The organism is Bacillus sp. NTK071 (genome assembly GCF_017303315.1).
Taxonomy (GTDB): Bacteria; Bacillota; Bacilli; order Bacillales; family Guptibacillaceae; genus Guptibacillus.
In genome coordinates this window covers 57,672-102,084 of sequence record NZ_JAFKOI010000014.1, presented here as the reverse complement: position 1 = coordinate 102,084, position 44,413 = coordinate 57,672, and the positions used below count along the sequence as shown (strand labels likewise).

Annotated in this window: 33 protein-coding genes and 1 pseudogene (1 of these 34 running past the window's edge); 3 read left to right on the top strand and 31 right to left on the bottom strand. The window is 42.0% G+C overall.

Features of this window, described 5'->3' with window-relative positions; translation table 11 throughout:
- Positions 1-385 precede the first annotated feature (385 nt).
- The 6 genes from JI666_RS17235 to JI666_RS17210 are packed head-to-tail and all read right to left on the bottom strand — an operon-like array spanning position 386 to position 9,312.
- Positions 386-787, bottom strand: a complete 402-nt coding sequence (locus JI666_RS17235) for an NUDIX hydrolase (protein WP_286170922.1) — start codon at positions 785-787, stop codon at positions 386-388.
- Positions 788-802: 15 nt separating this feature from the next.
- The gene (locus tag JI666_RS17230; RefSeq protein ID WP_206894151.1) at positions 803-2,629 is read right to left on the bottom strand and encodes a 2-aminoethylphosphonate aminotransferase; all 1,827 of its coding nucleotides are present in this window, start codon (positions 2,627-2,629) and stop codon (positions 803-805) included.
- Positions 2,622-3,749 (bottom strand): phosphonopyruvate decarboxylase, encoded by a 1,128-nt coding sequence (gene aepY, locus JI666_RS17225; protein WP_206894149.1) that lies wholly within the window; start codon positions 3,747-3,749, stop codon positions 2,622-2,624. The genes JI666_RS17230 and aepY overlap by 8 nt, the downstream gene beginning before the upstream one ends.
- Positions 3,750-3,755: 6 nt before the next feature.
- Entirely contained in the window at positions 3,756-5,258 is a 1,503-nt protein-coding gene (gene aepX, locus JI666_RS17220; RefSeq protein WP_206894144.1) for a phosphoenolpyruvate mutase, read from the bottom strand.
- Between the two features lie 24 nt (positions 5,259-5,282).
- Entirely contained in the window at positions 5,283-6,680 is a 1,398-nt protein-coding gene (locus JI666_RS17215; RefSeq protein ID WP_206894141.1) for a Mur ligase family protein, read from the bottom strand.
- Between the two features lie 25 nt (positions 6,681-6,705).
- Positions 6,706-9,312 (bottom strand): putative amidoligase domain-containing protein, encoded by a 2,607-nt coding sequence (locus JI666_RS17210; RefSeq protein ID WP_206894139.1) that lies wholly within the window; start codon positions 9,310-9,312, stop codon positions 6,706-6,708.
- Positions 9,313-9,554: 242 nt separating this feature from the next.
- Here JI666_RS17210 and JI666_RS17205 point away from each other — a divergent pair, with 242 nt between their 5' ends.
- Complete coding sequence (locus JI666_RS17205) at positions 9,555-10,238, top strand: N-formylglutamate amidohydrolase (RefSeq protein WP_206894132.1); 684 nt, start codon at positions 9,555-9,557, stop codon at positions 10,236-10,238.
- 80 nt (positions 10,239-10,318) lie between these two features.
- On the opposite strand, the gene speE is transcribed toward JI666_RS17205, so the two are convergent.
- The 12 genes from speE to JI666_RS17150 all read right to left on the bottom strand — a co-directional run bounded on the left by speE (position 10,319) and on the right by JI666_RS17150 (position 24,140).
- A complete protein-coding gene (speE, locus tag JI666_RS17200) occupies positions 10,319-11,191 on the bottom strand; it encodes a polyamine aminopropyltransferase (RefSeq protein WP_349769353.1) in 873 nt (290 codons plus the stop codon).
- A gap of 187 nt (positions 11,192-11,378) precedes the next feature.
- Entirely contained in the window at positions 11,379-12,287 is a 909-nt protein-coding gene (locus tag JI666_RS17195) for an AEC family transporter (protein WP_206894130.1), read from the bottom strand.
- A gap of 72 nt (positions 12,288-12,359) precedes the next feature.
- The gene (locus JI666_RS17190) at positions 12,360-13,754 is read right to left on the bottom strand and encodes an aldehyde dehydrogenase family protein (RefSeq protein ID WP_524535773.1); all 1,395 of its coding nucleotides are present in this window, start codon (positions 13,752-13,754) and stop codon (positions 12,360-12,362) included.
- Positions 13,750-13,800 carry a hypothetical protein gene (locus JI666_RS22080; RefSeq protein ID WP_524535774.1) on the bottom strand — a complete coding sequence of 17 codons (51 nt, stop codon included), beginning with the start codon at positions 13,798-13,800 and terminating at the stop codon, positions 13,750-13,752. Before JI666_RS22080 ends, JI666_RS17190 begins: the two co-directional genes overlap by 5 nt.
- A gap of 11 nt (positions 13,801-13,811) precedes the next feature.
- Positions 13,812-14,702, bottom strand: a complete 891-nt coding sequence (locus tag JI666_RS17185) for a class II fructose-bisphosphate aldolase (RefSeq protein ID WP_206894129.1) — start codon at positions 14,700-14,702, stop codon at positions 13,812-13,814.
- Positions 14,703-14,717: 15 nt separating this feature from the next.
- Positions 14,718-15,452: a GntR family transcriptional regulator gene (locus JI666_RS17180; RefSeq protein ID WP_206894128.1), complete on the bottom strand. Its 735-nt coding sequence runs from the start codon at positions 15,450-15,452 to the stop codon at positions 14,718-14,720.
- Positions 15,442-16,605 (bottom strand): diphosphate--fructose-6-phosphate 1-phosphotransferase, encoded by a 1,164-nt coding sequence (locus JI666_RS17175; RefSeq protein WP_206894126.1) that lies wholly within the window; start codon positions 16,603-16,605, stop codon positions 15,442-15,444. The genes JI666_RS17180 and JI666_RS17175 overlap by 11 nt, the downstream gene beginning before the upstream one ends.
- A 14-nt stretch (positions 16,606-16,619) precedes the next feature.
- A complete protein-coding gene (gene sftI / locus JI666_RS17170; RefSeq protein WP_206894124.1) occupies positions 16,620-17,963 on the bottom strand; it encodes a sulfoquinovose isomerase in 1,344 nt (447 codons plus the stop codon).
- A gap of 93 nt (positions 17,964-18,056) precedes the next feature.
- A complete protein-coding gene (locus JI666_RS17165; RefSeq protein ID WP_286170920.1) occupies positions 18,057-20,099 on the bottom strand; it encodes an alpha-glucosidase in 2,043 nt (680 codons plus the stop codon).
- A 24-nt stretch (positions 20,100-20,123) separates the two neighbouring features.
- Positions 20,124-21,905, bottom strand: a complete 1,782-nt coding sequence (locus tag JI666_RS17160; RefSeq protein WP_286170919.1) for a solute:sodium symporter family transporter — start codon at positions 21,903-21,905, stop codon at positions 20,124-20,126.
- Between the two features lie 16 nt (positions 21,906-21,921).
- The gene (locus tag JI666_RS17155; RefSeq protein ID WP_206894120.1) at positions 21,922-22,587 is read right to left on the bottom strand and encodes a DUF4867 family protein; all 666 of its coding nucleotides are present in this window, start codon (positions 22,585-22,587) and stop codon (positions 21,922-21,924) included.
- Positions 22,588-22,736: 149 nt separating this feature from the next.
- Positions 22,737-24,140 (bottom strand): zinc ribbon domain-containing protein, encoded by a 1,404-nt coding sequence (locus tag JI666_RS17150; RefSeq protein WP_206894119.1) that lies wholly within the window; start codon positions 24,138-24,140, stop codon positions 22,737-22,739.
- A gap of 152 nt (positions 24,141-24,292) precedes the next feature.
- On the opposite strand from JI666_RS17150, the gene JI666_RS17145 reads away from it, so the two are divergent.
- Both JI666_RS17145 and JI666_RS17140 read left to right on the top strand, forming a co-directional pair.
- Positions 24,293-24,775, top strand: coding sequence for a zinc ribbon domain-containing protein (locus JI666_RS17145; protein ID WP_206894118.1), 483 nt, complete (start codon positions 24,293-24,295; stop codon positions 24,773-24,775).
- Positions 24,776-24,790: 15 nt separating this feature from the next.
- Complete coding sequence (locus JI666_RS17140; protein ID WP_206894117.1) at positions 24,791-26,362, top strand: zinc ribbon domain-containing protein; 1,572 nt, start codon at positions 24,791-24,793, stop codon at positions 26,360-26,362.
- Positions 26,363-26,446: 84 nt separating this feature from the next.
- Here the strand turns inward: JI666_RS17140 and JI666_RS17135 are convergent, their stop codons facing one another.
- The 13 genes and pseudogenes from JI666_RS17135 to galE (JI666_RS17075) all read right to left on the bottom strand — a co-directional run.
- A complete protein-coding gene (locus JI666_RS17135; protein ID WP_206894116.1) occupies positions 26,447-27,526 on the bottom strand; it encodes a M24 family metallopeptidase in 1,080 nt (359 codons plus the stop codon).
- Entirely contained in the window at positions 27,523-28,515 is a 993-nt protein-coding gene (gene galE / locus JI666_RS17130) for a UDP-glucose 4-epimerase GalE (protein WP_206894115.1), read from the bottom strand. Before galE (JI666_RS17130) ends, JI666_RS17135 begins: the two co-directional genes overlap by 4 nt.
- A gap of 63 nt (positions 28,516-28,578) precedes the next feature.
- Positions 28,579-30,594: pseudogene (locus JI666_RS17125) on the bottom strand (beta-galactosidase); the annotation flags it as partial.
- A gap of 142 nt (positions 30,595-30,736) precedes the next feature.
- Positions 30,737-32,260: a UDP-glucose--hexose-1-phosphate uridylyltransferase gene (galT, locus tag JI666_RS17120; RefSeq protein ID WP_206894103.1), complete on the bottom strand. Its 1,524-nt coding sequence runs from the start codon at positions 32,258-32,260 to the stop codon at positions 30,737-30,739.
- Positions 32,261-32,285: 25 nt separating this feature from the next.
- A complete protein-coding gene (locus tag JI666_RS17115; protein WP_206894101.1) occupies positions 32,286-33,464 on the bottom strand; it encodes a galactokinase in 1,179 nt (392 codons plus the stop codon).
- A gap of 22 nt (positions 33,465-33,486) precedes the next feature.
- Positions 33,487-34,476, bottom strand: a complete 990-nt coding sequence (locus JI666_RS17110) for a LacI family DNA-binding transcriptional regulator (RefSeq protein ID WP_206894099.1) — start codon at positions 34,474-34,476, stop codon at positions 33,487-33,489.
- Positions 34,477-34,725: 249 nt separating this feature from the next.
- Positions 34,726-36,933: an alpha-galactosidase gene (locus JI666_RS17105; RefSeq protein WP_206894098.1), complete on the bottom strand. Its 2,208-nt coding sequence runs from the start codon at positions 36,931-36,933 to the stop codon at positions 34,726-34,728.
- 13 nt (positions 36,934-36,946) lie between these two features.
- A complete protein-coding gene (locus JI666_RS17100; RefSeq protein ID WP_206894096.1) occupies positions 36,947-38,650 on the bottom strand; it encodes a glycoside hydrolase family 35 protein in 1,704 nt (567 codons plus the stop codon).
- 12 nt (positions 38,651-38,662) lie between these two features.
- A complete protein-coding gene (locus tag JI666_RS17095; protein WP_048312872.1) occupies positions 38,663-39,454 on the bottom strand; it encodes a carbohydrate ABC transporter permease in 792 nt (263 codons plus the stop codon).
- A gap of 107 nt (positions 39,455-39,561) precedes the next feature.
- Positions 39,562-40,413 carry a carbohydrate ABC transporter permease gene (locus JI666_RS17090; RefSeq protein WP_206894092.1) on the bottom strand — a complete coding sequence of 284 codons (852 nt, stop codon included), beginning with the start codon at positions 40,411-40,413 and terminating at the stop codon, positions 39,562-39,564.
- A gap of 60 nt (positions 40,414-40,473) precedes the next feature.
- Complete coding sequence (locus tag JI666_RS17085) at positions 40,474-41,745, bottom strand: ABC transporter substrate-binding protein (RefSeq protein ID WP_206894090.1); 1,272 nt, start codon at positions 41,743-41,745, stop codon at positions 40,474-40,476.
- Between the two features lie 257 nt (positions 41,746-42,002).
- The gene (locus JI666_RS17080) at positions 42,003-43,289 is read right to left on the bottom strand and encodes an ABC transporter substrate-binding protein (RefSeq protein ID WP_286170917.1); all 1,287 of its coding nucleotides are present in this window, start codon (positions 43,287-43,289) and stop codon (positions 42,003-42,005) included.
- 236 nt (positions 43,290-43,525) lie between these two features.
- On the bottom strand, positions 43,526-44,413 hold the 3' portion of the coding sequence (gene galE, locus JI666_RS17075; RefSeq protein ID WP_206894089.1) for a UDP-glucose 4-epimerase GalE. It continues 153 nt past the right edge of the window; only the last 888 of its 1,041 coding nucleotides appear in the window; its start codon lies beyond the right edge, outside the window — the gene reads right to left on this strand; it ends in the stop codon at positions 43,526-43,528.

Genomic DNA, 44,413 nt, shown 5'->3' with positions numbered 1-44,413 from the left:
TAATACCCACATTATCTTCCTTCCTTAGAATATTCTTCTAGGAAGGATAACGTTTAAAGGCGGAGTATCAAAAACAATTAGCTTAGCTTGACGGCTATGCGGTGAGCCTCCTCGTCGCTAACGCTCCTGTGGGGTCTCACCTGTCCCGCTAGTCCCGCAGGAGTCGAGCATCCTTCCGCTCCAATCAGCCAGTGTGGTTCTTTTATTCAATAATTGTTTTAAAAGCAACAATCTTTTAGAAAATAGTCTTTTTCTCTACAGAGAACCCCAACTCACAATGGACTCAAGCGGAAATCCCCCTTCACTCTTATAGAAACGTCTATAATGACCCTTTGTAGTATTAAAATAAGCAAGGGTGAGATGCCTCCCCCTTGCTTAAACCTTCTTAACTCTCCAACAGAAATGGCGTATTTTGGCTATCCATACACCTTAGTAGTCTTTCTTTAAACCGCTCAAGTGTCATTTTGCTTAGTGATTCTTCAAATGTAAAATATCCAACATCCCGCGTTTCATTTGATAAGCTTAGCTCTCCACTTACAGGTCTGCCCTTAAAAACAAATAGATTCAATTTCTTTGAGCTGTTTTGTTCAACACCGACTAATTCTGTTACTTCTATTTCAATCCCGGACTCTTCTCGAACCTCTCGTATAGCAGCGTTCTGTAACGTTTCTTCTTTATCAACGTATCCACCAGGGAATTCCCACCCTCGATTAGGGTTCTTGACTAGTAGAATTTCACCCTCTTCATCTACTACCATCACAACGACAGCTATTTTGTATAAAACCAACCTAAGCACTCCCCCTTATCCGTTAAAATACTGATCAAGAAGAGTTAGAAAACACTCCATGTCTTTGTAAGTGATATCTCCTATATTCGCTACTCGAAATGTATTTAAACCTTCAAGCTTACCAGGATAAATCGTGAAACCACGCTCATATAGGAAATCGTGTAGGGCGTTAAATTCGTACCCTTTATGTGAAGGTTCAACAATAGATGTGATAATTCTTGAATGATTTGCTTCATCAATTAAATGCGTCAAACCGAGCTTCTTGATTCCATTTATTAACGTCTGCCACGTTTTTGAGTATCTGGTGTACCTTCTCTCAATTCCCTCCCACTGTGTTTCCAAAATTGCTTGCTGAAGGGCATAAAGCGTCTGAACAGGTGGGGTGAACCTCATTTGTTTCGTTTTAGCAAAATGCTGATATTGTTCATATAGATTCAAATATAAATTCCTTGGCTTTATTTCCTTTGCCTTTTCAAGCTGTTCGTTATTTGCTATAACAAACGAGATGCCTGCCATCCCTTGGAGGTTTTTGTTCGAGCTTGCTGCAAGATAGCTAACGTTCATTCGTTTCATATCAATAGGTATCGCACCATATGAACTCATCGCATCAACAATCATGGCAATGTTGTGTTTCTTGCAAATGTTCCCAACTGCTTCGATGTTATTTAACAGCCCGGTTGTTGTTTCACAATGAACAATCACAAGGTGAGAAATTGTAACGCTCGCATTCTTTATAAGCAATTCAAGCTTAGTCAAATCTATACCACTCTCAAGTGGTGAATCATATTCAAGAACATTTAATCCATAAATCGTCGCAATCTTGAGCATGCGTTTCCCATATGCCCCATTGTTTACGATAACAATCGCTTCATTATCAACGACAGAACTTAGAATGGACTCAACAGCTGCTGTACCCGATCCACCAAATAAAATAGTCGAATACTCATTAGGATTTCCTACAAATTCAGTGAGTGCCTGTGAAACAGATGTCATCGTATCCCCAAAGTCACTTTCTCTCGGACATATATCAGCTACAATCTGTGCGTGTTTCACTGTATCCGTCGTCGTTGCAGGTCCAGGATTCAATAAGATTTTTCGTTCAACGTGATGGGAGGATTCTCTTGACTGAATAAGTGGGGCAATTAAGCTAATTGCTCTGTACAAATGGTTTTCATCGTCTATTTCACACCAGACTAAATTGCTAACGTTATGAACATATAAGTCTACTTCTTGCGCAATTTGAACAAGACCATCTTCATAATGAAGATTCTTATTTGTTTGCAATACCACGCTTGCTTTTTTACATAAGGTTTTGAAGGTAAGGAGAGAGAGCTTCGATATCCCTACGAGCTCAGCATAAATTGAATTTAAGTCCTCAGATTTCTTTGACATCATGATAAGATTTTGATCCTTATCCGCTTCTATAAAAACTTCGTCGCCCGATCTAGTTAGTTCACTTGCCAGGATAACATTTGTCCGTTTGTTCGCAAGCACAATCTGCAAAGCCCTTTTCTCATAAAGTAAATCTGATTCGAGAAGCAAGAAATCATCTTTAAGAAATGGTTCCATTTTATAGAGTGTCAACATACTTCCGCTTGTATTGTAATCAGGATTACTAATGCAAGTAACCTGGGGATATTTTTGAGACAAGCTTTCATATTCTTCTTTTTTGTAACCAGTTCCTATAAAGATGTTCTCAATTCCTGCATCCAACAATTTTTCAATCGAATGTTCAATGAGGGGCTTTCCATCGATTGTTAAGAAACCTTTAGGACGCCCTTCGCTTCGATTCCGTATACGACTCCCCATACCTGCCGCTAAAATAACAGCTGTTTTAATCACCTAAAAACACCTGCAATCTTTCTTTAACTTCATAGGGCTTTAGTGTTGGACGTCCAAGAGATGCCTTGCTTCCGCCTGCAATCCGCATATATAAAAAAGTTAATTCTTGATATTGTTTCCAGTTTTCAATACACTCCTTTAACTCTGCCAGAGTGTGAACATAAATTGATCTGTTATACCCGCAAGCTGATGCAACTTCCACAAAATCAACGTTCGCTGAAACGGTCTGCTGTCCCCCAGTTGAGTCATGCATGTTATTGTCGAGAAGGATGTGAAGCAAATTTGGTGGAGACCAATAGCCATTTGTAGGGAGATTACCGAGCCTCATTAGTAAGGCACCGTCCCCATCAATAGCGATAACTGATTTCTCCCTTCTCGCAAGCGCAAGACCTAAGCCTATCGAGCTAATACATCCCATCGATCCAACCATATAGAGATTGTTCGGGGCGTCTTCAAGATCATAAAGCTCTCTTCCCGTTTTTCCTGTCGTAGCTAACTGAAGTGTATGATCGTCTTTTAATGAGTTGATCTCATGTAAAACATCATATCTCGTTGGAAGCTGGTCTTCACGACTTTGAGGACTAGCGAAAGAAGTGGTTTTTTTGGTCTCTTGAGCTTGAAGACCAATAGGTTCAAAGGTTCCTTTTCTCACGATAAAAAAGTATGGTTCATTCCGCTCAATCTTTTCATTAGCTCGATGCAATTGCTGCTTCGCTTCTTCTAGATTAGTTGATAGGTATGCCCAATCAATCATTAGAAGATCAAGGGTCTTAGGCGTAATTTCTCCCATTAATTCATGTTGTGGTTCATCTGGTACACCAGGTTCTCCTCGCAAACTAACAAACCCTAGAATCGGAATTCTAAATGGTTGAATAAGCGAGACGAGTGGAGAGACTGCATTCGTTAAGCCTGAATTTTGCATTAATACAACTGATTTCTTTTGGCCTATTGTAGCTCCTGCTGCGATCGCTACAGCTTCGCCTTCATTCGTAGCGGCTACGTACTCACATTCATTAATCGCGAAATTAATAAAATGCTTTAAATAAGAACAGGGAACACCACTATAGAAATCAAACCCAAGATTTTTTAATTCGGTACCAAACTCAGGAAGTGGAATCATATCTATTCACCCCTTATCCCGAATGGTTAAATAGGTTTCTCGGTCTACCCATGAACCATTGATATAGGTAACAGCTATTGAATGAGTGCTTTTAACATGATTTAGAAGATCTGCAAGAGTAAGTTGATTAAAATCATCTCTTATTGCTAAACGTTCAAGAGAATTCCTTACAATCTCCGCTCCTTTTTCACTCACTTTCCATAACCCAAAAAACTCTCCATGATTATGGTCTTCACTTAAACTCGTAACAACTTCAACCAGATTCACAGACTGATTATATAGTTCACGAGAATATGGAAGCTCAGCTTTAACAAAGTAACCTGACTCTTTGCTTGAATCACTATCCACATCAACAACAATAGCAATGTCGTTCTCATTTGCTTGTAGCTCAGTCAGAACGTGAGGCTTATACATCAAGTCACTCTGACTTATAATCAGGTTACCTGCGATTTGGTCCATTGCACGATGAAGCACTGATAGCTCTGCATGCTGAGTAGCACCGTCTAAGTTTTGACCCGTTGGCCCAATGACAGAAACATGATGTATGTTGTGAGATTTAAGTTGTGCTACTTGGTCTATTAAGGCATCTTGATCTGCTGAGCTTTTCATAACGATGATTGAATTTATGTTTGCACTAGAAGCATTTAAATATTTCCCTTCAGCTCGAGCAAGCTCAACTGCTCCTTGAAGTTGAAAGATTTCATCCACAGATGTGACGTTTGCCTCTACATTGGCAAGACTTTCTTCAACATATATTTGGTTAGACGTTTCTTGCATGGCTTTAATCGAAGCCCGTAGATTATGATTAGCCCATATCGCCAAACTAACGCCTAAATCTCTGAAGCGTTGAGTCGGTACTGAGTAATATTTGGTTGGTACAATGACAACCGGTAGTCGATCATCCCACTCTTTCATAAATGCTTCAATCTCAAGACTATCCGACCGCTTACTATGCATGAGAATCGCATCACTTCCCGCTACTCTATAAGCTTCAGCACGTTTAAGAGCTTCCTGAAGTCCCCACCCCGCAATCAACGCTTCAATTCGCGATACAACAACAAAATCATCGTCTTTTTGAGTATCTTTCATTGCTTTTATTTTTCCACAGAATTCATCGATACAGGCAAGCGGTTGCGCTTCACCTTTAATAAAAGAATTCGTCTTTGGGAAAACTTTATCTTCAATGCAAACGCCAGCTATGTCACGCTGCTCTAACTTCTTCACAAGTCTTCTGGCATTATTAAAATTTCCATACCCCGTATCACCATCAAGTAGAATTGGAATGGAAGTAGCATCACTCATAAATTCTAATACATCCAATATCTGTGTCCACGATGCCTCATTATTGTCTCTAACCCCTAATGATGCAGAGATTGATAAACCACTGCCCCAAATTCCCTTGAAACCTGCTTCTTCTACGATTTTAGCGGAAAGAGCATGGTGGGCTTCCATGATGTATTCTAACGAACTACTTGTTATGATGTTTCTAAGTTGTTTTGTTTTTCTCATATCGGTCACCTCTATCTGAACTCCCTACAGGATGAGCTTATTTCTCAACGCTTTAAAAGACGGTTGTTTCATAACACGGTGAGTGACTTTCAGCAAAATGGTGGTATCTTGATTCAAATGAGGTTGCAATACGTTATATACCTCATCGCCCGTTTCACAAAAGTGAACCTTTTCTTGCTCCATTCCTGCTTTTAGTGCTGCATGACCGATCTCTTCTGCTCTCTCTCCAACAATGATCAACATATCAATGTTCGCCTCGGCTGCCTTTTGCCCCATTTGTTCATATTGTTCTGTGGCATACTTGCTCTTACCTAACTGAGGCATATACCCTAATAGACCTACCGATTTCTTTCCTACTGTAACGGCTGAAAGAACCTCGAGAGCTGTCGCCATTGAAAGAGGTGCAGAATTCCATGTGTCGTCAATAATGGTCGATCCATTCGCTCCTTCTTTAAACTCAAGATGCTCTTTCACTTGCTTATACGAAGCGAGTCGTTTAAGCGCGGTCGGAATATCAACGCCAACTGAAGACACTGCAGCGATTGCTGCAAGGGCATTGTAGACATTATGTTCTCCGTATCCAGGTACGAATGCATCATAGCTATTTCCTTCGTGAACGAGCGTGAACGCCATTCCACCTGTATCATAGTGAGCATTAATTGCACGGAAGTGACAGGTTTCGTTCATACCGATATGGACGGCATTTGGAAAAAGACTAAGATCAATGACCTGACGTATATTCTCGTCATCAGAATTGAGTATCAGTGTTCCTTTTTCGGGATCTAACCCTTCAACAATTTCACCTTTTGCTTTCATGTACTCTTCTGGCGTATCGCAATCAGCTAAATGATGCACTCCTACATTTAACAAAACACGTATTTGGGGTTTAAAGTACCTACAGGCAACTCGTAAGTAACCTGGATATGCAACAGGCATCTCAAATACCGCCACTTCTGTATCATCATCTAGTTTGTTTAAATAGCGAAGGTTCACCGACATTGAATTCATACTCATCCAGGTCGCTTTCACGTTGAAATCTTCCAATAGAATTTGACGTACCATTTCTTTCGTTGTCGTTTTCCCACAAGTTCCTGTGATTCCGATTATAGGAAAATCAAAAAGGCTCCGATAATACTCAACGAATCTCCAATAATCATCCTTTAGTTGATCAGTTTGAATCAGTATGATGTTATCTCCTAAATCAATGCATTTGTCTGGACGATCCGTTATAACAACCACAACCTCATGTTCTCTCCAATATTTCCCCTTAATCCGCTCATGATCGAGATGGAACAATAAGGTATGATCATCAACATCTTTCTTCGTGCGATTTACAACGTGGTGGATCATCGGATCTCCAGAACCTTTGATAATCTGACCGTCAATAAGCTTTAAAATTTCGCTTAATCTTAGGTTTCTCACCTGTCATCACCTACCATCTCTTTATTCATAACCCATCGTAACCTGCTAATATGCTTGCATAGTTTAAAAGACGATGCCCTGCTAAATTCCGCAATTTATAAGCTCTGATCTGTGAGAATAAATTATCCGGTTTTGCATTAATTTCTAATAGTTTGATTGAGTCGTACTGATCAATACATAGATCAACAGCGATTTCTCCAAAGGGGCCTACTTCATCCTGAACGGTTTCAACAATTCGCCCTGCAAGCTTCCCAATTTGTTTAGATACAGATGTTCTCTCTGTACTATCTGGATAGAGATGAAGGAGCACTTTGCTGACCCTCATGTTGATTTCAGACTCTTCCGTTAGCACATCGTCGTTTGATAGACGAGCTACCATACCTGTTCTTAACCAGCAATTCTTAATTCCTTTTTGCATATAAACACGTATTTCAACATTTTTACCGTTGTATTGTTTGCGCCGAATGCCTTCTTGTACGATATAGTTCGTTTGTTTCATATGAGGGGTCATGTACTCCAGTAATTCCTCAATAGTGGTGAAATCTTGGCGTGTATTTCGTTGTAAATCTGTCATGATGATGTTCGTTGGCTTACGCAGAATTCGATTAATTCCCATACTTAAAGATCCACTTACCGGTTTCACAAATACTTCCCCGTGTTTATTTAGCATGTTAATTAAAGTATCAGGAGTCTTTAGTAATTTTGTCTCGGGTAAATGTTTACCATAGTGACTTGAAAGTAATTGATGAGACTTCCATTTGTCTCCTGTCAATTTAAAGAGAGAGGGAGAATTGATAAATGGAATTTTGTAAGTGAATTGAAATTTAAATCGTACATCTTTAATATCCTGACTTCTATCACGAATACGCAAATAACGATCATAGATGACAGCAGGAAAAGGAAAAACACCTTCTCCATCAATTGAGGTACCTTTAATAGTCATTTGAACCCAATCAATATCATCTGGTTCAAATGCATAAAGGAGCATCTGTTTTGCCTTTGCTAAATGGAACAAATGTTGAAAATAGGTCGTTTGTCTTTCAAACGGTCTATTTGCAAGAATTCCAATAATTGGACCAAGTGTCAAAACACCATCTGAAGAGAAAAGCGTTGGACACCAGCCTTCAGGCAAAGAGAGTTGGTCTCGTAATGCTTTTGAAAGATGAACCTTATCTGAGTTCTGAAATGCAAAAGGGTATGGTTTAATGGTTGCTGACACAAGATTAATCCCCGCTCGAACGTGTGTCGCATCCCCTTCTTTAAGGTGATACTTTATTCTTAACTTTTTCGGGATTTGAATGATTGCTCCTTGTTCATATCGTTTCGTTGTTTTCTCTACACCCCAGTTCACGCGAAAGTCGCACTCTTCTTCAATTGGACATCCACGTTCAATCGCTTCAAATAACACCATCAATTCTTTCTGATACTGAGCGTAAGTGGATGTATTTTGAATTGTTTTCTTAACATGCGGCCATAGTTGTTTAAGAACAGGATAGTTTCCGTTATAGTAAGCCCTCTGAATAACGGGATGAAAAACATAGTCGTCGTTCAACTCATGATGGTGATTCCCCACAAGCTTCGCTAGGCACAGAATAGATAACGATAGGGTTGGATCGATTACCCATGAGCTCAGCGATAAATACTCCATTCCATACGGCTTCACGCGATAGCGACCTAGCCCTCCATGGTTGGTTCTCCTTCTTCTTTTTGCTGTTCTAGAATTCTCAATCATAGCAATCGGAATGGCGAGATACTGATCTAGAGCCTTTAACAGAGATACAGAACATGGAATTCCAAAATGCAAATGCCCTCCACATTGATAACCCACAAACGGCATGCTCCCTGCTCGAAATGCTACGTTTTCGTAAGGGACAAGTTCGGAGGCTTTTTGAATAAGAGCTTTCATATTTTGAAAGACTTCGTGAGGTGATTCAGCTTCTATTGGTCTAAGTTCAGCTAGAGCATACTGACCACTATCTTTCTCAATCTGCCTCTCGTCACAGCCAACTGATCCTTGAATTGGAAAGAAAGTCGAAGCTGGTAGTAATTCATTATCGCAGCTCAACATGAACTCAATATCTGCACCGATTGTGAATGGGCTTACCACTTTTGTAACTGGATCTAGTTTCAAATTCTTGGATTCATTTATGTCCAATACAATGTGTGATTCGTTAGGTAGTACGCCAATTTTAACGATGCCTTGTTGTAGTCCTACTACATAAAGGGCACGTGTTGCAGTTTTGATCCACTCCGTAGGAACGGTATTAAGTTCTACTCGCTTTGATACCCACCCATAAGCCTGCGTCCTAATAGGTAAATCACTGTAAATGACTTCATCCTCCTCAATCACGGAAACGTTCTCCACCGAAAGACTTTGAATATGAAAGAGATATTCTTTCTCAACGATGCATACTTTCGTGAAAAAGTCATATCCTTCTTCAATGGCCTCAGACTGAGTATGAATGATCGAAATGTCCCTTCCCTGATAGTGACCATATTTACGACCAACAATTGGATACGTGCACGTTTTTGGATCCACTAATTCAACAGATCTTATGTTGTTTAGCGCTAGTGTTTGAAGCATCAATTCTTTATCCGAAATAATGCTAAATTGTTCTCTTAACAGGTCCATGTATGATAACCCTCCATTGTGGAAATTCCGCTTTCCACCTACCCCTACAAAAGTCGTATCGGAATTAATATATTGAGATTTCATTACATTGTTCCTGTACATCTGTATATTAATGATGGACGTGTATGAAACGCCAAAGAGTAAAAAGCAATGAGATACACCTGATTAGCCCTTTCACAAATTTGATTTACTTTGCATGTTTTAGTAATAAACCACTTCTCAAAAATAAAGGAGTCTTTCTAATGGCAGTGCAGTTTATCAAAAAAAATTATGTGAAGTATAACCACGGAAAGGGATATTTGTGTTGCCATGTGGAAGCTTTACATGCGACACCTCCATCCGCTGATCTTTATACCGACTTACTTGTAAAGAGTTTAATCCAAAAAACCGGGTGCGCTGGTATTATTAGCACTGTTTCAAGAACTGTTATTGACCTTAACCGATCACCTACCATGGATAACCTAGCGGCGGTAACGGAATATCGGAAATCAATCCAAGAGATTGTGACTCATTTAGGGATATATGAAGAGGAAACGAATCGACTTACCGTTCCATACTTGCATCTTTCATTTCATGGTATGAAGGATTCCCATTATGGTCCGCTTGCCATTGAAGTAGGCACATTACGAGGAAAATCGTGTTCAGAAGATGTTAAGAATTGGTTTACAGAAATGCTTACGGAGAATATCCAGAGCATTCTCCCTCATGCTACAGTCATTTTTGACAATAAATTCATTGGGGATAAATCGATTCACCTTCATCGAGTTGGTGATGGAGAGGAATACAACGGGTACAAGGAAAATTTTCATTCATTTCAAATAGAACTATCACGAACGCTTCGTAAAAAGCATCGTTCTAAAATCAATCAAGTCTTTTCCAACTTAATAAATGAATTTCAATCGAAGTTTGTAGTAGATTTAAAATGATGGATTTGAGATCGACCATGGCAACGAACAAAGAATGGAGAAATGTTCCTCCATTCTCCAAAAACATGACCTTCGTTTAGCTAGAGCATATTTCTAATATAGTTCGGCAGTGTGAAGGAAGAAAGAAAAATTTCTGAATTAATATAGTTGGTATCCTTATCCATTAATTTCGATAAATCAGCCTGCAAGGGGTCTGCTTTTTTGGAAGCCATGGTAAAGCTCCATATTCCACAAGGGAATAGAGGAATAGAGACGATATATGTCCGAACAATAGGAAATAGGTTCTTTAACTGCTGTCCAGTTTTCTCAAGTATGGATGTGTTATAGAATGGAGAACCCGATTGGAACGTCACTACTCCGTCTTCGGATAGTGCATCATAAACATATTGATAGAAATCTGAGCTAAATAGCTTTTTACCTGGCCCAACAGGATCAGGTCGATCAATCATGAGAACATCGTATGATTTCTTTTGCCTTTGAATCCATTCATACCCATCTTGATGGATCATATTGAAGTGTTTATCTGTCTTAAAGGCTTCCTCAGATGTTAACCATTTTCTACAAACAGATGTAACCCTCTCGTCAATTTCAACAACATCAATTTTTTCGATACTTTTATATTTCATCGCCTCCCGGACGTGGCCACAATCTCCTCCTCCAATCATTCCAATGTTCTTTGGATTCGGGTGTGTCACGATCGGTATATGACTAATCATTTCGTTGTATATAAAACCTTCCTTTGTAGACACCTGCGGAATTCCATCCAAAACAAGCATTCTACCAAATCCTTTTGTCTCAACGATACTTATTTCCTGAAAAGGAGATTGCTCATAATGCAGTAAAGATTTAACTTTGTAAGCCACTTTCATTCTTGCTTTCCCTACATAATTTTCAATCCAAAGTACATGATTCGCGTCCTTTTTGAACCCATGAAACGTCCCATTATCCGCCACACTAACCACCATCCATCTCCTAATTTCACTTATTTTTAATATTATGTAATGAGACGGATGGCTGGCACAGCTGTTGTTATAAAAGTGGGGGTCAGGCTCGGGCCTGACCCCCACTGCTCTACCACGTTAATACAAACATTCAATAAACCGCTCTCTTTCATTTTCATAAGCTAGTAGCGAAGAGTACTTATATGAACGTAGTCGCTAAGTAAATTACGACAGGCATCGTTAAAAGGCTCGATACAGTAGAGACCAACGTTGCGCTTGAAACATTTTGTGGTTCGGTATGAAACTGAATGGCATACATCGTTGTGTTCGCCGCAGTAGGTGTAGCAGCCATAATAATCATGATTTGTTTCGTCATCACATCCACTGGCATGAACAAGACAATACCAGCCGCGATAAGCGGCGCAATCATTAATTTAAGAGAAAGTGCAGTTGATAGCTTTCTCCAGTCAACGGCTCGAACGGTTATATTCGCAAGCTGCATGCCGAGCGTTACCATAATAACTGGAATTGCGGCATCAGCTATTAAATCTACCCCTTCGCCGATAGTCCCTAGTGGGATGTGTAACCATTGGAACGCTAGACCAACAATTGCTCCATAAACCATTGGCATCCGTCTCACTGCTCGTAAGGCAGCCTTCACTCCATCATGCTCTGGACTTCCTTTCGCAGCATAATAAACACCTAGCGTACTCATCAATAGTTGTTGAAGTACCATTAAGACAATCGCCGTTTCCATCCCCACCGCACCGAAAAGAAATAGAACAAGAGGCGTACCATAGTTGCCGTTATTCATGAAGGCACTTGAAAGAACCAACCCGCATCGTTCTGACTCTGTGAAACGATAGAATTTGGATAGAATGCTAACGATGGCAATTAGAGCAAAGCAGAGTCCGAGCATGTAAATCGATAGATATCCGTATGATGAGTCAATTTCCTGTTCATAGAATGTCCGAAAAACGAGAATGGGCACTAATACATATAAAGCAAGATTTGATAAGACTCTTGTTTCAAGCTTTAGAAACCGCTGTGCAATATACCCAACAGCAAAAACAAAAAAGATCGGTAACAGAATCGTGATGATCGACATTCTCATTCTCCTTCAACTCGTAAGGCTTGCAAGGATAAAAAGGGACCCAACAACTTGGATCCCCTTCTCACTTTATCCGTTAAAAACAATAATTTTTTCTTCGGTCATTTCCTCAATGGCATAGCGCGGCCCTTCTTTTCCAGTTCCGCTCTTCTTCACACCACCATATGGCATATGATCCACGCGGTACCCTGATGTATCGTTGATCATCAGTCCTCCAACATGAATCTCATTAATCGCTTTTAAAGTAAAAGCGAGATCATTCGTAAACAATCCTGCCTGAAGACCATACTCAGAATCATTTACTCTTGCAATCACTTCATCCTCTGATCGATAAGAACTTACCGCAACGACAGGGCCGAATACTTCCTGTCTGCACACTTTCATCTCATCCGTTACATTCGTAAGAATCGTAGGATAGTAGAAAACGCCATCTCGTTTCCCGCCGGTTTCAACGCTCGCTCCTTGCTCTACAGCCTCGTTAACCCAGCTCTCTACTCGAATCGCTTCACGTTCTGCAATCATTGGACCGATCGCCGTCGATGCATCCATTGGATCTCCAACAACTAGTCCTTCCGTTACTTCCTTCATTTTCGCAAGGAATGATTCGTAAACCTCTTCATGAACATAAACACGCTGAACTGAGATACAAACCTGACCTGCGTTATTAAAGCTCTTTTCAGCTGAAAGAGTTGCTGCCGTCTCGATATCTGCGTCACGGTGAACAATCGTTGCTGAATTATTTCCAAGTTCAAGGGCTACATTACGGAGTCCAGCTTTCTCACGAATCAGTTGCCCAACTCTCGGGCTTCCAGTAAACGTAAACATGTTCACATCCTGATTCTCAACTAGCCACTCCCCAACAGTTGCACCATCCCCAGTGAGAAGGTTCAAACGCCCAGCAGGCAACCCCGCTTCCTCCATAATTTCCGTTAGGATAACCGCACAAATTGGCGTCACTTCTGCCGGTTTCAACACCACACTATTACCAGCAGCAAGCGCAGGGCCAATTTTGTGACAAACGAGATTGAGGGGCACATTGAATGGGGTAATAGCTGCAACGACACCGATCGGAAAACGTCTTGTGAAAGCCTGGCGTTGTTCAGATCCTGGTGCTGATTCAACTGGAATACCTTCTCCATGAATGCGTTTCGCTTCTTCAGCAGATACTTCAAGCGTTAGTGCCGCTCGACCTACCTCACCCCTACATTCTGCAAGTGGCTTACCAACTTCTCTCGCTAGGATTTCACCAAGTTCACCCTGACGAGCGCGAAGTGTAGCTGCTGCCTTAATTAGAACAGAATAGCGGTCATATGGTGAAAAGGGTGTTTTTAAAGCGTTTTTAGCAGCTTGCACGGCATCGATTACATCCTGCTTTTCTGCTGCTGCCGTTCTTGCCGTTACTTCTTGAGTATATTTGTTAAGAACATCATCGGTGACCGATTTTTCTCGCCACTCACCATCAATATATAGTCCATAAGTAAGTACAGAAGTTTGTGTAACCATCAAACATCATCCTCCTTTTTATAACGTTACGACCTTTTTGTTTAATAAAAGTTCTTCCGCTTTGCCTTGACTACCAAACACACGAATCTTCTCCTGCACTTTTTCTTTCATACGAAGACGTCCAAGTCCAAGGGAGCTTGCGAGTACAATATCATCAGGATTCTCAGCAAATGCTTCTTGTACACCCTTCGTAAAAGCCTGACGTAATTCAGTATCGACATTAATCTTTGCGATTCCAAGAGAGATGGCACGCTTAACTTGCTCGTCTGGTACATCAGATCCTCCATGAAGAACAACCGGACGTTTCACAGCATCAACAATCTCTTTCAACCGTTCGAAGCGAAGGTTTGGCGTCTCCTTATAGATCCCATGAGCTGTGCCAATGGATACCGCAAGATAATCAACATCAGTGGCTTCTACAAATGCAACGGCTTCTTCGGTAGACGTAATCAATGCATCTTTTTCATCAACGGTTATATCATCCTCGGTTCCGCCGATCTTCCCAATTTCACCTTCTGATCCAATTCCTAGAGCTCTTGCGATTTCAACAACTTTCTTCGTTGTTGCTGTGTTCTCTTCGAACGAAAGACCTGATCCGTCGAACATCACTGACTGAAATCCCATTTGAACGGCCTGCATCGTTTGTTCAAACTGACGACTATGGTCAAGATGAATGGCAACCGGTACATCGAAATCCTTTTCGTACGTATCGATCAGTCCTTTTAATGCTTCCATACCTAGTGTTTGAATCACCTTTTGCCCTACTTGTATCATAATCGGTGCCTTTTCCTCTTCAGCTGCCTCCAATATAGCAAGTACCGTTTCTGCATTATGAGCGCTAAACGCACCTACTCCATACCCGTTCTGAAAAGCATGATCTAGCATCGTTTTTCCATTAATAAATGGCATACTATTTGCTCCCTTCTACCTCTTCAATTCAATATGATAGTGATACTGATCACTTCGATAGTTTGTTTTTGTATATTCCATTGGATAGTCCTGTAATCCGTAGCTCAGTCGTGTCATTTCAAGCAAAGCTTCACCTGGTCGTATGGCAAGTAAATCAGCTTCATCAATCGTGGCATTCATCGCTGCAATTCGCTCGTGCGCTTTCGTTAAATAAATTTCATCGTTCTCAAGTATTTCATAAAATTTGGCTTCATTTAAATCGTGCTTCATAAGAAGCTGTCCAATTGACTCAGGCCAGCAGCTCCGCTCAAGTGCAACTGGTGTATCATCAGCAAAGCGAATTCGCTCGACTAATAGAATTGGCGAATCTTGAGCTACTTGAAGCATGTCACTCTCGTGGTAAAGATTTGTTCTGAATTCAGCTCGAAGAAGTTTCGATCTCGGGACTTGCCCTCTTTCCATCACTTCTTCAGCAAATCCTTTTAACTGACCTAGATTACCGACAAGCTGATGTGGTTTAACAACCGTCCCTCTGCCCTGCTTCTTCTCAAGTAAACCATTCTGTACTAGGATTGTAACCGCCTGTCGAATCGTTGTGCGACTCACTCCAAATTCTTTGATTAATTCCTTTTCTGTTGGAATAAGCGTATTCGCTTTCCAATCACCGCTCTGTATTCGATCAATCAGAGTATTTTTAACTTGTAGGTAAAGAGCTTCATCACTAGTGGTTTTGAATCGATTAGTCGACATACAGTTCTTTTCCTTTAAGTGGTGGCGGGTAAGTTGTAACATCTTCACCTATGAGCGGCTTAAGCCATTCATAGTAACGTTTTCGGTCTTTAATGAACTCAACTGGCATTACTCTTTCACCTGCTTCAACTACCTTTTCGAGCTCAATAGGAATCATATCAACAGAGTAGCGGTGGTGGGACTTACGCTTAATTGAAACCATCACACCTGAAAGACCATCTCGAATCCACTCTGCTCCAACTTTACCAACCGTATATGCTTCCTCCCGATCGATATCGGAAATAACAGCGGAGAAGCTTCGCTGATTCATCCCTAGCAGTTCAGCTCTTGTCATTACACGTAATTCGCTTTTGAGAAAAGCTGCAACTTCGCTTGAAATGCCACCAAGCACTGGTCTTCCATCAACAACTTCACGCTGTACTTGACCTTCTTCACTCCAGTGAACGCCTTCACTAACCACAACAGTGGCATGACCGAAACGACGAAGTGCACAGTCTACATTCTGTAGCAAAAGCTCTTGTTTCAAAGGTCGTTCTGGAAGCGCAATGAAATGCGGACCTTCTTCTTCGTATTCTTGGAGAAGACCTGATGCCGAGGCAAGCCACCCCGCATTTCTTCCCATAGTCTCTAACACTCGAATCTTCTCAAAGTTCTGCATGGATGCAAGGTCTCTACTCATATCCCTTGTTGCCTGAGCAACATATCTTGCCGAACTCCCAAAACCAGGCGCATGGTCCGTTCCACCTAAATCATTATCAACCGTTTTCGGAAGTCCGAGCACTTGAAGCGGATAGTTCTGTCTTCGTGCTTCTAGCTCCACCTTCGCTAATGCTTCCATCGTTCCATTTCCCCCGATGAAAACAAGCATTTCCACATTCTTTTCTTTCAATTGACGGACACCTTGTTCAATGTGATCATCCGATAAAGGATAACGCCCTGAGCCAAGACATGCGCCAGGTACATCTCGATGAAGATGGATTTTGTGAAGCATTTCCTCGTCGCCATCCAACAAGGAACCATGCGCAAATCCTTCATAACCATTCTGAATAAAAAGCAGGGAATAATCACGTTCGATTTCTTTCACAAACCCTGCGAGGGTAGCATTAATCACGGCCGTAGGTCCCCCGGCCTGGCCAATGGCGACCTTCTTCATGCAACTGTCTCCCTTCAGTTCTTCGTATAGATCGTCGTTTCTAATCCTAACTGCTTTCCAAGCTCGATTAGTTCGTCTGCCACATCGTCATAAATAATGGCGTAATGCGGCTCAAATCCTTCTTCCATTAACCCATATAGCGTGTCATTGATTTCTGTTTCAAGTTCTACTTCAACTGATGTCCCGTTAAATCGCTGTGGTGTATCAAGCGCATTCCCACGCATGACCAAAAGGCGATAGCCTTCCGGTGTGTAACCTACTCGGAACATCGTAACGCGACCTGGCTTCAACCCGAATTCCATCGTAAAACCTAGTTTACGGTTTGGATGTACTCCAGGGCGAGCACCTTGATCTGGATGTGCTAATGAGTAAGCTCCAGCTCCACAGTGCCAGAAGACAACAGAATTACTCGCTTCATTTACGTGCACCATGTCTCCTAAATACGGAGCACTTCCTGTTAACTGCTGGAGGATGAACATGGAGACAGATCCGTGAATATCTGATTCACATGATGAAACAACGCCATCTTCCGTAAATTGAGACAGTGTTGAACAGGCTGCAGCTCCTAGTTCGTTGAAGAAGTCCGGCCAACATCGAATCGCAAGAGCTGACACATCGGCTTCGTTAATTTGATCTTGTACATACGTTGTAAACTGAGCAAAACGATGCACCGTTTCGTCGTTCCGATTGAGCCCAATCACCTGTTGCTCTGCCCGTTCAATGGCACCTTCCCATTTTTCACGGGGAAGTTTCACGCATTCTTCAAACGCTTTGTTAAGGTCGAAATTCTTCACAGTTACACCCAGTTGCTTTTGAAGGGCTTCCTCATTCGTTCCTGAGAAGAAAAAGCCTGGAGGATGTTCACCAATCACACCAATCGTTAGTCCCTTAAGATCTTCAATGACCTTTTGTACTTTAAGCTGGATTTTAAGCCTTTTCTGAACCTGCGCTTCATCCGCATTGCCAAATACGAAGCTAAAAGGATGATTGGCACAGCGCAAGACGTGACTTGTGCTATTACCACCAGTTAACGAATTGAGTCTAAGTCTTCCACCAACGCTTGGTTCACGAACAGACCAAACAATGACCGGTGCTTCAACTGCTTTAATCAGCGCTTCCACAAATTCACCATCAGCAAATGTGACGCTTTGATAAATACTAGCGATAACTTCTTCGCTGTTAACGTTTGCAAGAAATGCTTCAAGATCATCTGGAGAAGTGATAATTTCTTCTGGCTCGATAACATTCGCTGTTACGCTGTGTAGGAACTCAGAACTTTTCTTTCTTTGAACTTCCCCCGCTTCAAGATCAAACGTTTTTCTTCCAATCGGTACATATAAAATGCTCGTTTTTGGCATGATTGGTCACAACCTTTCTTCCCTGTTTGTTACGAATACTGTATCATAAGTTACTATCTTTTAAAATAGGTAATTACCTTTATGGCTATTTCCCTACTTTATTGCTTCAGCAGCTTTTTGGAAAATGTCGGCAAACGGTGAATCTTTTCGATAGAAAACAGGCGTTTGACCAATTGGTGCCTCCACATCAATGTTTCCACCCTTTGTTTCTGTGCCACTCCAAAAATGAACCCACTCATCATCAGGCAAGTAAACAGACCATTTGTCCTGCCCCTCTTCATAAACAGGCGCCACAACTAGGTCAGATCCAAGCATATATTGATACTTAATATCATAGGCTTTCGCATCATTTTCATATTCCATAAACAATGGACGCTGAATCGGCACGCCTGTTTCAGCATTTTCTTTACTAAGTGCTTTTAAATAAGGCTTCATTGTGGTGTAAACATTGGTCATTTTCACAAAGTGCTCAAGCGTTTCCTCATCCTGATCATACTGAAAACAGTCATCAGGTCTGTTGCCTTCATGTGTTCGCATAACTGGCGTAAATGCAGCCATATCGACCCAGCGAAGAAGAAGCTCTTTATTACGCTTATTGCCATGAAGGCTTGTATACCCACCGATATCGCTATGATGAACACCATTTCCACTCATCCCTGCAGACAATGCTGCTGGAATAACGGATGCTAGGCCATCATCAAGACTCCAATCCACACTCTGATCTCCTGCCCATAGTAGCGGACAATAGCCCCCGCTACCGGAATATCCTGCTCTCATGAAATAAACAATATCGCCATAGCGTCCGGCTTTTTTCACCGCGTTATGGTTTACTTTCGCCCACATCACAGGCCAGGCATTGTGCATCATTGTTGCAGGTTCTCCGTTAGAAAGCTTAAGATCTGTTGGCAGATATTCACCGAAATCAGCCATCCATCCGTCCATTCCGAAATCGATCATATTCCTTTGAATAACACCTTCATACCACTCACACGCATCTTCGTTTGTAAAATCAACTACGCCGCAGTCAAATTCACCGAAATCCACAACATAATCGCTACCATCTAATGCAGTTGCAAGGTATCCATTCTTGTAAGCTTCTGCATAAAGGTCTCCTTCAACTGCAACATAAGGATTAATATAGCCGAGAAAGCGAATGCCTTTCTGTTTCCATTCTTTCACTTTTCGATCAAGCTCTGGATATTCTTTCGGATTCCACTTCCAGTTCCACATCAATCGTTTACCAAAGGACGTAATGCGTTTTCCCTGCCAATCTTGACACCAGACCGCACCGACCTTCATTCCCTTTTCTAGAGCATGATCTATTTTACGCTGAACAATATCGCTACCACCCTGCATTCCAAGCCAAATTCCATCAAATGTCCAATCTGGAAGCTCTGGTTGTCTGCCGAGGCGAGCAGTTAATTTCTCAACAAGCGCCTTATAGGTATTACCTGTTTCAAATAGAATTGATGCAGGTGCTTCCCATATGTGCAATTCATGAAAATCACTGCGCTGAAAATCAAAATCCGCGAACGCTGTCGTTTCCACATGGCAGAAATATTTATTCGTAGATACATAGGTTGGCTGCGGATAATTTGTATTGTAGTAATCTCCGCCTGCTTGATCTTTCACATCTGCCTGCCAGGTTGTGTAAGTAGACTTATTTCGTCCTACTCCTGGCTCTGATGTCCAAAGGGGGAAGTTCTTTCCTCGTAAATTAAAGTAGGAAAGCTGCTCGCCACAACCGTAAACTTTTTCACTCTCATCAGCAGCTACTCGAACCCAGAAACGATTGAATAGAGGATCAACGAGCTCAAACGAAACGCGGAGACCTTCCCCATCCTGCTTAAGCACCATTGTAAGTAGCTCATGATCATGAGAAAAATGACGAAATGAGATTCTGCACGTATTTCCTTCATGACGAACCGTCCCGTAACGAAGGGCTACACGCTCTACAACATAATCTTTTATTTTAAAATTACCTCTGTACATATCGATTGTTTCTTCACCACTACCTACAAAAATAAACGGACGCGCTGGAGAATGGGTGAACAATAATCGTCCTTCAAGGCGAATATCAAACTCTTCGCCTTGTTGATTCACTTCAAAGATGTTCTGAGTCACTACTGTTTTCAATGTGAACTCCTCCTTCATAGTTGATTAAGCACTTCTAAACTTCTTATCGACTTCCACCGCTTCTTGATGCTTTCGTGTAACAAATCCTTGATACTTCGTATTCCAAGACTTTAGAGCTAGAAGGCAGCACAGTCCGCCTGCAACTGTTGTTCCAATGATTGCTGGCCAGAACCAACCTGATACAATGCCTCCTGCGTAAGCAAGTCCAATTGGTGAGAATAGGATGTAAACCATAACGACGAGAGTAATAAGGATCACAGCTACTGGAATTGTAAACTTCCATGGAACCATATCGACCTTTGGATTCGCTTGGAATTGATATGCTTCTGAAAGGGGACGAATGCGACCAACAATCATCATAATTGTCACTTCAATAAGGAAGAGAATAGCTGAAATATGGATAAAGTTCATGGTCACTTCGATATTGAAAAGTTGGTTCAATCCCCACACAAGCATATAGTACGTGACGACGTGAAAAATAATGGCGATTTTCGCACCGAGTGCCGGAATCCTTTTTGACATGATACCTACGAGTACAATGGCGATAATCGGGATGTTAAAGAATCCTGTAAACCGACGGATAAGGTCCCATAAGCCGTCTGGAGCATTCATTAGCATTGGTGCAATAAAGAAAGAGACAAGTGCGAGAACGCTTCCAAAATATTTACTAACATTAATAAGTTGACGATCGGTTGCTTCTTTATTAATACCAGCTTTATACACATCAAGTGCAAACATCGTTGCGGCACTATTCAACAGTGAGTTAAAGCTTGAGAAAACAGCACCGAGTAGAACAGCTAGAAATAGACCTGACATAAACGTTGGAAGTAAGTTGGCAACGACGGTTGGATAGGCGAGATCAACTGGATTCATCGACCCTCCGTACAGGTGGAACGCAATAACACCAGGGATCATCATCATAAATGGGACCGTTAATTTATAGAATCCTGAAAGCAAAACCCCTTTTTGCCCTTCAGCAAGGTTCTTCGCTCCAAGCGTACGCTGAATCACGTACTGATTCGTCCCCCAATAGAACATATTCATGAAGATCATACCTGTAAAAATCGTCGAGAATGGAACAGAGTCGGTACTTGATCCAATCGCATTTAACTTCTCTGGATTCTCTATTGCAATCGTCTTCATACCTTCAAACATATCTCCATTTCCTAGCGCAAAGAAGCCGAGAATAGGAACAATTAATCCAATGAATAAAAGGCCAATTCCGTTAAGTGTATCTGAAATGGCTACCGCTTTAAGCCCACCGAAAATCGCATAAATAGCTCCGATAATTCCGATGATCCAAATAACGAGCCAAACTGATGATTGGAACGAGATTCCAAGAAGCTCCGGAACATCAAACAAACGAAGAATGGCAAGTGCACCAGAGTATAGAACAGATGGAATCGTAACGAATACGTATCCAAGCATAAAAAGAATAACCGTGTATCTGCGAACGCTTTCATCATATCGTTTGCTTAAAAATTCAGGAAGTGTTGAGAATGCGCCGCCGAGATAGCGCGGAAGTAAGATGAGTGCCATAATCACGATTGCAAAAGCAGCCGTTACCTCCCATGCCATATTCGAAAGGTTCGTTCGATAAGCTTGTCCATTCAATCCGATCAGCTGCTCAGCCGATAAGTTTGTTAGTAGGAGTGACCCTGCAATGAATCCACCCGTTAAACCCCGTCCTGCAAGAAAATACCCATCTGAATCATTAACTGAATTCCTTGTTTTTAAATAAGAGACCCACGCAACAAGTGCCATAAAAAATACGCACGATACGAGTGTAAATGTCATACTAGACATGCATTCTCCTCCTTTGTTAGTTACTTGGATATGTGACTGTCAGATTTTCTCCTAGAATTCCTTGATAAGCGCCAAGTTTCCTGAAACGTTCATGCTCTGGATGAGCAAGTAGCCATTTGTTTTTCATAAAAAGAAGTGGATCATATTCTTTCTCTGAGTCTTCTAACGGAAGATTTGTACCTTCTGGTAGAATCACCGTGCATTTGAATCCTTCATCACTCACTTTGCAAGGTGCTAGGTGAAGCGTGGTTTGGTACATTTCAATAGCTGTCCCCTTTGGAACAAAGAAGCCCTTGATTTTATTGACGTTAAACTGGTTATTGACGATATCATTCGTATGACCGAGCAAGAGTACAAAATCCGTTACTGCAACGTTGATCTCACTCCCTTTGTGGAACTCCAGTCCTCCAAGCGATGAATTATTACCGTTACAGTAACCAATTTGAACGGGCATACCTCCAAAGTACCGTTTCTCAACGAACCTTTTAATAGATTCATCTTCTAACTCTTGAGCAGAAGGAACGTATTGATTTCCTTCTTCAGGAATTGCTGTTGCCTGCATTCGCTCCGCTATTTCCTCATATGGAAAATCCGTAAGTACTTTGCCATAGAACTTGAAAGAATCCGTATCGACACTCTCTAATTCAAGATGACGATTCATCTCTTGCAAAACTTCAATCATAGCAAACCTCCACCATAAGTAGTAATGTTTCAATAAACGTCATAACCTTTTATCACATTATATTGTAAACGCATTCATAAATGCAATAGTTTTTTGAAAAAAGAGAAAAAGGGGTCAGGCTCGGGCCTGACCCCCACTGCTCTACCACGTTAATAAACAACAGAGTTTGTTAAGTCAACGCCATCAATTTCTTTTCGACTATCGATCAGCCATTCTCCTCCACTTTTCACTAGCTGGTAGCGAAAAGCACTAGAGGTTACTTCTGTTTCCACGTTTTGATCTCCAGGCTCGTGATTAGCCGAATCCATCGTTACGAGAACATCTACGATTGCTTTTTTTCCAGAGGAACTTATGGAGAGGCTATCTAAATCATAGGCTGCTTCTAGAACATCTCCTGTGAAAGCTCCGTTATTTTGTCTAACGGATACGAAACGATCCTCGAAATAAGAGTAAAGATCTGGTGTAAGGTTTGTGAAGTAACTTGCATCTAAATTTTCATAAGCATTGATCCAATCTCTTAAATACGTATTAACCGCATCAATAATTGGCTCTGAATAGACAAAATCTGAAGAAGCGGGCTCGGACGGGACTTCTTTCTCTATGACAACAGGATCTGGCTCGCTATAATCAACTGTTAAGTAAACTCCCGATCCATCAAATGGAACCGAAGGGCTTTTCACAACGCCTGCTTCAAACTTCTTCTCAGCGTGCAGGACGACTGAACCATCTGTTGGAAATGGTCCAATTTCTCCAGTTTTACCGATTGTAACGCCAGTATCTTTACCATTAATAAAAAGAACCGCATCGTCATAATTGGATTCTGGTGACACGTAAGCTCCGTTTACTGAAAGATCGATGTTTGCCATATCCTCTGGAGTCATTAATTCGATTTCTGCTTCTCCCTTCATCGTATAGCTCTCATGCTTCAACTCAGATGCAAACTGATAAAGACCAGGAAGAAATGGCCCTACTTTCTTTCCATCTTCTTTTCCTCCAAACACCCCTCCTTCTTCATTATTAATTTCAAGAGACGTACCTGGAAACTGCGTATAAACATTCGCATAGATAGGGACAGGCGAAATCATATAGTGATCGAAAAGCAGAAACTTTTTACCCGACTTACTAAGCTTCATTTCAATAAATAAGGCTTCATCTCGTTTTTCAAACTTAGTATTCTTTATCGTCAGTGCTTGGCGCTCAAGGTCCTGAATTAAAAGGGCACGCTGCTCAGGATGATTCTTCATTAAATCAATAAATCCTTGGAGTTCTGCTTCGTGTGAAAGAAGAGGGTTTACTTTCGAAACAACATTTTTCATTTTTTCATAGTCACCTTCCAACATGGCCACACGAAATTGATCAATTGTTCGTTCCGGTGATGATAGCATCCTTAACGTATAGAAACTGCCTGCAAGAAGAATAACGAGTGCACCTATACTAATAAGCCAGATCGTCCATTTCATATTCCTAACCGGAGTCGTTTTCGCTACCTTTCGCCCGCATTTTACACAAAAATCACCGGCTTCTTCCCTGTTACAAAACTCACACCAACCCATTTTTCCACCTCCTGCCATTAATTCAAATCATATGGCAGTGATTTCAATTTATGAACGCTTTTTGATTCAATTTTCCTATGTATTTTACTAACATGATTCAGGACTTTCTACATAACTATGAAAAAGTACACGCTAAAAAAGGGGGGACAGTCATGTCAGATCTGCAAACGAAAATTGGTGGAGGAATATCGAAACTACAGGATGGTCTTCAACAGGGGAAGAACAAGCTTCAAACAGCTCAAGAAGTGTCTCAATTAAGAAAAGCAGCAAGTGATGCAGCTACAAATCGAGCAAAAATCATCAGGCAACTGGGCGAAATAGCTTATCGGCTTGTCCGAAAAGGGGATGTTCAACATTCGGAGCTAAATGAGCAGGCGGAGCGAATCATCCAATATGATCTTGAACTCTACCAAGCTAATAAAGAACTGGAACTCCAATTGCGAAGGGAATCAAACGGTCAAACATGTGAATGTGGGGCAACGGTAAGTGAAGAGGATACCTTTTGCGGAAGCTGTGGTAATAAAGTGCAGGTGCCTGAACCAACACCCGTTTCGACCGTACCTTGCACAAGCTGTCAGGAAAACATTCCAGAGGGAGCGCAATTCTGCGGTTGTTGCGGTACAAAAAACGGCTAGGAGGTGGTACGGAATATGTATTGTACAACCTGCGGAAATGAAGTACCCTTTGGTGATAATTACTGCCCAAATGACGGGACATTTCAGCAACAAGATTTGCAGCCACACGTGACGTCTGGCGCTATTCCTAAATTCTGCTCTGACTGTGGCACATCAAATACAGGTGAACATCTTTATTGCTTCCAATGTGGAGCGTTTCAACTATCACTCATTCCATTTAAATTTGAGCGAACCAAAGAGAAAGTAACAGCGCCATCTCAAGCGCTCCCAGATCTCAGTGGTATTAATAAAAAAATGGCTCTTCTTTGTGCGTTTCTTGCCTTTCTCATGGTTGGAATTGCGTCGTTTATTATTGCGGAGAGTTTTCAGAATCAAACAGCTTCTATACAAGAAGCGGTTGCAGAATCTGAAGAATTTGGTCCATTCGGACTAATAACCGAATTTAATAGTTATGAAGATTCACAACTCCCAACTGATCCTATTATTGGAATGTCAGACTACTGGATGTACTCTCACCTGCTTAACTCTAAGGTTTCGTTCGATTCTACGTTTGATGACGAGATCTTTAAAGGTGGCGTTCATTTAGAATCAGGGTACCTCATACTCCTACTTGTTCCACTGATCGCGCTTTTAATTAGCGGCTATTTCTACAGCAGCAGAAATCGTTTGGATACACAGCAATATTGGGTATCATCCCTACTTATAGGGGTGGTTTACGGCGGACTAACAGCTATCGTTGCCATTTTTGCAGGTTTTTCATTTAGTGGGGAAATAACGGATGATTGGTACAACGCAAGCTTAGCCATTGAAAACAACTATTCATTCTTCAAAGCATTTTTCGTAGCCTTTTTCATTGGGACGATCTTTTCATTTATCGGGTGCTTACTTGGAAGTGGAACAATGCAGTCACTCAGTTCTTCTCCTCTTAAAGAAGGAGTAAGAACGATCACGATTGGAATCACTGCCTCAATCGTTGTGATGATGGTAGTATTCTATGGATTTATCATTGATGACTTACGTTTGCTTGGAGTGGAAGACATACCGACAAGTATATTTGTCTTTCTTATCGTCCAGCTTGGTTTTATCTTATGGAACGTCCTTAATCTCTCATCACTTTCACTTAATATGAGTGGTTTCGGTGAAAACGTTCAAATTGATTTCTCTACGCTAGCAGGTATGAAAGTCATTCCAACTGTTACAGATCAAGACATCACATTATTATTGAGCAATGCTCAAGATCTACGATTCTATATGCTGCTTGGATTACTCATTCCCATCTCACTCTTTATCTGGACTGGATATCGAATGCAGCAAGAAGGTTCCGTTCGAATTCATCGGATTGCCATGTTTGGGTTCGTATACGCTTTACTTATGTCATTACTAGTTGCGGGAACAAATATAGGAATTGACTTCTATAGTAGTCCACTCACTGACTCGCTTATAGGAACAGAAGATTTACCAACTCTCTTCTATGGCTTCTCCGCGATCGGCACCTTCTTCAAATGCTTCATCTTCTCAACCCTTCTCGCAATCGGAGGAGCTTATTGGAAGAAGCAGCGACTAAATAGGGGTCAGGTACGTACCTGACCCCCGCCGCGTTACCACTGTAAAGGAACGGGGGTCAGGCACGAGCCTGACCCCCATTCTCTCTTCATTCTCCTCTTTCTCCACTCACCGCTCCAACACAGCAGGACGCACGAACGTCACACCATCTACTTCAACATCCTGATATACCCATTCGCCCGTATGGGTCATAAATTCAATTCCTTCTTCCGTAAGGAGAATCGTATCTTCTGACTTCACACCTGGCAACGAAGGGTTCCAAGCATAGGCTTGATTCACCACAACTTGTTTCGTAGTTTCTGGGTTTGCTAGAAACTCCCGAGAGTTATAACCTGTTAGACCACCTTGGTGGAGCAACTTCCAGTCATCAGGGAAGCCCTGGTTCGCATACTCATTCACACCAGCTACAATCACTTCACCAGCGGTAACGCCGGCTCTTGTTGCAGCATTCATCACGCTATCGATTCTCGCAACAGTTGCGCTGTTTCTTCGAAGTTCATCTGGCAACTCCCCGAAATAGACGAGCCTTGTTACATTAGCTACAAGACCGCCTTCCTCTGCACAAAGAACAAGCATCGCATGGCGCTCAAGTTTCTTCTCAGTAGGTATTGGATGACGGTAGCGGTATATTCGCTCATCGGTTGCAACAAGCAACACCTGAATTGACATCCCATTGCTCAACACCTTAGAAGCGAGATGTGCTTCAATTTCATTCTCGGTTTGACCAGGTTCAATTTCTCGGCACGTCTCTTCTACCGCTTTAGCCGCTTTTTGACAAAGATTCCTGTAGCGCTCACGTTCACTATCTGTCAGCACTGACCGAACGTTCGAAAGCTCCCCATCTACAACATCCCAGTCAGAATAGATCACGTCGGTTGCCATCCTCTTTCCAGACGCAACCTCTTCAATTAGATGATCAACAGGGTTGTACCAATCCACAGAAAGGACTTCAAATGGAAAGGATAAATCCGCGCATTCTTCTTCTACGATTCGTCGCTCTTCCATTTTCGACGTCACAAGGTACGCTTTCTCACGTGTAATGATCCAGTCAGCAACGCCTGCCTCCATCGTCTGGACAATATAATTCGTATTTCCACCAGTTAACCACGAGAAATTGTTCCTTCTCCGTAGCAGAATACCATCATAATTCTTCTCTTCTAAAAACAACCGCACCTTTTCAATACTCATTCGTTATCACCATACCCTTTTGGATTGTTCTGATGCCAGCTCCAAGCATGGGCAACAATTTGAGAAAGTTCAGGATAAACCGGGTTCCATCCAAGATCATTGATGGCTTTAGATGAGGAGGCAATTAGCGTAGCTGGATCTCCCGCACGTCTCGGGGCAACTTCAGCTTTAATGTCTTTCCCCGTAACAGTTCGACATGTCTCAATCACTTCTTTCACTGTAAACCCTATTCCATTCCCAAGATTGTAGACGCCACTTTCGTTCGTTTCTTTCATCTTCTTCAATGCAAGGTAATGCGCCTGGGCGAGGTCAAGAACATGAATATAATCCCGGACGCACGTGCCATCCTTCGTATCATAATCGTCTCCAAAAATAGACACCTGTTCTCTTTGACCGAGCGCGGCCTGTAAAACGATCGGAATTAAATGAGATTCAGGATCATGATCTTCCCCAATTCTACCTTCCGGATCAGCACCTGCTGCATTGAAATAGCGAAGGGATACTGACTTCAGTCCATAAGCGCCATCGCACCAGCGTAGCATCTTCTCGATCGCAAGCTTCGTTTCACCATATGGATTCGTTGGTGCAGTTACATCACTTTCCTCAATAGGTGTACGTTCTGGGTTACCGTACGTTGCTGCGGTTGATGAAAAGACAATGTGCTTCACATCATGCTCCACTAGCTTTGAAACAAGTGAATGTGATCCAGCTACGTTATTACGATAATACTCCAGCGGATTCGTTACGCTCTCGCCAACAAGTGAACTCGCTGCGAAATGAATGACCGAATCAATTGAATGGTCTGCAAAAATTTGATCGATCACTTTTCCATCCGTTAAGTCCCCTTTATAAAAAGGAACGTCAAGGACTGCCTGTTCATGGCCTTTCGTTAAATTATCTAGAACAACTACTTCTTCATTCTGCTCACGTAAATACATTACGGTGTGGCTACCAATATATCCAGCGCCACCTGTGACTAAAATCGCCATGTTTTTCACTCCAATTCGTAAAATAAGCGTCGAAAATGATCATTATTTCCCGGAAAATACTAGTTATCTTGAACGAAGGACATGTGCTGCTAGCGGTGCTAGCGACATCTCACCTGTAAATGTTTCTTCAGAAACAGGATCTACCCATTTTCCTTCAGGTAATGTAAGTGAGCCTTTATTTTCAGTAGAATGATTAACAACACTCAAGAACAATGAGCCATCATTCGCAGTACGGGTAACCGCTTCTACCTCTTCCCCGCTAGAAGGTATAACTGTCACACCAGCCTCGGTGAAAATATCTGAATAAAGAGTATCCATCATCTCATTTTCAAGCGCGGAGCCAACATAATAGACCGTCCCTTTACCAAATTGATTCTTCGTAATTGCTGCCGTTTTCTCGTAGAAACAGCTACGATACTCAGCAAGAACTTCTGCTGTTGTTGGCTCAACTAAATCACACCAGATCGATGCAACAGAGTTCACTCCAGAAACGGATCCCTGAACGCCTTCCACAGCATTGCTCTGACCAAGCTGAAGCGATTCATATTCGTTAATTTCAACACCAGCAAGCTCTCGTAAAGCGCCTGGAAGCGTGTCTTCTACAACGAAATTATTTTGCTCTTTCACACCTGCACGGTAGGAAAGGATGACGGTTCCGCCCTGTTCAGCAAAGCGAGTGATTTTCTCATTTACCTTAGGATCTGTTAGGAAATAAACAGGTACAACAAGCACTTTATAGCCATCAAGATCGCTTTCTTTCGTCACAATATCGGTCAGTGCATTCATACGGTGTGCCGGGCTATAGAAGCGAAGGAATTCGCGCTTATAGTCAAAGGCATTGCTTTGTGGCTGAATTCCCCACGCCCATGCATTCTCAACATCATAATAAACGGCTACATCAGCCTTATACTTTGAATCAATCCAGTCATCTCCGAACACACGAAGTGAATCAATGACTTCTTTTACCTCTCTATACTTACGCTTTGGTTTCCCATCATGATCAAGTACACCGTGACAGAATTCTTCTGTACCAAAACGAGCAGCACGCCAGCGGAAGTAAACAATCGCTTCTGCACCACGGGCAATGGCCTGGTATGTCCACAGTTTAATATGTCCTGGACGAGGCAAGTAACCGATTGAACTCCACCCCTGCGCACCTGAGAGCTCTTCCATTACCCAGAACCCTTTGCCGTCTTTCGATGAACGGCAGAGATCATGCTGGTGCGCTATAGCAGCTGGAGCGATTGGTTCAGGTAAGCCACCCCAAACAGGATAGTTATCAAACGAAATAAAGTCGAGATCTTTCGCCATATCCCACTGGTTAATCGCTTGTCCAGTGTAAACGAAGTTATGTGTGATCCACTGGTCTGATCGAATATGTTGACGAAGAAGATACGTTTGAAGCTTGTTATAAGTTGTATACGCATGAGCGCAGAAACGATCAAAATCCAGTAGCAAGCTTGGATTATGCTCCTGGAACACTTTACGCGGAACAGGAATTTGCGTCCACGCGGTGTACGTTTGACTCCAGAAAACCGTTCCCCACGCTTCATTTAGGGTATCGAGGGTTTGATATTTCTCTTTTAGCCAAGTCTGAAAGGCTTTTTGATCCACATCGCCATAACTGCGGTCTGATTTCTCGTGTCCATACTCATTGTCTGTCTGCCAGCCAATGATGCCTTCATGCTGACCGTAGCGCTTTGCCATTTCCTCTACGATTTTCGCTGAAAAGTCACGGTATACCTCACTGTTCACTGTATAGTGACGCCTTGCTCCAAACGAAATAACTGTTCCATTCTGATCAACTGGCAGAATTTCAGGATATTTCTCGATCATCCATGCCGGCGGCGTTGCAGTTGGTGTTCCAAGCACCACCTGTATCCCATTCTTTGTGAGCAGCTCAATCGCTTCATCATAGAGTGAAAAATCATATACGCCCTCTTCTGGCTCCATCAGTTGCCAACCAAACTCTGCTAGTCGCACAACGTTTACGCCAAGCTCTTTCATTAACCTTACATCTTCGGCCCAACGCTCTTTCGGCCACTGCTCTGGATAATAATCTACACCTATATACAACGCTCTCGCTCCTTTAACTGCTCAAATAGTTATCCGTTCTTTTACAATGAGAAAAGAAGCCAGCCAGGGACGGCCAGCTCTTATTAATTTGGCTATGTTAATGAGTCAAAAATTGAGAAATCAACAATGGAAGCTAACATAGCTATTAATTTAAATGGCTGTTCAATGCTGCTGTGAAACGATCAAATGCAGCCTCACCAGCAGGATCTTTCTTAAATACACCTGCATGACTTAGAATATCTGAGAAGATGAGACCAACTTCATCTTGCAGAATTCTATCAATAGTAGCTTTTTCAAGATCAGGGTACTTTTCTAGAAGTGATTTAGCCCAGTCACCATGCTTACTAATTCGTTCATCTTCTGCAATTCGATTAAGAGGCTCCTCACCAGTGAGGAGGTCACCAAGAAGTTGAAGTTCTTCTTTCAATCGTCCCGGAAGTACTGCAAGTCCCATTACTTCAATTAAACCGATGTTTTCTTTTTTAATATGATGAACCTCTGCGTGAGGATGGAAAAGTCCCATCGGATGCTCGTCTGTCGTACGGTTGTTACGAAGAACGAGATCAAGTTCAAATAGCTCACCATTTCTGCGAGCAATTGGAGTAATCGTGTTATGTGGTTCTTCTGTATAAGCAAGAACATTCGCTTCTTCGTCACTGTAGGCTTGCCAGAACTTAAAGATCGCATCAGCAAGTTCTCCAAGCTCTTCTCTACTTTCACCTTGTAACCTAAGGACAGACATTGGCCAATTCACAATGCCAGCCTTAACGTTCGGATAGGAAGAAAGATGAACAGATCGCTCGATTTCTGCTTTCGCCATAGGGAAATCATGCTTTCCTCCCTGGAAATGATCATGACTTAGAATCGATCCCCCTACAATTGGAAGGTCAGCATTCGATCCTATGAAATAATGCGGAAACTTATTGACAAATTCAAGTAGACGATCAAATGTCCCACGGGAAATTTTCATCGGCTCGTGCTCACCATACAACACGATCGCATGCTCGTTATAGTAGACGTATGGAGAATACTGCAAGTACCACTGCTTGTCTTCAAGTGTAACGGGAATAAGGCGTAGATTCTGCCTCGCCGGATGCGTTAATCGCCCTGCATATCCAACGTTTTCCTTACAAAGCAAACACTCTGGATAACCGCTTGCCTTCGCTGTCTTAGCAGCGGCGATGGCTTTCGGATCTTTCTCTGGTTTAGACAGGTTAATCGTGATTTCCATATCCCCATAGTCTGTGGCCGTTAGCCAGTGTTCATTCTTTGCAAATCGATCCGTTCGAATATAATGAACGTCTTTTGAGAATTGATAGAAAGCTGCGGTTGCAGCTTCTGGACCAACCTCACGATACGTCGTTTCGAAACGATCAACAACGTTCGATGGTCGCTCTGTTAAACACCCCATAATTTTTGTATCAAGCAAATCTCGGTACGTAACGGTGTTTTCTTCTAATCTTCCATTCTCATAAGCCCAATCAAGAATGTTCTCAAGGATCTCAACTGGACTTTCAGGACTATCGCTAACAGCATTTCCTAGATGAAACTCAGTAAGTTGAAGGACATCTAGAATCTGATTTCGAGCATATGACACGTCCCACTCACGAATGATTTCTCTTTTAATCGCATAGTGGAGGAGTCGTTCAATTTCGTGATCGATTGTCATGGTTTCTCTCCCCTCCTCGTTAGCTTTACAGTGCTTCGCTTAATTGGTTAATTTCTCTTGCACCATCGCCAATTTCAACAACGTAGAATTCAGGCGTTAGTCCTGTTTTCTCTTTATATAGTTCTGCTGTATTTTTACGGAACGATTCTAGAAACTTATTCGCAACAATACTAATCGTACATCCTCCAAAACCTGCACCTGTCATACGAGAGCCAATGACGCCTTCTTCAGACCAAGCTGCTTCAACGAGGGCATCAAGTTCAACTCCTGTTACTTCATAATCATCACGTAGAGAAACATGAGATTCATTCATCAATTGTCCGAATGCCTCAATGTCCCCTGCCTTTAACTTCTTCGCAGCCTCAATTGTACGCACGTTTTCAGAAACAGCGTGTTTGGCGCGCTTACGATCAACAGGATTTGTAATAAGGTGCTGATGTGCTTCAAACGTTTCCATTGTTAAATCACCAAGTGCTTCTATATCCAACTGTTCTTGCAGCTGAGCAAGTGCGCGCTCACATTCAGAACGACGTTCATTGTATTTTGAATCCGCAAGCCCTCTTCGCTTATTCGTATTCGCAATCACAAGTGAAGCATTTTCCAGTTGGACCGGGCTATAGCTATACTCAAGCGTATTGCAGTCTAGAAGAACAGCAGCATTTTCTTTCCCCATTCCAATCGCAAACTGATCCATAATTCCGCAATTCACACCGACGAATTCATTTTCAGCACGCTGACTCATTTTAACCATATCAACCATATTGATCTCTAAACCATTCAATTCATTCAGTAGTACTGATGTGGCAAGCTCAATGGAAGCTGATGAAGAAAGACCAGCACCGTTAGGAATATTTCCATAGTAAAGGACATCAAATCCACTCACACTATAGCCGTTCTCCTTAAAGATGGATACGACACCCTTCGGATAATTCGCCCAATCGTGCTCCTCGTCATAGATGAGGTTCTCTGATTCAACTTCAATTATCCCTTTTGACTCAAAGTTCATGGAATACAATCGAATCAATGAATCCTCTCTTTTTCGAACGACTGCGTAGGTGCCAATACTTAATGAACAAGGAAACACATGTCCTCCGTTATAATCCGTGTGCTCTCCGATTAAATTAACGCGACCCGGTGAGAAAAAGCTTTTCATTGCCCCACCGTCTCCAAACACCTTCTCAAACTGTTCGTACATCTTTTTCATATCAATCACCGACCTTGACCTATTATTTACTACTTTTTCTTAGTTTGAGCTTTGTAGCCATCGTGACTTTCTTGGCAACTTTACGTCTAAGCAAGCGTTCCATCAAAAGCCCCACTGCTGTTTCACCCATTAGTTCCGTGTACACCTTCACTGTACTTAAAGCAGGATACACGTATTTAGACACGCTAATGTCGTTCACGCCAATCAAACTCACTCGTTCAGGTACTGCTACACCTTTTTCATGAAGGGCACGCAAGCACCCAATTGCAATCGTGTCATTTCCGACGAAAAAAGCAGTAGGAAGCTCTTCGCCAAGCTCTTCTATTGCTTTGTTCATGAGGGAGTAGCCATCATCAACTGTAAAGGATCCTGTATAGATGTAGGATGCGTTTCCTTCTCCTTGCTTCTCCATATAAGACTGGAACGTTGATTCCCGTTCGTCCACAATTTCAGCACTTGCGTCACGAAACGTTTCTCTTCCTCCGATATACCCAATTCGTTCATGACCTTTGCTCACAAAGTAATCAAGCACTTTTTCTGTTGCTTTCTTAAAATCCACCACAACCGAATCGTATTTCTCGTGACCAGGATCATAATCGACAAAGACAATGTTCGGTGTCACTTTGCTAAGCGAATCGATCTCATTCGTACTAAATTTCCCTACAGCAATCATGCCCTGTATGTTTTCTTTCTCAAGCTCATCGTAGCGATCTTTAAAAATTTTCACGAGTTCAAGTCGTTCTTCCTGGCAACGCTGCTCAACACCAAGTCGAATGGACATATAGTAAAGGTCGTTCAGCTCTTCCTTTTCTGTGTACCAGTGAATAATGGCAATCTTCGGTGTGAGAGACTTTTTCCCTCGCTTCTTACTATAGGATAGCTCTTCTGCTACCTCGAAAATCCGCTTTTTTGTATCATCTGAAACAGATAACGTCTCATCATAGTTTAAGACGCGTGAGACAGTTGATGGTGAACATTGCACTTTTTGTGCGATATCCTTAATCGTTGCCATAGCCATCATCCTTTGTCATTCTCTTATTCTGCTTTTAAATAGGCTCTTTTCGTAGATATTATTGCTATCAGAGTTAATTTCCGCTCCAGGATGCTCGCTTTCCGCGGGGCGGGCGCTGAGCCTCCTCGTCGCTTACGCTCCTGCGGGGTCTCACCTGTCCCGCTAGTCCCGCAGGAGTCGAGCATCCTTCCGCTACAATTAGCGAAGTGTGGTTTTTTATTCAAGAATTGATTCAAAAGCAACAATCTCTTAGTAGAGAGCCTTTAAATAAAACACTTTCGACTGGAAGTCTCCACCACGCTCAGCGAATGCTTCATTCGCTCCATTAAATTCAATAGGGAGTGGTAGACCATTCTGCATTAATTCATCGCCGTAATATGTACGGCTGTCCACTTGGTAAGCCAAGTCATGATCAAGACCTTTTAATTTCAATACTTGATTCGTCCTAGGATTCGGTGTACTTGAAGCTTTGTACCAACCAACAATGGCTTCCTTTCGATCATTCGAAACAATCATCCAGGCTGTTTCATTTCCTTCAAAAGGACTTTGCAAACGAATAAACGATCCGTCTCGCACAAGTGGCCTAAATGATTTATATCGACGAATTTGCTCTTTCACAATGTCTTTCTCTTCACTCGTTAAACTTGAAGGATCGAGTTCATACCCGAACGTTCCAAAATAGGCTACATCTGCCCTTAGTGATAATGGAGTTGAGCGAAGCGTTTGGTGATTTGGCACAGCTGACACGTGAGAACCAATACTATAGATTGGATAAGCCATTGACGTACCATATTGAATTTTCAAGCGCTCAACCGCATCCGTGTCATCGCTTGCCCATGCCTGTGGTGCATAATAGAGAAGCGCTGGATCAAAGCGACCTCCACCACCCGCACAAGATTCAAACAGTACATTTGGAAACTCTGATGTTAAGCGTTCATAAAGTTCATAGACCCCAAGGATATACCGATGGAAGAACTCCCCCTGGTGATTTAGTCCTGCAGAGTAGGCCTCCGTAATGTTTCGATTCATATCCCATTTGATGTAGTCAAGGTCGGTTGCTTGAATAACCGCTCTCATCCGTTCAAAAATCGTATCAACTACATTAGAATTTGTATAATCAAGTACACGCTGATTGCGACCAAGAGTATAATGCTCTTCTGGTACTCCAACAGCCCACTCAGGATGCTCACGATAAAGATCGCTATCCACGCTAATCATTTCCGGCTCAAACCATAAACCGAACTTAAGGCCAGTTTGTTTAACTTTTGAAGCTAACGATGCAATCCCTTCTGGGAGCTTTTTACGGTCTACAAACCAGTCTCCAAGAGAGGTCCGGTCATCATTTCTTTTTCCAAACCAACCATCATCTAGAACAAACAATTCTACACCTAATTCCTTCGCTTCCTCCGCAAAGTGAATGAGCTTTTCTTCATTAAAATTGAAATACGTTGCTTCCCAGTTATTAATGAGAACCGGACGTTCTGCTGTCTTCCATTGCTCAGAAATCAGTTGGTTTCGGTACAAATGATGAAACGACTGACTCATCCCGTTTAAACCTTCATCAGAATAAACCATCACCGCTTCAGGTGATTGAAATTCTTCACCAGGTGCAAGGTTCCATTCAAAACCAATTGGGTGGATGCCAAGCTGTACCCTCGCAACTCCATAATGATCGACTTCTGTTTGTGCAAGGAAATTGCCGCTATAAACAAACTGGAATCCAAACACCTCACCTGTATGCTCAGTTGCATCCTTCGCCTTCAATGCAAGGAAAGGATTATGATGATGAGAACTAGCACCACGGATACTTGAAATAGACTGAATTCCCTGTTCAAGCGGACGTGTTTTCACATGACGTTCACGCGACCAAGTCCCAGACAGATGAACCAAATTCATATCAGCATCTGGAAGATCAATTGACAGTGACATCATCCGGTCCACAGAAAGAGCAGTGCTTGACGAATTCACAACACGAACATTTCGAGCAATGACCGCTTCATCCGCAAAAATCGTATAGCTTAAATGAAGCTCAACTCCACTGTACACGTCTTCTAGCACAATAATCAGCGTTTCTGCTTCAGATGAATCGGCATACGTAGCTGGAAGACCACTCAGGGCAGGTTTCCCTTCTAGAATGTCATGCGATTTGTAAACAAAGTTCGCAACAGGTTTCTGCTCCTGTGACATCATAAATGCCGGCTCTCTAAAATCGCCTTTTCCATACACAGGATACTCTTGCCTGATCGTTTCAAGTGAAAAGGCTGCATCATCTTCGTACGTATGACAACTTGCAGGTGTCGGGTTATGATACTTCTCAAAATGAGTATAATCGCGATCTGGACGTAGCGCTTTACCAAAATAAAGATGTCCAAGCTGCCCATTTTTTAAGATGTGAAAAACGTAGCTGATCTTTCCATTTTTCAGGTGAAATTGTTTTTGATTAACCAGTATGCTCATTGCCATCGATCCTTTATCCGAGTTTAGGTTCGTTTGTTAATGTGACGCTACTTGCAGTATGTTCTTCTAATTCAAGAACAACCAGCTCATTCTCGCCTTCTCGTAGAAGTGGTCCTGGTAAATAAAGGCGCTGCTGTGGCCCCATCGTCTGCCAGTACCTGCCAAGGTTAAAACCATTAATATAAACATTCCCCTTCGTAAATCCTTCTAGATCAACAAACGTATCTATACAAGACTCCGCACGGAATGTCCCTTTCAAATACTTAGGATAACGCTCACCAGCTGAGAACGTGTTCGGTAACATGTCTCCTTCAATGCTCACCATTTCCCAATTAAACCAATACTGATTGTTAAGCCACAGATTGCTAACAATCCCCTTCTGGTCAGATAAATGCTTGCCATAATTAACTCGACCAAGGTTCTCAACGAGAATTTCTAAATCGTTCTCCTCATTCGGAAATAAAAGCGAAATCGTTTTATGAGCATCATTCACCGATACCGTTGCTTCATGCTTTCCATTTACATAAATGAAGGCTCTGTCACGAATTGGCGTTGTATCAAGTTCAAACGTTCCTGTGTCGTTTATCGTTGTACGATAAAGCGTGTAACCGAAGTTCTGATCCAGCTTCTCCATGCTGAGCGGTGTGATGTGCTTTACTTTGGTCCCTACTTCTTTAATAACATCGAATAGGCTTGCACTCTCAGTAAGCGTTACTTCTCCGTAGCTTTTCGTTTCTACTTTAGAAACGTCTGTAACACTTTTTAACACATCCGCCATGGCGAGGTATTTATCTGTCACATCGCCCCATTCTGTGAGAAGAGAATCATAGTCATAGCTGGTAATCGTTGGGGCATATTTCTCGTAATGATTTGCACCGTTATAGAAGCCAAAATTCGTTCCACCATGGAACATATAGAAATTAACTGATGCACCCATGTCCATTAGTTTCTGGAACACGACTGCTGCATCCTTTGCATCTCGCGTATGATGTTCACCGCTCCAATGATCAAACCAACCAATCCAGAATTCTGCTACCATTTTAGGAGAGTCAGGTTTCATCGCTTCAAGAGCTGCAAAGGCTTCTTCTGGTCTTGAGCCAAAGTTTAACGTCGTTACGACGTTATCCATTGAACCTTGTTTAATAAAATCTGGTCCGTCGGATGTGAAGTAAAACGTCTCAATGCCATGTTTCTCATATTGTTCTTTATGAAAGGCAAGGTAGTTTTGATCGTTACCATACGCCCCATACTCATTTTCAATTTGAAAGGCAATCACCGGACCGCCATTTTGTAATAAGAAAGGCTTCAATCTTGGCAGAAGTTCCGCAAAGTAATCTTCTATATGTGTTAGAAAAGCAGGATGACTACAGCGAATCGCCATATCATCCTCTTTTAGCAACCAGGAAGGAAGTCCTCCCATTTCCCATTCTGCACAAATATAAGGAGACGGTCTGAGAATCACATAAAGTCCGATTTCCTGTGCTTCATCTATGAACCTCTCCACGTCAGCCATTCCTTTAAAATAAAACTGACCTTTCTTCGGTTCATGAAAGTTCCATGGGATATACGTCTCTACTGTATTCAATCCAAGCGCCTTCAGCTTTTGAAGACGATCTCTCCAGTACTCAGGCACAACCCGGAAGTAATGGAGACCTCCTGAAAGAATCTGAAAAGGTTCGTCGTTTAGATAGAATTGGTTCTTTCTCGCTTCCAGCATAAAAGCCTCCTCCTATTTCAAAGCGCTTCCAAGCATACCTGAAATAAATTGTTTTTGCAGTGTTAGGAAGAATGCGATGATCGGTACTGTTGCTAGTGTAACGCCCATCATCACTTGACCGTAGTCGATATAAGAGAGTCCCATTAAGCTAGACAGCGCAACAGGGAATGTATACATGTCGTTCGTATTCAACACAACGAGTGGCCACATGAAGTTGTTCCACTGTGTCATGAAGAGGAAGATCGATGCAGCTGCTAGCGCCGGGCGCATCGATGGAATAACGATTGAGATAAAGATACGTGTTTCGCTTGCACCATCAAGACGCGCTGACTCCATCAACTCTGTTGGGAAAGCGAGGAAGTTCTGTCTTAATAGGAAGATCGCAAACGGGAAACATAGTTGCGGTGCAATGACCGCGAAGTACGTGTTTAATAGATTAAAATCAGACATCATTTGGAACAAAGGAATCAATGTTGCCTGGTAAGGAATCATCATCGACAGCAAGAATGCTGTAAAAATGAATTTTTTCCCTTTGAAATTATATTTCGCTAAAACGTAAGCTGCGCTCGCACAGACGGCAAGGGCAATAACAACATATAGTCCTGATACAAAAAGAGAGTTAAACAGTACTCTGAAAATACCAATGGATTCATTTAAATTCGTTAAGTTCGTCATAAATTGATCGCCAGGTAAAAGCGTTGGCGGGTTCGTAAACATTTTACTAGAGTCGTTCGTTGCCCCGATAAACATCCAATAGAATGGGAAGATCGAAACGACAAGGAAAATACTTAGAAGCGTATACATCCAAACCGCTTTTAGCTTCTTTTTCTTTCTCTTTGGCTTCTTCTGCTGTCTCTCAGCAAGCGTCAATTCATTCGAAGACTGTTCAATTACTTCTAGGTTCTTAGCCATTAATCATCACCTGCAATTTTGAATTGGATAATGGATAGAATACCAACCATCACAACTACCGCGTATGCAATGGCAGAAGCGTAGCCAAAATCGAAGTATTCAAATCCACTTTGATAGATATAAAGTCCAAGAGTCATAGTCGAATCGGCTGGGCCACCGCCTGTTAAGTTAAACGGTTCATCGAAAAGTTGCAGTGTTCCGATTGTGGAAAGAATCCCAGCGAATAAGATAACTGGTTTAAGTTGAGGAACAGTAATATAGAAAAATTGCTTAAACTTGTTCGCTCCATCAAGGGAAGCTGCTTCATATAAATCTTCTGGAATGTTTTGAAGGGCTGCAAGGAAAATAACCATGTTATATCCTGTCCATCTCCACGTCATGGCGATGATAATCGAAGCCTTCGCCCAGAATGGATCAGACAACCATGGAATAGCCGAAATGCCAATGTAGCTTAATGCCGTGTTAATAATTCCTTCTTCTTGAAGCATGATTGAGAATAAGATCGAGTAGGCTACAAGCGACGTTACAGCCGGTAGAAAGAAGGAAACGCGGAAAAATCCTTTTAACTTTAACAGCTGGTTGTTCAATACATTGGCTAGTACCATTGCAAGAATGATCATAACTGGGACTTGAACAACAAAGATAATGAATGTATTCTGCATCGCTGTCCAGAAAATATCGTCGTTCCAAAGACGCGTATAGTTCTTCAATCCTGCAAAGACGTACTCTCCCCCAACACGCTCCTGAAAACTTAGAACAAATGAAGCGATTATCGGATAGACAGTAAATGCAAGAAACAATAGAATGGCCGGAGCTGCGAAGAAATAAGGAAATGTTTTCGCTTTATTCATTAATACCCCTCCTTAACATGAAAGGGGTTGACGCGAATCAACCCCTGATGATTTCAATACTTATTGAATACGGTTTTTCAAACGTTCTTCTGATGCTTTCAATGCTTCGTCAATTGCCTTACCGTTTGCAATTTCAGACTGTGCTTTCACAGCTTCATCCTTCGCTACAGCATAGTCTCCTGTGTAGTTAACGGCTGGAATGCTGTCCATTTCGTCAGCAAGCAGACTCCAGATCGGCTGATTGTTAAAGAACTCAACTTCTTTTGTAAATGCCTCGTTATCGTAAATCGTGTTCAATGAAGGGAATAAGCCGCCTTCCATTGCTGATAATTGAACATCTTTATTTGTCGAGAAGAATTCCATAAAATCATAAGCGAGATCAGCATTGTCACTTGCACTAGGAATCATGTAGTTACTTCCACCAAGGTTTGAAGCGCGATTTCCACCCTCTTCAAATGCTGGAAGTTCAATTAACCCCCATTGACCTGATGTATCTTTGCCCTGCTGAGTAATGGAACCATATAACCATGCACCAGATGGAGCTGTTGCTACATCGCCGCTCGTCATCGCACTAATCCATGCGTCCCAACCGACAGTTTCTTTGACAAGACCTTCTTCGTTAAGCGTCTGTTGTACTTCCATTGCCTTTTTCGATTCTTCTGAAGTAAGCGCAACGTTCTTCTCATCATCAAAGTAGAATGTTCCCTGCTGATTCAACATCATGCGATAAAGACCATCATCACCATTAAGGTCAAGACCAATCATAGCTGTATCTGTTTTTTCTTTAATTGTTTTACCTGCTTCAATGTAGTCATCCCACGTCTTAATGTCTTCTGCATTTACGCCAGCTTCTTCAAAGATATCCGTGCGGTAGAAAACACCTGTTGGTCCACCGTCGAATGGGAAGCCATACATTGCACCGTCTTTTGAAACTAACTCTGTCTTATAAGACGGGAAACTATCTTTCATCTCATCGAATCCTTTATCTGAAACGTTTACAAAAGCATCTGGAAACGCATTCATATAACCTTGAACACGATCATCTTCCACAAGTACGATATCAGGTAGTCCTTTTCCACCAGCTTGAAGCCCTGTCGTTAGTTTGGAATAAACATCGTCAGTTCCCATTTCTACAACTTCTAGTTCAAAATCCGGATTTTCTTCTTTAAATTTCTTAGCGGCTTCTTCAAGAACTGGTACGTTAATGTTCCAAGCCCAAGCCGTTACTTTATTGCGATCACCTGATCCTTCGTCACTTCCGCTATTTCCACAAGCAGCAAGAAACATACTCAAAACAAGTAGCATACTAACAAGACCCGTTACCTTTTTCATCGACTACCCCTCCATTTGTTTACTAAACGATCATTGGTGCGCTCTATGAAAGCGCCTACACTTAATAGGATAGTAGAAGGGGTAAACATAGTCAAGTAAATGTTTACTAAAAGTTTACTGCATAATTTACCAAAGGAGTCAGACCCCTCTCTGACCCCGCTAATAAATAAAAGGAAAGCGTCCACCTGAGACGGACACTTTCCTCTTTTTGTCTTTATAGGGGGTCAGGTACGTACCTGACCCCCATCACATCATCATTATTGAATTCGAGTCTTCAACCGATCTTCCGCCGCTTTGTATGCCTCTTCAATCGATTTCTTATCATTCATGATTTCAGATTGCGCTTTGATTGATTCATCACTTGCAATTGCATAGTTTCCAGTGAAGTTTACAGAAGGAATATCGTTCATTTCACTTGCAAACAGCTCCCAAATTGGCTGATTACCGAAGAATGAGACTTCCTTCGTAAATGCTTCATTTTCATAAATCGTGTTCAATGTTGGGAACAGACCATTGTCCATAGCTGTAAGCTGGACGTCATCGCTAGTTGAGAAGAATTCCATGAAATCATATGCTAAGTCCTGATTGTTACTAGCACTCGTAATAACATAGTTACTTCCACCAAGGTTAGATGCTCTGTTTCCACCTTCTTCAAATGCCGGCAGCTTAAATACTCCCCATTTGCCTTCAGTATCTTTCGCCTGTTGTGTAATCGAACCACTTAACCATGCGCCAGATGGTGCCGTTGCCACTTCACCTTGAGCCATTGCACTAATCCATGCATCCCAACCAACTGTATCTTTCACAAGTCCTGCTTCCTTCATCATTTTCACTTTTTCAGCTGCTTGCTTTGATTCTTCAGATGTAAAGTTCACATCCTTCTCATCATCAAAATAGAACGTCCCCTGCTGCGTCATCATCATACGGTATAGTCCGTCATCACCATTCAAATCAAGACCAAGCATCGCTTTACCTGTTGCATCTTTGATCTTTTTACCCGCTTCAATAAAATCATCCCACGTCTTAATATCATCAGCATTTACGCCAGCTTCTTCAAAATAGTCCGTCCGGTAGAAAACACCTGTTGGTCCACCATCAAATGGGAAGCCATACATCGCACCCTCTTTTGAAAGGAGCTCTGTTTTATAAGTAGGGAAGCTATCTTTACTTTCATCAAATCCCTTATCCGACACATTCACAAATGCATCCGGGAAAGTTTCCATATACCCCTGAACACGATCGTCTTCTACAAGAACGATATCAGGTAACCCTTTACCACCAGCCTGAAGGCCAGTCGTTAATTTCGAGTAAACATCTTCACGTCCTAGTTCAACAACCTCAAGTTCAAAATCCGGATTCTCTTCTTTAAACTTCTTAGCCGCTTCTTCAAGCACTGGTACGTTAATATTCCATGCCCAGGCTGTTACTTTTTTGCTGTTACCTTCTCCTGCCGATCCTTCACTTGAACTATTAGAACTTGAACAAGCTCCTAGAACGAGAATCAGAATAAGCATTACACTAATACGACCCGCTACCTTTTTCAAATTTACCCCTCCAGTTTGATTACTAAAGAAATTTACAGAATGAAATGAAAGCGTATACATAAATTAAGATTAAGGGACTTTTGACTGATAGTCAAGTAAATATTTACTATTTTATTTACTTTCTAATACACATTGTTTTAATTGTTTAACTCTAAAAAAGCACCCTCTTCTTGTGAAGAGAGTGCTTTTTATCAAGAATGTGTCCTCTATATAGAGACAGTTGTCTTCGAAGGGGGTCAGGTACGCACCTGACCCCTTTTTTGACCACTTTTATAACCGTCAGGATTCTCAGACTGCCAGCGCCATGTATCGCGGCACATTTCTTCAATTCCTTTTTCTGCAACCCAGCCAAGCTCTTCTTTCGCTTTTGTTGGATCTGCATAGCATTCCGCAATATCACCTGGACGGCGTGGTGCAACAGAATACTTTACTTCTTTTCCTGTTGCTTCTTCAAAAGCTTTCACCATCTGAAGGACACTATAGCCATTGCCTGTTCCTAGATTGTAGGCCTCAACACCTGTTGTACTAAGAACATGTTCAAGTGCTTTCAAGTGTCCATTCGCTAGATCTTCAACGTGGATATAATCGCGCACGCCTGTCCCATCTGCCGTGTCGTAATCATCGCCGAAGACGCTGAGCTGCTCAAGTTTACCAACAGCTACCTGGCTAATAAATGGCATCAAATTGTTCGGAATGCCATTAGGATCTTCTCCAATACGACCACTTACGTGAGCACCAATTGGATTGAAGTAGCGAAGAAGCGCAATACTCCAATTGGAATCAGCTACATACAAATCGCGTAGAATTTGCTCAATCATTAGCTTCGTCTGACCATACGGATTTGTTGCACTTAGCGGTGCTTCTTCCGTAATTGGCATCCTATCAGGCATGCCATATACAGTAGCTGACGAGCTAAACACAATGTTACGTACATTGTACTTTTCCATCACTTCACAAAGAACAAATGTACCTGTTAAATTATTGTGGTAATAATGAAGTGGCATGGAAACAGATTCACCTACTGCTTTTAATCCAGCAAAATGGATAACGGCTTCAATGTCATTTTCCTCAAACACCTGTTCAAGTGAGTTACGATCAAGTAAATCAACTTCATAGAAAGGAAA

Coding starts and splice junctions, on each gene's coding strand:
- aepY (WP_206894149.1), bottom strand. CDS start 3,749: ATGATTCCACTTCCTGAGTTTGGTACCGAATTAAAAAATCTTGGGTTT.
- aepX (WP_206894144.1), bottom strand. CDS start 5,258: ATGAGAAAAACAAAACAACTTAGAAACATCATAACAAGTAGTTCGTTA.
- JI666_RS17210 (WP_206894139.1), bottom strand. CDS start 9,312: ATGGACCTGTTAAGAGAACAATTTAGCATTATTTCGGATAAAGAATTG.
- JI666_RS17205 (WP_206894132.1), top strand. CDS start 9,555: ATGGCAGTGCAGTTTATCAAAAAAAATTATGTGAAGTATAACCACGGA.
- JI666_RS17195 (WP_206894130.1), bottom strand. CDS start 12,287: ATGTCGATCATCACGATTCTGTTACCGATCTTTTTTGTTTTTGCTGTT.
- JI666_RS17185 (WP_206894129.1), bottom strand. CDS start 14,702: ATGCCATTTATTAATGGAAAAACGATGCTAGATCATGCTTTTCAGAAC.
- JI666_RS17180 (WP_206894128.1), bottom strand. CDS start 15,452: ATGTCGACTAATCGATTCAAAACCACTAGTGATGAAGCTCTTTACCTA.
- JI666_RS17175 (WP_206894126.1), bottom strand. CDS start 16,605: ATGAAGAAGGTCGCCATTGGCCAGGCCGGGGGACCTACGGCCGTGATT.
- sftI (WP_206894124.1), bottom strand. CDS start 17,963: ATGCCAAAAACGAGCATTTTATATGTACCGATTGGAAGAAAAACGTTT.
- JI666_RS17160 (WP_286170919.1), bottom strand. CDS start 21,905: ATGTCTAGTATGACATTTACACTCGTATCGTGCGTATTTTTTATGGCA.
- JI666_RS17155 (WP_206894120.1), bottom strand. CDS start 22,587: ATGATTGAAGTTTTGCAAGAGATGAATCGTCATCTTGAATTAGAGAGT.
- JI666_RS17150 (WP_206894119.1), bottom strand. CDS start 24,140: ATGGGTTGGTGTGAGTTTTGTAACAGGGAAGAAGCCGGTGATTTTTGT.
- JI666_RS17145 (WP_206894118.1), top strand. CDS start 24,293: ATGTCAGATCTGCAAACGAAAATTGGTGGAGGAATATCGAAACTACAG.
- JI666_RS17140 (WP_206894117.1), top strand. CDS start 24,791: ATGTATTGTACAACCTGCGGAAATGAAGTACCCTTTGGTGATAATTAC.
- JI666_RS17135 (WP_206894116.1), bottom strand. CDS start 27,526: ATGAGTATTGAAAAGGTGCGGTTGTTTTTAGAAGAGAAGAATTATGAT.
- galE (WP_206894115.1), bottom strand. CDS start 28,515: ATGGCGATTTTAGTCACAGGTGGCGCTGGATATATTGGTAGCCACACC.
- galT (WP_206894103.1), bottom strand. CDS start 32,260: ATGACAATCGATCACGAAATTGAACGACTCCTCCACTATGCGATTAAA.
- JI666_RS17115 (WP_206894101.1), bottom strand. CDS start 33,464: ATGAAAAAGATGTACGAACAGTTTGAGAAGGTGTTTGGAGACGGTGGG.
- JI666_RS17110 (WP_206894099.1), bottom strand. CDS start 34,476: ATGGCAACGATTAAGGATATCGCACAAAAAGTGCAATGTTCACCATCA.
- JI666_RS17105 (WP_206894098.1), bottom strand. CDS start 36,933: ATGAGCATACTGGTTAATCAAAAACAATTTCACCTGAAAAATGGAAAG.
- JI666_RS17100 (WP_206894096.1), bottom strand. CDS start 38,650: ATGCTGGAAGCGAGAAAGAACCAATTCTATCTAAACGACGAACCTTTT.
- JI666_RS17095 (WP_048312872.1), bottom strand. CDS start 39,454: ATGTATACGCTTCTAAGTATTTTCCTTGTCGTTTCGATCTTCCCATTC.
- JI666_RS17090 (WP_206894092.1), bottom strand. CDS start 40,413: ATGAATAAAGCGAAAACATTTCCTTATTTCTTCGCAGCTCCGGCCATT.
- JI666_RS17085 (WP_206894090.1), bottom strand. CDS start 41,745: ATGAAAAAGGTAACGGGTCTTGTTAGTATGCTACTTGTTTTGAGTATG.